Origin of the sequence: Kitasatospora sp. NPDC059673 (genome assembly GCF_042734215.1) — a bacterium.
GTDB lineage: Bacteria > Actinomycetota > Actinomycetes > Streptomycetales > Streptomycetaceae > Kitasatospora.
The window spans coordinates 1-57671 of sequence record NZ_JBHWEN010000024.1; the positions used below are offsets into that span (position 1 = coordinate 1).

Genomic DNA, 57671 nt, shown 5'->3' on the forward strand with positions numbered 1-57671 from the left:
CGGTCCGAGAACCGCTCACCCGCCGACGACTTCACCTGTCCAGGCCTTGGCACAACCAGCCCAACGACCAAAGCCACACAAAGTCACCGGTATTGCGACTAGACGCCTGCCGTCGCGGCCCCGCCCCCGGAGCTCGGGGCGGGGCCTTGGCGGGTCGGCGGTTTAGGATTGGATTCGAACGTATGTTCTTTGTACGCTTCGGCGCAGAGTTTTCCACAGGCTGAGCCCGTCCGGGGTCGATTGTCGGTGGGACGCGCTAGCGTCGATGACGATGAAGCGCAACGGACAGAACCCAAGGGTGGAAGCCATGGCAGGAACGGACCGCGAGAAGGCCCTGGAGGCCGCACTCGCCCAGATCGAACGGCAGTTCGGCAAGGGCTCGGTGATGCGTCTCGGCGAGAAGGCGAACGAGCCGGTCGAGGTGATCTCCACCGGGTCCACCGCGCTCGACGTGGCGCTGGGCGTGGGCGGTATCCCGCGCGGCCGAGTGATCGAGATCTATGGTCCCGAGTCCTCCGGCAAGACCACCCTGACCCTGCACCTGGCCGCCAACGCCCAGAAGGCCGGCGGCACCGTCGCCTTCGTCGACGCCGAGCACGCGCTCGACCCCGAGTACGCCAAGAAGCTCGGCGTGGACACCGACGCCCTGCTGGTCAGCCAGCCGGACACCGGTGAGCAGGCGCTGGAGATCACCGACATGCTGATCCGCTCCGGCGCGATCGACCTGGTGATCATCGACTCGGTGGCCGCGCTGGTGCCGCGCGCCGAGATCGAGGGCGAGATGGGCGACTCGCACGTCGGCCTCCAGGCCCGTCTGATGAGCCAGGCGCTGCGCAAGATCGCCGGTGCGCTGAACCAGTCGAACACCACCGCGATCTTCATCAACCAGCTGCGCGAGAAGATCGGTGTGATGTTCGGCTCCCCCGAGACCACCACCGGTGGCCGGGCGCTGAAGTTCTACGCCTCGGTCCGCCTCGACATCCGGCGCATCGAGACCCTGAAGGACGGCACCGAGGCGGTCGGCAACCGCACCCGCGTCAAGGTGGTCAAGAACAAGGTCGCCGCGCCGTTCAAGCAGGCCGAGTTCGACATCCTCTACGGCGTGGGCATCAGCCGCGAGGGCGGCCTGATCGACATGGGTGTGGAGCACGGCTTCATCCGCAAGTCCGGCGCCTGGTACACCTACGAGGGCGACCAGCTCGGCCAGGGCAAGGAGAACGCCCGCAACTTCCTGCGTGACAACCCGCAGCTGGCCGACGAGATCGAGGCCAAGATCAAGGGCAAGCTCGGCATCGGCCCGAAGCCGGCCGAGGGCGAGGGTGACGCTCCCGCGGTGGAGATCCCGGCTGCGGCCGCCCCCGCCAAGGCTGCCGCCAAGAAGACGGCGGCCGCCGCCAAGGGCTGAACCGTTGATGCATCGGCACCACACTGACCGCCCGGCACCGGGTCCGTCCGAGGACGGGCCCGGTGCGGGCGTATGGGCGGAAGAACAGAACGAGGCCGCCGGCCCGCCGGACTGGTTCGCTGCGGTCGCGGAGGAGGACGACGATCCTTCGGGCCCGCCCGACTGGTTCGCGGCGGTGGCCGAGGAGCCGCCTGCGGCGGGCGAGCTGCCCCTGGCGGGGGAGCCGCCCGCGGTGGGGGAGCTGCCCGGGCTGATGAGGGCGTCCGAGCTGGCCGGGGGGCGGCGTCGGCGACGCAGCGCGCTGGGCGAACTGCCGGTCGTGGCACCGGCGGAGGAGCGACCGCGGCCCAAACGGCGGGCGAAGTCCGAGCGTTCGGAGCGTTCGAATCGGGCAGAGCGTTCGGATCGGGCGGGGCGCTCGGAGCGTTCGGAGGGCGCGCGCGCTGGGCGGCGTGAACCGGCTTACGCCGAGCAGGGGGATCCGGCGGAGCGGGCCCGGGACATCTGTCTGCGACTGCTCACCGGGGCCGCGAAGTCCCGCAAGCAGTTGGCCGATGCGCTGCGCCGCAAGGAGATTCCGGACGAGGTCGCCGAGCAGGTGCTGTCCCGGCTGGAGGAGGTCGGGCTGATCAATGACGCCGCCTTCGCCGAGGCCTGGGTGGAGTCCCGGCACGCGGTGCGCGGTCTGTCCCGGCGGGCGCTGGCCCACGAGTTGCGCACCAAGGGAGTCACCGGGGAGACCGCGGAACAGGCACTGCTGCAGGTCGATGCCGAGGACGAGTCGGAGGCCGCCCGGGCGCTGGTGGCACGGAAGTTGCGCTCCACCGCCGGCCTGGACCGGGAGGTGCGGATGCGCCGACTGGTCGGGGTGCTGGCCCGGCGAGGCTACTCGGAGGGCCTGGCCTACCGCGTGGTCCGGGAGGCGCTGGACGCGGAACCGGCGGAGGACGGCGACGACTGGTAGGGGAGCGGGCCCCAACTGGCGCTGTACGGCAGGCGGGTGAGCATGATGAACGCTGATCGGATCACCGGAGCCAATTCTCGATCGCATCTTGACCGTTTCGTAACCTCGGCCTAGCCTCGCACTCAGTGGCTGGACGATCGCGGAGGTCATCTCAGCGGCCGCGCGCAGGACGGGGAGTGGCCGGATGGGGATCGCTCAGGACACCGGAACGGGTTCCTCCCTGCTGCTGGTGGCGGGCGTACTGATCGGTGCGCTCGGCCTGGTGCTGGGCATCGGCTTCCGGATGCTCTGGCAGCGCCGCGCCGAACTCGACCGCCGCGAGGAGCGGTTGACCGCCGAACTCCACCGCCTGCACCTGCACGAGGACGAACTCGCCGCCCGCGCCACCGAATCCGAGCGGGTACGCGGCGAACTCGCCGAACGGGACACCGAGAGCCGGCTGCTGCTGGAACGCACCGCCGGGCTGACGTCAGCCCAGGCCCGCGACGAAGTGGTCCGCACCGCCGAGGCCGAGGCCCGCCGGGAAGCCGCGCTGACCGTCCGGGAGATCGAACGGCAGGCTGTCGTCGAGGGCGAGGGCCGGGCCCGCGAGATCATCGCCTCGTCCATCCAGCGGCTGGCCGCCGAACACACCGCCGACACCGTGGTCACCACGCTCCGGCTGCCCAGCGAGGACATGAAGGGCCGGGTGATCGGCCGGGAAGGCCGCAACATCCGGGCGTTCGAAGCCGTCACCGGCGTCAACCTGATCGTTGACGACACTCCCGGGCTGGTCCAGCTCTCCTGCTTCGACCCCGTCCGGCGGGAGAGCGCCCGGCTCACCCTGGAGTCGCTGCTCACCGACGGGCGAATCCACCCCGCGCGGATCGAGGAGATGCACGAGCGCAGCCGCAGCGAGGTCGAGCGGCTGTGCGTCCGGGCCGGGGAGGACGCGCTGCTCACCGTCGGCATCGGCACCGTCGGCGAGATGGCGCCCGAACTGGTGCGCACCCTGGGGACGTTGCGGTACCGCACCTCCTACGGGCAGAACGTGCTCGGGCACCTGGTGGAGTCCGCACACCTGGCCGGGATGATGGCCGCCGAGCTGGGCGTCGACCCGGAGCCGGTGCGACGTGCGGCGCTGCTGCACGACATCGGCAAGGCGCTCAGCCACGAGGTGGCGGGCAGCCACGCCCTGATCGGCGCGGAATTCGCCCGGCGGCACGGGGAGTCGGCGGAGGTCGTCCACGCGATAGCGGCCCACCACGGCGAGGTCGAGGCGAAAACCGTCGAGGCGGTGCTCACCCAGGCCGCGGACGCCTGCTCGGCCGGGCGGCCCGGCGCGCGGAAGGAGTCCGTGGAGGCGTACGTCCGGCGGCTGGAGCGGCTGGAGGAGATCGCCCGGGCGCACGACGGGGTCACCAAGGTGTACGCGATGCAGGCCGGACGGGAAGTCCGGGTGATGGTGCAGCCGGAGCTGGTCGACGACGTGCGCGCTCAGGAGATCGCGCGGGACGTGGCTCGGCAGGTGCGGGAGGAGCTGACCTACCCGGGGCAGATTCGGATCACGGTGGTGCGGGAGAGTCGTGCGACGGAGTTTGCGCGGTAGGCCTGTCCGGTAGGGCGCGTCCACGTGCAGGTCACTGTCCAGCGTCGCGATCTTGCGGTTGGGTGCGTTCCCCTTCGCGCAGTTCTCCCCCAGCCCTGGCGGGCCGGGAGGTACCCCCACGCGCCCCTGTTTTCGCACCCGCTCGCGTCCCTGGATTCGCATCCGCTCGCGCCAGTCTTACTGCGAGGCTTCCTTTTCCAGGCCCGGGGCAGCCGTGAGGGGGGCGGTGAGGGTGTGGAGGGTTTCGGGGTGGAGGCCGGGGGTGGTGCCGAGGAGGTGGCCGTCGGGGCGGATGAGGAGGACGGTGTGGGGGGTGGCGCCGGGGTAGGTGTCGGTGACGAGGACTTCGGTGGGGACGGGGAGGGCGTCGGCGAGCTCGGTGAGGCGGGGCAGCAGGCCGGTGCCGAGCCAGTGTTCGGCGGACCAGACGGTGGTGCCGGGGGCGACCAGGAGGAGCAGGAACGCGGTGCCGAGGCGGGCCCGGAGGGTGTCCGCGGTGCCGTCGGCGGTGACCACGGGCAGGTCGGGGACCTGGACGCCGGGGGCGGTGGGGGCGAGCTGTTCGGTGAGTGAGGTGCCGCGGCCGGTGCCGCGTTGTTCGGGGACCCGGACGGCGACGCCGGAGGGCGTCGCCGGGTAGGCGGGGGCGCCGCCGAAGCGGCCGGTGCCGAGTTGGCCGTCGGCGAGCAGCGGAGCGTTCTTGCGGAAGGAGCCGGAGATCAGCGCGCGCCGGGTCTGGGCCCAGCCGCGCAGGGGGCGCAGCAGCGGCATGGTCTGGTCGACGGCGCGCAGGCGGGCGCCGACCGCGCCGCGGCGTTCGCTCTCGTAGCCGTCGAGCAGGGCGCTGTCGGCGGGGGAGCTGCCGGGGGGCAGGTGCCAGGCGAGGGCGAGCCGCCAGGCGAGGTTGTCGGCGTCGCGCAGGCCGTCGGCGAGGTTCTGCATGCCGAGTGCGCCGTGCAGGTGGGCGGCGTCCCCGGCCAGGAAGCAGCGGCCGGTGCGGAAGCGGCCGGCCAGGCGCTGCTGGTAGGTGTGGTCGGCGGCGGCGAGCAGTTGGTGCGGGGGGAGTTCGCCGCACCAGCCGGTGAGCGCGGAGGTGACCCGGGTGAGCAGGGTGTCGCCGGTGACGATGCCGGGCCAGGTGGCGTGCGGGTCGACGGGTTCGGTGGGCTGGGGGCGGCCGGGGGGCAGGCGCCAGTCGAGTCGCCACAGGCCGTCGGGCAGCGGGCGGGCGGAGGCTTCGCGGTCGCCGCGCCACGGCGGTTCGCGGTGCAGCCGGGCCTCGCCGGGGAAGGGCAGATCGACGCGGACGGTGGCGACGGCGTGCCGGTCGACGGCGGGCCGGCCGGGGAAGCGGACCTTGAGGAGCTTGCGGACGGTGGAGCGGGCGCCGTCGCAGCCGATCAGGTGGCTGCCGTGCCAGCGGGTCTCGCCGTCGGCGGAGGTGGTGCGGACCGTCACGCCGTCGCGGTCCTGGGAGAGTTCGACCACCCGGTGCTGCGGGGTGAGGCGGATCAGCGGGGTGGCGGTGGCGGCGTCGCGCAGGCCGCGCTGGAGGCGGTGCTGGGCGAGGTGCAGGACCGGCTTGTCGTCCAGCGGCAGGCGCAGCACCTCGGCGCGGCGGCGCCAGACGGTGAAGGCGTCCCAGCGGGCGGCGTCGGCGCCGACCCGGGTGTAGCCGATGCGGGAGAGGAAGGCGGCGGTGTCGGAGCCGAGGACGAGGGTGCGGGGGCTTTCGGGGCAGACGCCGGTGCCCTCGTCGAGGACCACGCTGGGGACTTCGTTGCGGGCCAGGGCGAGGGCGAGGGCGAGACCGACCGGCCCGGCCCCGACGATGATCACTGCATCCATGTCGGGGCCTTCGGGCGGGCGGCGTCGGCCGCCGCTGCGTCATATGCCGGGTGGGAGGTCCCAGGTGGTGTCACGAAGAGCAATGCAACAGATCACCTGGGTGTCCGTCAAGCAGCGGTTGTGCTGCGGCGGCTCGCGCCGCGGCGGCCGCGGGACTCGATCCACCGGGCGAGGGCGGTGAGGGCGAGGCACAGCGCGATGTAGATCGGGGTGCCGACCAGGACCACCGGGATGTACGGGTAGCCGTCCGAGTTGGAGGCGATGAGCTTCATCTCCCACAGCAGCTCGGGGTAGGTGATGATGTAGCCGAGCGAGGTGTCCTTGAGGGTGACCACCAGCTGACCGATGATCGCCGGGAGCATCGAGCGGACGGCCTGCGGCACCAGCACGATGCCCATCACCTGGGTCTTGCGCAGGCCCAGGGCGTAGGCGGCCTCGGCCTGGCCGCGCGGGACGGCGTTGATGCCGGAGCGGATGATCTCCGCCTGCACGGCCCCGTTGTAGAGGGTCAGGCCGATCACCAGCGCCCACATCGGCTGGGCGCCGAACGCCGCGCGGTACAGCGCGAAGATCATGATGACCAGCGGCATGGCCCGGAAGAACTGGACCACCACATTGCTGGCGACGCGCACCGGGAAGTGGTCGGAGAGCCGGCCGGTGGCGAGCAGCGCGCCGAGGACCAGCGAGCCGACCGCGGCCAGGCCGAAGGCCTCCAGGGTGGACAGCGCACCGTCGAGGATGCGCTGCTGGACGGCCGTGTACTCGAACGGCGACCAGAGTGCGGCGTCGAACTGCCCGGCGTCGGAGAGGCGGGCGACGATGTACCAGATCAGGGTGGCGATGCCGACCAGGCCGAGCAGACCGAGGATCAGGTTGCGGGCCCGGGCCCGGGGGCCGGGGACGTCGTACAGGACGGAGGCGGTACGGGTGCTCATCGGGCCACCGCCAGACGACGCTCGAGGGTGGAGAACACGGCGTTGATGCTGAAGCTGATCGCCAGGTAGGCGAGCGCGATCCAGAAGAAGATGGCGAAGATGTCGTAGGCCTCCTCGGACAGGGCCTTCTGGAAGCTGAACAGCTCAGGCACGTTGAAGGCGCCCGCGATGGCCGAGTTGCGGGGCAGGGCGATGAACACCGAGCCCATCGGGGCCAGCACCGAACGGGCCGCCTGCGGCAGCACCACCAGGCGCAGGGTCTGGCCGAAGCCCATGCCGAGCGAGCGGGCCGCCTCGGCCTGGCCGATCGGCACGGTGTTGATGCCGGCGCGCAGCACCTCGCAGACGAAGCTGCCGGTGTAGGCGCTGAGCGCGATCACCGCGAGCGTGAAGCTCTCGAAGTGCACGTTCAGCTGCGGCAGTACGAACGTCACCGCGAAGAACAGCAGGGTCAGCGGGGTGTTGCGGAAGATCGTCACCCAGGCGGTGCCGAATATTCGGAGCACCGGGACGGGCGAGACCCGGAAGGCCGCCAGCACGACGCCCAGCAGCAGGGCGAAGAGGGCGCTGAGCGCGCTCAGTTCGATCGTCCGCAGGAAACCCTCGGCGAATGCCGAGAAGTTTCCGTTCTCGAAGATCAATCCCATGCCGGCGGCCCTCCTTTCTCAGTAGTGGGGTCTGACCGGGCGTCAGCCGGCGATCGGGTCCAGGGCCGGGATGCTCGGCGCGGCGGAGCCGGACAGACCGAGAGTGGCGTCGTACGCCTTCTTCCAGTCGCCGTTGTCCTCGTGCGCCTTCAGGGCGTCGTTGATCGCCTTCTGCAGCACCGCGTCGCCCTGCTTCAGGCCGACGCCGTAGCGCTCCTCGGAGAAGGGGGTGCCGACGACCTTGAGCTTGCCCTGGTTCTTCGCCGCGTAGCCCTTGAGGATGGAGTCGTCGGTGGTGACCGCGTCGACCTCCTTGGTCAGCAGCTTCTCCACGCACAGCGAGTAGGTGTCGAACTGGGTGACCTTGGCGCCGTACTTCTGGATGTTGCCGATCGAGGTCGAGCCGGTGGCGGTGCAGACCGACTTGTCCTTGACGGTCTCGGCACCGGTGATGTCGGTGTTGTCCTTGTTCACCAGCAGCGACTGGCCGGCGATGTAGTACGGGCCGCCGAACGCGACACCCTTGTCCTTGCGGGTCTGGGTGATCGAGTAGGTGCCGACGTAGTAGTCGACCTGGCTGCCGGAGATGGAGGTCTCACGGTTGGCGGAGGCGATGGAGGAGAACTCGATCTGATCGGCCGAGAAGCCGAGGTCGGCGGCGATCATCTTGGCGATCTCGATGTCGAAGCCGCTGCGCTTGCCGGTCTGCACGTCCTCGAAGCCGAGGAACGGCTGGTCGGCCTTGGCGCCGATCTTCAGCTTGCCGCGCTTCTTGGCCTCGGTCCACGCCGGAGAGCCGTCCAGCTTGACGTCGGTCTTGACGGTGTAGGTCGGCAGCTGCGGGGCGGCCGAGCCGTTCGGGGCGGTCTCGGCGGGGGAGCCGTCCTTGCCGCAGGCGGCGACGGCCGTCAGGGCGAGCACGGACAGGGCAGCGGCAACGGTGCGACGGGCCTTCATGCGGTCGTTCTTCTCCTCGGGTGGGGGGCCACGGCAGGCTCCGGGCCACTGCGAACTGACGATTGCTGACGCTTGATCGACTGCGGGAATCAGTGCTGCAGGATCTTGGACAGGAAATCCTTGGCGCGGTCGGAGCGCGGCGCGGTGAAGAAGGCGTCGGGAGTGTTCTCCTCGACGATCCGGCCGTCCGCCATGAACAGCACGCGGTTGGCCGCGGAGCGGGCGAAGCCCATCTCGTGGGTGACCACGACCATGGTCATGCCCCGCGCGGCGAGCGAACGCATCACCTCCAGCACCTCGTTGACCATCTCCGGGTCGAGGGCGGAGGTCGGCTCGTCGAAGAGCATCACCTTCGGGTTCATCGCCAGCGCGCGGGCGATCGCCACGCGCTGCTGCTGGCCGCCGGACAGCTGCGACGGGTACTTGTCGGCCTGGGCGCCGACACCCACCCGGTCCAGCAGCTCGCGGGCCGTCTTCTCGGCCTCGGCCTTGGCGACCTTGCCCACCTTCACCTGGGCGAGCACCACGTTCTCCAGCACGGTCTTGTGCGAGAACAGGTTGAACGACTGGAACACCATGCCCACCTGGGCACGCAGCTGGGCCAGTTCGCGGCCCTCGGCCGGCAGCGGCCGGCCGTCCACCTCGATCGTCCCGGAGTCGATGGTCTCCAGCCGGTTGATGGTGCGGCACAGCGTCGACTTGCCGGAGCCGGACGGGCCGATCAGCACCACGACCTCACCCTGGGCGATCTCCAGGTCGATGTCCTGCAGCACGTGCAGGGCGCCGTAGTGCTTGTTCACCCCGCGCATGGCCACCAGCGGCGCGGCTTCGCGCAGCTCGGCACTGTTCTCGGTCATCGCCGTCCGCTCCCTCGTCCTCCGAACCCGGGGCCAACTCGCTTGGTCCGCAGAGCCGGTGATGGTCCGTGTGATGTTCGGGGGCCCGGAGCCGGCGGAGCCCTCGGCCCCCCGAACGGGGCGACTTTAGGCAGGTACACGACGTCCAGTCAGCCGATCTGAGCTGAACTTGAGGATCACGGTTCGGCTACGCCGGGTAGTCACCGAACGCCGAATACCGGAGCGGTAACGGACCGGCCGATGCGGTTGACCTGGTGACGTCGGATGGGAGTGGATGCCAGGATGGCCCGGTCCCACGTCGGACCGCGCCATGCCGCCCACCCGCCGACGGCTACCGGGCCGGCGGCCCGCACGCACACCGACGAACACCGCAGGAAGGAGCCCGATGCGCCTGCTCCTGGTCGAGGACGACGACCGCGTCGCCGCCGCCCTGGTCGCGGTGCTGGGCCGGCACGGCTTCCAGGTCCGGCACGCCCGCAGCGGCCACGAAGCGCTGGACGCGCTCGTCCCGGACGGCAGCGAGCCCTACCGGGTGGTGCTGCTCGACCTCGGACTGCCCGACCGCGACGGCTTCGAGGTGTGCAGCCGGATCCGGGCCGGCAGCGCCGTCCCGGTCATCATGGTGACCGCCCGCGCCGACATCCGCTCCCGCATCCACGGGCTCAACCTCGGCGCCGACGACTACGTGGTCAAGCCGTACGACATGGGCGAACTCCTCGCCCGCATCCACGCGGTGGCCCGTCGCGGCACCCCCAGGACCGCCGAGGACAGCGGCCCCGAGTTCGACGGCCCGCTGGCCTCCCGCGGCGTCGAGATCGACCGCGAACGCCGCCGGGTCAGCGTCAACGGACGCGATGTGCCGCTCACCCGCAAGGAGTTCGACCTGCTGGCGCTGCTCGCCCAGAGCCCCGGCGTGGTCTACCGCCGCGAGCAGATCTTCAGCGAGGTCTGGCGCTCCGGCTGGGAGGGCAACGGCCGCACCCTGGAAGTCCACATCGGCTCGCTGCGCACCAAACTCGGCCTGCCCGGCCTGGTCGAGGCCGTCCGCGGCGTCGGCTACCGGCTCATCCCCGACGACCCGGGCAGCCCCGACGGCCCGGCCGGGTCGGCCGGCGACGCCGCGGAGCGCTGACCCGCCGTGCGCAACCGCCTGCTCGGCATCCTGATCGCCCTGATGGCCTGCGTCCTCGCCGCCCTCGGAGCGCCGCTGGCCTACCTGATCGCCTCATCCGAGCAGTCCAAGGTCGTCGTCGACCGGATCGACGACGCCGCCCGGTTCGCCCAGGACCTGCCCACCCAGGGCGGCGCCAGCACCAGCGCCGTCAAGGGCGACCCCCAGCCCGTCCCCGGCGACAGTGGCCGGCTGCACGCCCTGACCAGCGAAGCCGCCCGCTACCGCGAGCTGTACGGGGCCCGGATCGGCGTCTTCCAGCGCGACGGCAGCGCCGTCGCCATCGCCCCCGACAGCTGGCAAGCCCCCGAGGACGGACCCGGCGCCCAGGCCTACCGGGAGGCGCTGGCCGGCCGCCGCAGCCACAACCCGCCCCAGGTGTGGCCGTGGACCGGCGACCGCACCCTCACCGTCGCGCTGCCCGTGGTCCGCGACGGCGACGTGGTCGCCGTGGTGCTCACCGAATCGCCCACCGGGCCCCTGCGCGCCCGGATCCTGCACCGCTGGCTGGTGCTGGCCGGCGGCGAGGCGCTCGCCATGATCGTCGCCATCCTGCTCGCCATGCGCCTCACCGGCTGGGTGCTGCGCCCCGTCCGCACCCTCGACCGGGCCACCCACGACATCGCCACCGGCCGGCTCGGCGCCAGGGTCGCCCCCAGCGGCGGACCGCCCGAACTGCGCCGCCTGGCCCGCTCGTTCAACGACATGGCCGACCACGTGGTGCTCGCCATCGACCAGCAGCGGGCCTTCGTCGCCGACGCCTCCCACCAACTGCGCAACCCGCTGGCCGCGCTGCTGCTGCGGGTCGAACTGATCGGACTCGCCCTCCCCGAGGGCAGCGAGGAGGAGCTCGCCGCCGTCCGCGAGGAGGGCGCCCGGCTCGCCCGCGTCCTGGACGACCTGCTCGGACTCGCCACCGCCGAAGGCTCCCGGCCCGAACCCGAACCCGTCGACCTGGCCGAACTGGTCCGCACCCGGACCGACGCCTGGCAGCCCCTCGCCGACCGGCGCCAGGTCCGGCTCCAGTGGCAGGGACCGCCGATGGCGCACGCCTGGGCCGACCCGATCGGCTTCGGCAGCGCGCTGGACGCCGTCCTCGACAACGCGCTCAAGTTCTCCGCCGTCGGCAGCGCCGTCCGGGTCGGCCTGACCATCACCAAGGACGAGGTCACCGCCACCGTCACCGACGCCGGACCCGGCCTCACCGAGGAGGAACTCGCCCGGATCGGCGACCGGTTCTGGCGCTCCTCCCGGCACCAGAACGTCGACGGCTCCGGCCTCGGCCTCTCCATCGCCCGCACCCTGCTGCTGGCCGGCGGCGGCAGCCTCGGCTTCGCACCCGCCGAACCGAACGGGCTGAGCGTGCTGCTCACCGTGCCGCGCCGGAAGCGGCGCTGAGGTCGGGGCGGCGGTAAAAGCTGTAAACAGCGCCTCAGGGCTTCACGGACTGGTAATAGCGTTTCGCGCCCTCGTGCAGCGGCAGCGGGTCGGTGTACACCGCGGTGCGCAGGTCCACCAGCTGCGCCGCGTGCACCTCGCCGCCGATCCGGTCCCGGCTGTCGATCACCACCCGGGTCAGCGCCTCCACCAGCGCCGGGTCCACGTCCGCCCGGGTCACCAGCAGGTTCGGCACCGCCACCGTCGGCACCGGCGTGCGCAGCGGCTCCAGTAGCGGATAGGCGTCCGCCGGGATGGTCGCCGCCCGGTACGCGTCCATCCCGCCGCCCTCCAACTGGTGCAGCGGGTCCGACAGTTCGCCCATCGGCACGATCCGGATCCGGGTGTGCTCCGAGAGGTCGGTCAGCGCCGCCGTCGGCAGACCGCCCGACCAGAAGAACGCGTCCAGCTGCTTCGCCTGCAAGCGGTCCGCCGCCTCGCCCACCCCCAGCTTCCTCGGCTGCACGTCCGTGTCCGGGTCCAGGCCCGCCGCCTCCAGCAGCCGCCTGGTCACCAGATTCACACCCGACTTGTCCTGGCCCACCCCCACCCGCAGCCCGCGCAGGTCCGACACCTTGCGCACCGGCGAATCCGCCGGCACCACCAGCTGCATGTAGTCGTCGTACAGCCGGGCGATCGCCCGCAGCTCCGGCTTCGGCTGGTCCCTCTTCAGGAAGCTCGCCACCGCGTCCGCCGTGGCGATCGCGAAGTCGTCCTGGCCCGACACCAGCCGCTCCAGGTTCTCCAACGAGCCCTGGGAGTTGTCCAGCCGGACCTTCACCCCCGGCATCGCCGACCGCATCGAGTCCTTCAGCAGCACCCCGTACCGGTCGTACACCCCGCGCGGAACCCCGGTCGCGAACGCCGCCTCCCCGCGCAGCCCCGACCCGGCCCGCGCCGAGGCCACCCACCACCCACCCGCACCGGCCACCACCAGCAACAGCACCGCCAGCACGCGCACCAGCGGACTGCGCACCGCGGAACGCAGCACGGCACCGGTGGTTCTGGGCGGATCGGTCGAAGCAGCCATGCAGGGATACTGCCAGCCGCGACCGCCCGGCGGGAGGCCCCTGTCGCTGCCCGTACCCTTGCTCTGTGGGTATGGAGGAGAGCTTGCGAACTTACAAGGTCGTCACGTACGGCTGCCAGATGAACGTCCACGACTCCGAGCGCCTGTCCGGGCTGCTGGAGGAGGCCGGCTACACCAAGGCCGCCGGCGACGGCGAACCCGACCTGGTGGTCTTCAACACCTGCGCGGTCCGCGAGAACGCCGACAACAAGCTGTACGGCAACCTCGGCCGGCTCGCCCCCGCCAAGCAGGCCAACCGCGGCATGCAGATCGCCGTCGGCGGGTGCCTCGCCCAGAAGGACCGCGAGACCATCGTCCGCAAGGCCCCCTGGGTCGACGTGGTCTTCGGCACCCACAACATCGGCCACCTGCCCGCCCTGCTGGAACGCGCCGCGATCGAGCGGAAGGCGCAGGTCGAGATCCTGGACTCGCTGGAGACCTTCCCCTCCACCCTGCCCACCCGGCGCGAGTCCGCCTACGCGGCCTGGGTCGCCATCTCGGTCGGCTGCAACAACACCTGCACCTTCTGCATCGTCCCCGCCCTGCGCGGCAAGGAGGAGGACCGCCGGCCCGGCGACATCCTCGCCGAGGTCGAGGCACTGGTCGCCGAGGGCGTCGTCGAGGTCACCCTGCTCGGCCAGAACGTCAACGCCTACGGCTCCGACCTCGGCGACCGGCAGGCGTTCTCCAAGCTGCTGCGGGCGTGCGGGGAGATCGAGGGGCTGGAGCGGGTCCGCTTCACCTCGCCGCACCCGAAGGACTTCACCGACGACGTGATCGCGGCGATGGCCGAGACGCCGAACGTGATGCACCAGCTGCACATGCCGCTCCAGTCCGGCTCCGACACCGTGCTGCGCGCGATGCGACGCTCCTACCGGCAGGAACGCTTCCTCGGGATCATCGAGAAGGTCCGCGCCGCGATGCCGGACGCCGCCATCTCCACCGACATCATCGTGGGCTTCCCCGGCGAGACCGACGAGGACTTCGAGCAGACCCTGCACGTCGTCCGCGAGGCCCGGTTCACCAACGCGTTCACCTTCCAGTACTCCAAGCGGCCCGGGACGCCCGCCGCGGAGATGGAGAACCAGATCCCCAAGGCCGTGGTGCAGGAGCGCTACGACCGGCTGATCGCCCTCCAGGAGGAGATCTCCTGGGAGGAGAACAAGAAGCAGATCGGCCGGAAGCTGGAGATCCTGGTCGCCGAGGGCGAAGGCAAGAAGGACGACCGCACGGACCGCCTCTCCGGGCGCGCGCCCGACAACCGGCTGGTTCACTTCACGCGTCCCGAGGGGGGCGTGCGCCCCGGCGACATGGTGACCGTCGAGATCACCTACGCCGCCCCGCACCACCTCCTGGCGGAGGGCCCCGCCCTCGGCGTCCGCCGCACCCGCGCGGGCGACGCGTGGGAGCGGCGGCAGGCCGCGCCCGCGACGAAGCCGGCCGGCGTGATGCTGGGCCTCCCGTCGATCGGCGTCCCGGCACCGCTGCCTGCGGCGCCGGGCGGCTGCGGCTGACGGGTGCGAGAACAGGGGCGCGTGGGGGTACCTCCCGGCCCGCCAGGGCTGGGGGAGAACTGCGCGACAAGCGCCAACCTGTCCGTAAGGTCGCGATCAATGGCAAGTCATTGCCCACGTCGCGAGCTTGCGGGTGGGTGCCTTCCGCTTCGCGCAGTTCTCCCCCAGCCCTGGCGGGCCGGGAGGTACCCCCACGCGCCCATGGTTTCGCACCCACGCAGTTCCCCGCGCCCCTGTGGTTGCCCTCACTGGTTAAAGTGATCGACATGCTTGTTGCCGCCGCCGTGTGCCCCTGTCCGCCGTTGCTCGTGCCCGAGGTCGCGGTGGGGGCCGCGGGGGAGGCGGAGGCGTTGCGGGGGGCGTGTCTGGACGCGGTGCGGGGGCTCGCGGACGTGGAGCTTGTCGTCGTGGTGGGGACGGGCGAGAAGGCCGGGGTGTGGACCGAGGGCGGGGCGGGGTCGTTCCGTCGGTACGGCGTGCCGAAGGCGGTGCGGCTGCCGCTGGGCGGGGTGGACGGCCCGGAGCTCTCGCCGGCGTTGACGGTGGGGGCGTGGCTGCTGGAGGAGGCGGGCGTCCAGGTGCCGACGCATGCCGTCGCGGTGCGGACGGACACGGCTGCCGAGCGGCTGCTGGGGCTGGGCCGGGGGCTGGCCGAACTCGCCGATCGGGTGGGCCTGTTGGTGCTGGGCGATGGCAGTGCCCGGCGTTCGGTGAAGGCCCCGGGGTACCTGGACGAGCGGGCCGAGGGCTACGACGCGGCGGTGGCGGCGGCGCTGGGTGCCGCGGACGTCGAGGCGCTGGCCGGGCTGGACGCGGAGCTCTCGGCGGAGCTGCTCGCGGAGGGCCGGGCCCCGTGGCAGGTGCTGGCGGGTGCGGCGGAGGGCGCGTCGCTCGGCGGTGAGCTGCGGTACGAGGACGCCCCCTACGGTGTCGGCTACCTGGTGGCCTCCTGGCGCTGAGCGCCAGCAGACCACCACGGCCCGGGGTTTCAGTCGTCCTTCGGCTTCGTCGCGAAGTCGTCGCGGGCGTGCTTGGCGGCCGAGGCGCCCTTCTCGATCTTCTCGCTGTACTTGTGCTTGGTGGCCTTGTCGATGGTCTCGCCGGCCTTGTCCACCATGCTGTCGATCTTGTCGCCGTGCTTTCCGGCCAGTTCGCTGGCCTTGTCCTTGAGTTCCTCGGCCTTGCCCTTGAGATTGTCCATAAGGCCCATGGAGTGCGTTCCTCGCATTTCGTGTCAGACCGGTACCAGACATAGCTGATCTTCCCCGGTCAACGAGGCCGCGACACGAGAGGTGCCCGGGTTTTGGGAGACTGGTGGGGTGAGCGGTTCCTCCTCTTCTTCTCCTGTACATCCGCGCCGGGTGGTGTCGGTGGTCGGTTCGACGGCGGCCGGCAAGTCCGATCTGGCGGTGGCGATCGCCCGTGAGCTCGGCGGGGAGGTGGTGAACACCGACTCGATGCAGCTGTACAAGGGCATGGACATCGGCACCGCCAAGCTGACCGAGGACGAGCGCGGCGGCATCCCGCACCATCTGATGGACATCTGGGAGGTGACCGAGACCGCCTCGGTGGCCGAGTACCAGCGCCTCGCCCGGGCCGAGATGGACCGGCTGCTGGAGGCCGGCCGGGTGCCGGTGCTGGTGGGCGGCTCGGGGCTGTACGTGCGGGCGGCGATCGACGAGATGGAGTTCCCCGGTACGGACCCCGAGGTGCGGGCCCGGCTGGAGGAGGAGCTGGAGCGGGTCGGCCCGGGGGCGCTGCACCGGCGGCTGGCCGAGCTGGACCCGGCGGCGGCGGAGGCGATCCTGACCAGCAACGGGCGGCGGATCGTCCGGGCGCTGGAGGTCATCGAGATCACCGGGCAGCCGTTCACCGCGAACCTGCCGACGCAGCGCGCGGTGTACGAGGCGGTGCAGATCGGCGTGCAGGTGCCGCGGCCGGAGCTGGACCGGCGGATCGAGCTGCGGGTGGACCGGATGTGGGAGGCCGGCCTGCTGGACGAGGTGCGGGAGCTGGAGCGGGTCGGGCTGCGCGAGGGGCTGACCGCCAGCCGGGCGCTGGGCTACCAGCAGGTGCTGGCGTTCTTCGCCGGCGAGTGCACCGAGGAGGAGGCCCGGGCGGAGACCGTGCGGGCCACCCGGCGGTTCGCCCGGCGCCAGGAGTCGTGGTTCCGGCGGGACGACCGGATCCACTGGCTGGACCGCCCGGAGGGCGCCGATCCGGTCGAACTCCTGGGCCGTGCAATGGAACTGATCGACCGCCCGGAACGTCCCGGCGACACCGGCTGACCGGCGGATTTCGGCTGCCCAGGGGCGTGATCAGGCCAGTCGCCCGGGCAGCTGCACCGGCAGACGCAGGTGCAGGAGGTACCGGCGGTCACGACCGGATCACGTCCTGGCATCGGATCACCCGATCACCCCGTGGGACGCCCTGTCCGGGTCTTGCCGCGTGCCATCATCGGTAGCACCGAGGCCCGGCACGCGGGCCGGCCTCACCGCCCGCGAGCTCCGGAGCTCGCGTCGAGCCGTCAGGGGAGGCCGCGTGTCAACGGGTACCGGCCCCGAAACCGATGAGCTGCTGGGCGACGTGTCCGACGGTTCCGAGACGCTGCCCGAACTGGCCGTCCCGACCACCTCGTACGCGGTGGCGCTGCCCGCGATCGACGACCTGGCCACCGCGCCGGGCGTGGTGCACGTGCGGGACATCCGGCCGCGCCGGCGGCTGCGCTGGTGGCAGATCCTGCCGATCGCCGGGACGGTGATGCTCGGCTCGCTGATGTTCGCCTTCCCGCTGGCCTTCGGCAGCGAGGGCGCGACCGCGATGATCGGGATGCTCGGCCTGCTGATCACCGCCGCCTCGGTCGGCTGGGGTGCGATGGCCGCCCGCCGGGCCGGTTACAAGTGGCCGGGCGTGCCGCGCCGGGGCAGCTCCGAGCGGGCCGGCTGGAAGGCCATCGTGGTCTACACCCTGCTGGTGGCGCTCGCCCTGGCGCTGGCCGTCTGGCGGGTCGTCCACCTGCGCGGTTAGGGCCTGTCCGGCCGATCTTGCCGGGCGCGCGCCGCCGGATCATCCCGGCTGGAAGCACCGGCAAACCATCCGAGTACACCCAGTACGAGGACGGTTCGCCGGCACTCCCAGCCGGGCGCCCGACAACGCACGCTGATCCGACAAGATCGACCGGACAGGCCCTGGCCTCGACCGGCCGTTACCATCGGCGGTGTGAGCGAGCGCAGCGGAATCAGCGGAACGGCCTTCCTCAAGGGGCACGGCACCCAGAACGACTTCGTGATCGTCCCCGACCCGGACGGTGAACTGGAGCTGTCGGCGGCCACGGTCGCGGCGCTGTGCGACCGGCGGGCCGGGATCGGCGCGGACGGGGTGCTGCGGGTGGTGCGCTCGGCGGCCGAGCCGGATGCGGCGGGGATGGCCGGGCAGGCCGAGTGGTTCATGGACTACCGCAACGCGGACGGCTCGATCGCCGAGATGTGCGGCAACGGGGTGCGGGTGTTCGCCCGCTACCTGGTGCACGCCGGGCACGCGAAGCCGGGCGAGCTGGCGGTCGCCACCCGGGCCGGGGTGAAGCAGGTGCGGATCGCCGAGGACGCGGCCGACGGCACCCCGGGCGAGATCACCGTGGGCATGGGCCGCGCGGTGCTGCCCGGCCCGGACGGCATCACCGTCACCGTCGACGAGCGCAGCTGGCCCGCGCTGAACGTCAACATGGGCAATCCCCACGCGGTCGCGTTCGTGGAGGACCTCGCGCACGCCGGGCACCTGTACGACGCGCCGGTCACCGCGCCCCGGGGCGTGTACCCCCAGGGCGTGAACGTGGAGTTCGTGGTGGACCGCGGCGAGCGGCACGTGGCGATGCGGGTGCACGAGCGCGGCTCCGGCGAGACCCGCTCCTGCGGGACGGGCGCGTGCGCGGTCGCGGTGGCCGCGATCCGCCGCGCGGGCCTGGACCCGGCGGACACCGGACGGGCCGTCAGCTGGACGGTCGACCTGCCCGGCGGGCGGCTGGTGATCGAGGAGTTCCCCGACGGCCGGATCGAGATGACCGGCCCCGCCGTGATCGTCGCCGAGGGCGTACTGGTGTAACGGCAGGTCAGCCCGACGGGCCGTCAGCGCCCGCTTCCCAGGCCGGTATCCGGCTAATCCCCCCGTTCGGGTGATACCGGTGGCAGAGCGGAAGCGGGGGCTCGCCGAACCTGCTGTGCTCGGTAGCATGGACCACCGGGTCGGCCGTCGCTCCGGTGTTGCTGCCGGAGGTGCAGATGACCATCCGCTCCGAGTTGGCGGGCTCGCCGTCCAAGCAGCAGGCGAGCCGCTTCAGCCGTGCGGCGCTCGGCCGGGCCGGCCGGGCGGCGCTGCTCGCCACCGGGCGGACGCCCGTCCCCGACGCCATCGAACCGATCGTGCAGGCACATCGGGTGCACCACCCGCAGGCCGACCTGGCGCTGCTGGCCCGGGCCTACCGGGTCGCCGAGGAGAGCCACCGCGGGCAGACCCGCAAGAGCGGCGAGCCGTACATCACCCACCCGCTCGCCGTCACCATGATCCTCGCCCAGCTCGGTGCGGACACCACCACCCTGGTCGCCTCCTTGCTGCACGACACCGTCGAGGACACCGAGGTGACGCTCGATCAGGTCGGCGAGGTCTTCGGGCCGGAGATCGCGTACCTGGTGGACGGCGTCACCAAGTTGGAGAAGGTCGACTTCGGGGCGGCCGCCGAACCCGAGACCTTCCGCAAGATGCTGGTGGCCACCGGCGACGACGTCCGGGTGATGGTGATCAAACTCGCCGACCGGCTGCACAACATGCGCACCATCCGGCACATGAAGCCGGCCAGCCAGGTGCGGATCGCCAAGGTCACCCGGGACGTGCTGATCCCGCTCGCCGAACGGCTCGGCATCCAGGTGGTGAAGGCGGAGCTGGAGGACATCGTGTTCGCCACCCTGCACCCCGAGGAGTACGAGCGCACCGGCGCGGTGGCCGGTGGCCGGTCGGACGGCGTGCTCGCCCCGTTCGCCACCGAACTCGGCCGCCAGCTCGCCGAGGCCGGGATCGCCTCCGCCGTCACCGTCCGCCCCCGGCACCTGGTCTCGCTGCACCGGGTGATGATCAAGCGCGGGGCCGGCCCGGACGGCACCGGGCTGCGGCCCGCCGACTTCGGCCGGCTGCTGGTGGTGGTCGAGGAGAACGCCGACTGCTACGCGGTGCTCGGCGAGCTGCACACCTGCTGGACGCCGCTGCCCGGCGAGTTCAAGGACTTCGTGGCCGCCCCCAAGTTCAACCTGTACCAGTCGCTGCACACCGCGGTGGCGCTGCCCGGCGGCGAGGTGATCGAAGTCCTGGTGCGCACCCGGCGGATGCACGAGGTCGCCGAGACCGGCGTGGTCGCGCTCGGCGACCCGCGCACCGCCGACCGGCAGGGCGCCGCCGACGACCCCGAGGACCGCACCGACCCGGCCCGCCCCGGCTGGCTGGCCCGGCTGCTGGAGTGGCAGCAGGACACCCCCGACCCGGACGCCTTCTGGTCCGCGCTCACCGCCGACCTGCGCGACGACCGCGAGATCACCGCCGTCACCGAGGACGGCACCACCCTGCACCTGCCCGCCGGGGCCAGCTGTCTGGACGCCGCCTACCTGATCGGCGAGGAGACCGGCCACCGCTGCATCGGCGCCCGGATCAACGGCCGGCTCACCGCGCTCTCCACCGAACTGCGCGACGGCGACGTGCTCGGCCTGCTCACCGCCCCGCCCGGCGAGGACAGCGGCCCCGACCCGGAGTGGCTGGAGTACGTCCGCACCCCCGCCGCCCGGCTCGCCATCGAGCGCCGGCTGGCGGCCGGACCGCTGCCCGCGCCCGCCGCCGAACGGCCGCCCGCGGGCGACGCCCCGGTACCTGCCGCCGCACCGCCCGCGCCGCCCGCCGCCGCCCCCGGCGCGCCCGCGGACGTGCCCGAACTGCCCGGCGCCGCCGTCCGGTTGGCGCGCTGCTGCACGCCGGTGCCGCCCGACGAGGCGACCGGCATCGTGCTGCGCGGCGGGGCCGTCGCGGTGCACCGGGCGGGCTGTTCGACCGGCACCCGGATGCTACGCGGCGGCCGCCGGGCGGTCGCCGTCCGCTGGCTGCCCGGCGGCGCCCCGCAGTGGGGCTACCGGGCCACCCTGCACGCCGAGGCGCTGAACCGGCCCCGGCTGCTGGCCGACCTGACCGCCGCGATCTCCGGCGAGGGCGTGTCGATCTTCTCCGCCGAGGTCGAGCCGCCCCGCCAGCTGCGGGTGCGGCACAGCTACACCCTGGAGCTCGCCGACGCCGCCAAGCTGCCCGCGGTGATGCGGGCGATGCTCCGGGTGTCCGGCGTGTACGACGTGTACCGGCCGGGCGGGCCCGAGGAGCTGCCCGGCCGGGCCCCGGCGCCGGTGGCCGGGGCGGAGCGGGCCGTGCCGGGGCCGGTGGCGGGGGCCGCCGCGGCGGCTGGTAAAAGGGATGACTCGGGCACAGCGGGCGTGCGACCATCGTGGGGAATTCACGGCGGTTCCGCCGTGTTGTCCGAGAGCATCACCCGATCGATCCAAGGATGAAATGACCTCCACGTTCGACAGCCGCACCCGATCGAGCGAGTCGGCCAACCGCCTCGCCGACCTCAAGGCGGAAGCCCTGATGGACGAGGACCTCGCGGCGATCGACGAGGGCCTCGGCAACTACGACGGAGAGCAGTACGACCGTTCCGAGCGTGCCGCGCTCCGGCGTGTCGCCGGCCTCTCCACCGAACTGCAGGACGTCACCGAAGTCGAGTACCGCCAGCTCCGCCTGGAGCGCGTGGTGCTCGTCGGCGTGTGGACGGACGGCACGCTGGAGGAGGCGGAGAACTCGATGGCCGAGCTCGCCGCGCTCGCCGAGACGGCCGGCTCCCAGGTCCTGGACGGCGTGATCCAGCGCCGTGACAAGCCCGACGCGGCCACCTACATCGGCTCCGGCAAGGCCAAGGAGCTGCGCGACCTGGTCGCCTCCACCGGCGCCGACACCGTGGTCTGCGACGGTGAGCTCACGCCCGGTCAGTTGATCCACCTGGAAGACGTGGTGAAGGTCAAGGTCGTCGACCGCACCGCGCTGATCCTGGACATCTTCGCCCAGCACGCCAAGTCCCGGGAGGGCAAGGCGCAGGTCTCGCTCGCGCAGATGCAGTACATGCTGCCGCGCCTGCGCGGCTGGGGTCAGTCGCTGTCCCGGCAGATGGGTGGCGGTGGCTCCGGCACCTCGGGCGGCGGTATGGCCACCCGTGGTCCCGGTGAGACCAAGATCGAGACCGACCGGCGGCGGATCCGCGAGAAGATGGCGAAGCTCCGCAAGGAGATCGCCGAGATGAAGAAGGGCCGCGACACCAAGCGGCAGGAGCGGCGGCGCCACCAGGTGCCCTCGGTGGCCATCGCCGGATACACCAACGCCGGCAAGTCCTCGCTGCTCAACCGGCTCACCGGCGCCGGCGTCCTGGTGGAGAACGCGCTGTTCGCCACCCTGGACCCGACGGTCCGCCGCGCGCAGACCCCGAGCGGCCGGCTGTACACGCTGGCCGACACCGTCGGCTTCGTCCGGCACCTGCCGCACCACTTGGTCGAGGCGTTCCGCTCCACCATGGAGGAGGTCGCCGACGCCGACCTCATCCTGCACGTGGTGGACGGCTCCCACCCGGAGCCGGAGACGCAGCTCGCCTCCGTGCGCGAGGTGATCGTCTCGGTCGAGGCGCAGAACGTGCCCGAGATCGTGGTGATCAACAAGGCGGACGCCGCGGACCCGGCGGTGCTCCAGCGGCTGTTGCGCCGCGAGCCGCACGCCATCGTGGTCTCGGCCCGCAGCGGCCAGGGCATCGAGGAACTCCTCGCCCTGATCGACGAGGAACTGCCCCGCCCCGCGGTGGAGGTCAAGGTCCTGGTGCCCTACACCCGCGGCGACCTGGTCTCCCGGGTGCACGCGGAGGGCGAGCTGATCAGCGCCGAGCACACCGCGGAAGGCACGCTGCTGCACGCCAAGGTAGCGGCGGTGCTGGCCGCCGAGCTGGAGCGGTACGCGGTCGTCACCGCGTAGCCGCAGCGCACGAACGACGGACGGCCCGAGGCGGGAGCTCCCGCCTCGGGCCGTCCGCATGTCCGGGCTACTGCCCGCTCTTGTCCTGCAGGAAGGCCTCGAACATCCGCTTGGCGTCCGGGCCGAGGTTGGGTCCGGCCATCCAGGTGTCGTCACCGATCGAGTTGTCGGAGAACAGCACCGTCTTGCCGTCGTGCTTGGTGAACCAGCCACCGCCGGAGGCGCCGCCGGTCATGTCGCAGCCGATGGCGAGCATCGGCGGCCGGGAGGAGTCGAAGACGAACGGGGTCGGCTTGACGGCGGAGTCGCAGTGCTCCAACTCCTGGCCGTCGAACGGCTCGTCGGCCGGGTAGCCGTACGAGGACGCCGAGGTGATCTCGCCCGGCTGGGCGCCGAACCAGATCGGCATCGAACCGCCCACGGTCTCCTCCAGCGAACGGCTGGAGCCGTCCTGCGAGGCCACCCGGACCACCGCGAAGTCGAACTGGCTGATCGCGCTGCCGCTGTGGCCCTCCTTCTGGGTCGTCCACTGCGGCATCACGTACAGCGAGCGGGCCGCCCAGACGCCCAGCGGGGCGATCTGCTCACGGGTGGCGCTCTTGCCCTTGCCGTTGCTGGCCGCACCGGACTTGTTGTAGGAGGGGACGAAAACCAGCTTCTTGTAGTAGTCGCCGCCCTTGCCCCCGTGCACGCAGTGCGCGGCGGTCCACACCAGGTTGCTCTTGCCGGGGTGGCTCGGGTCGGACACCACGGTGCCCGAGCACACCATGCCGCCCTCCGGGGACTCGAAGAGGATCTTGCCGACCACCGCGGTGTCCGCGCTGTACGGGTGCGGCTGCGCCTTGGCCGGGATGGTCTTCGGGAAGACCACATTCGCCAGCGACGGCCACTGCTTGGTGTTCGGCTTGTCGACCTTGACACCCTGCGCGCCGGAGACCTTCTTCTGGTCCCAGAAGGCCTTGATCGCCTCCAGGTCCTCCGGCTTGAAGCCGTTCTTGGAGGCCCAGTCGGCCCAGTCGGAGGCGCTCCAGCTGGAGACCTTGGCGAGGGCGCCCTGAATGTCCTTCACATCGACGCCCGGCTGCCCGGAGCTGTTGCTTGCCGGCGGCGCCGCGTTCGCGGTCTTGCTCTGGCTCTGGCAGGCGGCGGTGGTGACGGCGAGTACCGTCACCAGGGCGGCCGCGGCGGCGGAGCGCACACGGCGTGCGGTGCGGTGCTGGCTGGTCATGGGTGATTCCCCCCGTGGTCGTCGTTCGGTCGAGAAGGTCGTGCGGAGGTGACGGGCGGTCACTTCCGGGAGATGTAGTCGAGGGCCTGGCGGGCCACGCCCTCCAGGTAGGGGCCGTTCAGGGTGGTGTGCGCCTGGGTGCCGATGGAGGTGTTGCTGACCAGCCGCTGGCGGCCGTCCGGGCCGTCCGCGAACCAGCCGCCGCCGGAGGCGCCGGCCGTCATGGTGCAGCCGATCACCAGCATCGCCGGGCGGGCGGCGTCGAAGCTCCGGGAGGCCGGGCGCCCGGCGTCGCAGCGCTCCAGCTCCTGCCCGTCGAACGGCGCGACCGCCGGATAGCCCCAGGCCTGGATCGCGAGCTGCTCGCGCGGCGCGTCGAACCACACCGGCACGGCGGTGCCGAGCACCTCCTCCAGCGAGCGGCTCTCGCCCTCCGGGCCGCGCACCTTGATCACCGCGAAGTCGTACTGGTTCGCGGCGTCCCCGCCCCTGGTGCCCTCGGTGGTCCACAGCGGTGAGGTGATCACCTTGTCCGCCCACCACTGCCCGAGCGGGGCGATCTCGGCGAGCGAGGCCCGGTGGTGGTCGCTGGCCGCGCCCGAGCTGTTGTACGCCGGGACGAAGACCAGGTTCTTGTACCAGTCGCCGCCCTTGCCCCCGTGCACGCAGTGCGCGGCCGTCCACACCAGATTGCTGTGGCCCGGGTTCGCCGGATCGGCCACCACGGTCGCCGAGCACTGGCCGGTGCCGCCGTTCGGCGCCGTCAGGAAGACCTTCCCCGACGCCGGATAGCTGGTGTACGGCCGCGGCACCGGCTGCGCGGCGACCGCCGGGAGCGGCCCCGGCCCGCTGCTCGCGGACGGTGACGGCGATTCGGCCGCCGGCGATTCGGCAGCCGCCGGCGCGGGCTGCTGCGGCGGCGCCTGGTCCATCGTCTCGGCGCTCCACGCGCCCGCCACCACCGGATTGCGGAAGCTGTGCCGCTGCGCCCAGCGGTCCCACTCGGCGAACCCCCAGTGCTTCAACTCGGCGAAGCTGTGCGGGTTCCCGTCCCCGCCCGGGCCGCCGTCCGAACCGCAGCCGGCCACTCCGCCCAGCAGCACGGCCGCGGTCAGCGCCGCCAGCACCCCCCGTGCCCTCACTCTCAACCCCCCTGAAACGGTCCGTTCCCCCGGGACAGTCTTTCATTCGGGCGCGGGCCACCGGCGGGCGGTGCGGTCCTGTTGGCGTCCGGTCACCGAACCGTGATGGTGACGGTCCGTCAGGATCCCAGCCGGTCGGCCGCTGCGCGGATGATCGACGGAAACTCACCGGAACGGGTGAGCCGATTTTGTGCCCTGCCCGCCGGGATAGGTAACCCTTACCCGAAGGCAATCGCGCGGCTCAAGGAGCGGATTTGTCCACCATCCTCACCGAGGTTCTCCCGGTCGCCCGGCCGTCGGCCGGGCACCCCACCCCGGACCTGCTGCTCCATCCCGATCCGGCCGTCGCCGCCGAACACGCCGCCACCGAGAGCCTGCTGCGGTGCTGGGCCCGGGAGACCGCCGCCGAACGCCCCGAGGGCGACCTGCTGCGCATCCCCGTCCTCGGCGGCGCGGCCCAGCTGTCCGCGCCGGTGCGGCACTGGTCGGCCTGCGGCTGGCACCGGTTCGGCCCCGCCACCGTCTCCACCGGCAACGCCGAGCACCCGGTGGACGCCGTCACCGTCGCCGCCCTGGTGGCCGGCGCCACCGGCCGCCCCGAACCCGGCCAGCTCGCCGACCTCACCTCCCGGGTGGCCGACTCGGTCGGCCGCACCGCTGAGATCCTCGCCCACCGCCGGGCACTCACCGCCGCCCCCGCCGACCCGTTCCTGCGCGCCGAACAGTCGCTGCTGCTCGGCCACCCGCTGCACCCCACCCCCAAGAGCCGCGACGGCCTCGGCCCCGCCCAGTCCGCCGCCTACTCGCCGGAGCTGCACGGCTCCTTCCGGCTGCACTGGTGGGCCGTCGACCGCAGCCTGCTCGCCGCGGACTCCGCCGCCGGCGCCCCCGCCGAGCGGCTCACCGCCGAGCTGTACGGCCGCCCGCTGCCCGCCGGCACCGCCGCCCTGCCGCTGCACCCGTGGCAGGCCCGGGAGCTGACCCTCCGCCCGGCCGTCGCCGAACTGCTGGAGCAGGGCCTGCTGACCGACCTCGGCCAGCACGGCGAGCCCTGGCACCCCACCAGCTCGGTGCGCACCGTCTGCCGGCCCGGCACCCCGTGGATGCTCAAACTCTCGCTGGGGCTGCGGATCACCAACTCCCGCCGGGAGAACCTGCGCAAGGAACTCCACCGCGGCGTCGAGGTGCACCGCCTGCTGGAAGCCGGCCTGGCCCGGCAGTGGCAGGCCGCCCATCCCGGCTTCGACATCGTCCGCGACCCGGCCTGGATCGGCGTCGACCACCCCGCCCTGGGCGACCCCAACGGCCTGGACACCGTGCTGCGGCAGCTGCCGTTCGGCCCCGCCGACCGGGCGCTGTGCGTGGCCGGTCTGGTCGCCGAACAGCCCGTCGCCCCGGACGGCTCGCAACTCGCCCAGCTGATCGGCGAACTCGCCGCCCGCAGCGGCCGGCCCGCGGCGACCGTCGCCACCGAGTGGTTCCTGCGCTACCTGGACGCCGTGGTCCTGCCGATCCTCTGGCTGGACGGGCAGGCCGGCATCGCGCTGGAGGCCCACCAGCAGAACAGCCTGGTCCTGCTCGACCCGCAGGGCTGGCCCACCGGCGGCCGCTACCGCGACAACCAGGGCTACTACTTCCGCACCTCGCACGCCGACCGGCTGCACCGGCTGCTGCCCGAACTCGGCGCGCACAGCGACACCTTCGTCCCCGACGCCGTCGCCGACGAACGCTTCGCCTACTACCTCGGCATCAACCACGTGCTCGGCCTGATCGGCGCCTTCGGCTCCCAGCAACTCGCCGACGAACAGCTGCTGCTGGCCGCGCTGCGCCGCTTCCTGGCCGGCCCCGCCGCCACCGCCACCGGCTCCACACTGCCCGCCCACCTGCTGGACGCCCCCACCCTGCGCTGCAAGGCCAACCTGCTGACCCGGCTGCACGGACTGGACGAACTGGTCGGCCCGGTGGAGACCCAGTCGGTGTACGTGGAGATCGCCAACCCGGTGGCCGGGGCGTGAGGCCCATCGCCACCAGTGCCGGTGAACTCGTCCTGCGCACCGTGCGGTTGAGCGCCGATCTGGAGCTGCTCACCGGCTGGATGAACGACCCGGAGACCGACCGCTGGTGGGCCCTCGCGGGCCCGCCCGAGACCACCGCCGCGCACCTCGCCGGGCAGCTCGACGGCGACGGCCGCAGCCGCCCCGTCCTCGCCCTGCTCGACGGCGAACCCACCGGCTACTTCGAGCTGTACCGCGCCGACCTCGACCCGCTGGCCGCGCACTACCCCGCCCGCCCGTACGACCTGGGCATCCACCTGCTGCTCGCCCCCGCCGCCCGCGGCCGGGGGCTGGGCACCCTGCTGCTCGACGCGATCGCCGCCCGGCTGCTGCGGGACGAACCCCGCTGCACCCGGGTGCTCGCGGAACCCGACGTCCGCAACACGCCCTCCGTCCGGGCGTTCACCGCCGCCGGATTCACCCGCGCCGCCGACCTCGACCTCCCCGACAAACGCGCCGCCCTGATGATCCGACCGCGGCCCGAGAGCTAGGACGCCATGACTTCCCACGACGACAGGACAGGCCAGCAGCCCGAGCCGTACGACCTGATCGGCGTCGGCATCGGCCCGTTCAACCTCTCGCTGGCCGCGCTCGCCGACCGGGCCGACACCGTCAGCGCGCTGTTCCTCGACGCCCGCACCGAATTCCGCTGGCACCCCGGCATGCTGGTGGACGGCGCCCGGATGCAGGTCCCGTTCCTCGCCGACCTGGTCTCCCTGGTGGACCCCACCAACCCGTGGTCGTTCCTCAACTACCTGCGCGACCAACAGCGGCTGTTCCCCTTCTACTTCAGTGAACGCTTCCAGCTCCCGCGCCGCGAGTACGAGCACTACTGCCGCTGGGCCGCCGACCGGCTCCCCAACTGCCGCTTCGACAGCCCCGTCGACGCCGTCCACTGGGACGCCCGGCAGCAGCACTACCGGGTGCACGCGGCCGGCCGGGTGCACCTGGCCCGGAACCTGGTGCTCGGCGTCGGCACCGAACCCGCCCGCCCCGAGGCGTTCGCGGCGCTGCGCCACCACCCGGCGGTGCTGCACTCCGCCGACTATCTGACCGAGCGGCAAAAGCTGGACGGAGCACGGGACATCACCGTGGTCGGCTCCGGCCAGTCCGGCGCCGAGGTGTTCCTCGACCTGCTGCGCCGGCACGCCGGCGACGGCACCCGGGTGCGCTGGCTCACCCGCACCCGGGCGCTCGCCCCGATGGAGTACTCCAAGCTCGGCCTGGAACAGTTCACCCCCGACTACACCCGCTACTTCCACGGCCTGCCCGAGCCCGTCCGGGACGCCCTGGTGCCCGCCCAGTGGCAGCTGCACAAGGCGGCCAGCGCGGAAACCCTCGCCGAGATCCACGACCACCTGTACGAGCGCACCGTGGGCCGCCCGATCGACGCCGAACCCGTCGAGATCCTCCCCGGCACCGCCGTCACCGAAGCCGGACCCGGCGCCGACGGCCGACTCGAACTGCACTGCCGGCACACCGACTCCGGCCGCCACCACCTGGTCCGCACCGACGCCGTGGTGCTCGCCACCGGCTACCGGGCGCACCGCCCCGCCCTGCTCGACCCGATCGCCGAGCTGATCGACTGGGACGATCAGGGCCGCTACCGGGTGGACCTCGACCACCGGGTCGCCACCCGGCAGCTACTCACCGGGGGGCTGTACGTCCAGAACGCCGAGTTGCACACTCACGGAGTCGGTACCCCGGACCTCGGGCTCGGCGCGCACCGCGCCGCCGTGATCCTGAACGCCGTCGCGGGCAAGACCCTGCACCCGCTGCCCCACCGCACCGCCTGGACCACCTTCGCACCCGGGCCCGCCCCGGCCCCGGTGCTTCCGCGACCCCAGGAAGGGAACGAGCGTGCCGCAGCCGGCCGTTGACACCGCACTCCACCTGCCGCCCCAGCTCACCACCGGACACTGGCAGGACGCCGCACGCGCCATGCTGGCCAAGCTGCTCGGCGAATTCTCCTACGAGGAACTGCTGCACCCCCGGTCGGAGGGCGGCCGTGACCACTACCTGCTCGAACTCCCCGACGCCGACTACCGGTTCACCGCCCGCCGGGGCGCCTACGGCAGCTGGCAGGTCGATCCGGGGTCGATAACCGGCGGCGAAGACCCGCTGAGATTCCTCCAACAGGCCCGGCACACATTGAAGTTGAGCGGCGACACCACCGGCCACCTGGTCCGCGAACTCACCGCCACCCTGATCGCCGACGCCCACCTGCGGGCCACCGCGCTGACCGCCGCCGAACTCGCCGACCTCGACCACGCGGCACTGGAGGGCCGGCAGACCGGCCACCCGTGGATCGTCGCCAACAAGGGCCGGCTCGGCTTCTCCGCCAACGACGCGGCCGGCTGGGCCCCCGAGGCCCGGCTGCCCCGCACCCTGCCGTGGCTCGCCGTGCACAAGAACCTGGCCGCCTTCCGCGGCGACGAGACCATCTACCAGACCGAACTCGACCCCGCGTTCCGTGCCCAACTCGGCGCACGCGCCGACGAGTTCTGGCTGCTGCCGGTGCACCCCTGGCAGTGGGACGAAACCGTGGTCGGCCTGTTCGCGCCGTGGATCGCCAGCGGCGAGATCGTCCCGCTGCCCACCGACGGCGACCTGCGGCTGCCCCAGCAGTCCATCCGGTCGTTCTTCAACCTCAGCCGCCCCGACCGGTGCACCGTCAAACTGCCGCTCGCCATCCTCAACACCCTGGTCTGGCGCGGCCTGCCCACCGAACGCGCCCTCGCCGCGCCCGCCGTCACCGCCTGGATCCAGCGGCTGCGCGACCAGGACCCGTACCTGCGCGAGGAATGCCGGGTGATCCTGCTCGGCGAGATCGCCTCCGTCACCGTCGAACACCCGCTGTACCGGGACCTGCCCGACGCGCCCTACCAGTACAAGGAACTGCTCGGCGCGATCTGGCGCGAGCCGCTCGGCCGCCACCTCGACGAGGGCGAACGCGGCCGTACCCTGGCCGCGCTGCTCCAGACCGGCTCCGACGGCCGCGCGCTGACCGCCGAACTCGTCGCCCGCTCCGGCCTGGACGTCCGCGCCTGGGTCGAGCGGCTGTTCGCGGTGATGCTGCCGCCACTGCTGCACTTCCTGTACCGCTACGGCCTGGTGTTCTCCCCGCACGGCGAGAACGCGATCATCGTGTTCGACCAGCAGGACGTCCCCGTCCGGCTGGCCGTCAAGGACTTCGTCGACGACGTCAACATCAGCGACCAGCCGCTGCCGGAACTCGCCGACCTGCCCGACGGGATCGGCGAGGTGCTGCTGCGCGAGAACCCCGACTACCTGTGCCAGTTCCTGCACTCCGGGCTGTTCATCGGCGTCTACCGCTACCTCGCGCCCCTGCTGGAGGAACAACTCGGCCTCCCCGAAGCCGAGTTCTGGGAGCTGCTGACCGAGCGGATCCGGGACTGCCAGCGGCGCTTCCCGGAACTCGCCGACCGGCACAAGCTGTTCGACCTGTTCGCGCCGCGGATCGACCGGCTCTGCCTGAACCGCAACCGGCTGCTGCTCGACGGCTACCGCGACCGCCCGGACCGCCCGCACGCCGCCGTCCACGGCCAGGTCGACAACCCGCTGCACAGCACCGCGCACCTCCCGGCCCGACCGCAGCGGATTGTCACCCCGGCCCCGTAGGCTGGGAAGGTCATGACGAACGACACCGCACCCCTGCCCGGCGGCCCGGACGCATCGGCGCCTCCCGTCCCCGCCTCCCGTATCCCGGAGCTGCTGCACGCCGCCGTCAACGCCGTCGGCGGCGTGGAGCGGCCCGGGCAGGTCCGGATGGCCGAGGCGGTCGCCGCCGCCGTAGACGAGGGCGAACACCTCCTCGTCCAGGCCGGCACCGGCACCGGAAAGTCCCTGGCCTACCTGGTGCCCGCCCTCGCCCACGGCGACAACGTGGTGATCGCCACCGCGACCCTCGCCCTCCAGCGCCAGCTCGTCGAACGCGACCTGCCGCGCACCGTCGACGCCCTGCACCCGACGCTGCGCCGCCGCCCGCTGTACGCGATGCTCAAGGGCCGCTCCAACTACCTGTGCCTGCACCGCGCCAACGAGGGCACCCCGAGCGACGAGGGCGAGGGCCTGTTCGACCCGGTCGACGCGCTCGGCGGCCCCACCGGCAAGCTCGGCCAGGACGTGCTGCGGCTGCGCGACTGGGCCGACGAGACCGACACCGGCGACCGCGACGACCTCACCCCGGGCGTCTCCGACAAGGCCTGGGCCCAGCTCTCCGTCACCTCCAAGGAGTGCCTGGGCGCCGCCCGGTGCGCCTACGGCCAGGAGTGCTTCGCCGAACAGGCCCGCGAGCGCGCCAAGTTGGCGGACGTGGTGGTCACCAACCACGCGATGCTGGCGATCGACGCGATCGAGGGCGCGCCCGTCCTCCCCGAACACGGCCTGCTGATCATCGACGAGGCGCACGAGCTGGTGAACCGCGTCACCGGCGCCGCCACCGCCGAACTCACCGTCGGTGCCGTCAACCGGGCGGTCAAGCGGGCGGCCAAACTCGCCAACGAGAAGGCGGTGGACGCGCTGCAGGCCGCCGCCGAGAACTTCCACGGCCTGATGGAGACTGCGCAGCCCGGCCAGGTCGAGGAACTCCCCGAATACCTCGGCTATGCCGTGGCCGGCATCCGGGACGCCTGCCGCCAGGTCATCACCTCGCTCGGCGAGACCCGCGACAAGGGCCTCAGCGACGAGGACGCCGTCCGCAAGCAGGCGATGGCCTCCGCGGAGACCCTGCACGAGACGGCGGACCGGCTGCTCACCGGCTCCGAGTACGACGTCATCTGGATCGAACGCAGCGACCGCTTCGGCCTCGGCACCGCCTCGCTGCGGGTCGCCCCGCTGTCCGTCTCCGGGCTGCTGCGGGAAAACCTGTACAAGGACCGTTCCGTCGTCCTGACCTCCGCCACGCTCAAGCTCGGCGGGGACTTCAACGGCGTCGCCGCGTCCCTCGGCCTGCCCGCCGAGACCAGGCTGCCCGACCACCGCACCCCCGACGGGCCGAGTGCCGAGACCGGCGAGGACGCCCCGCCGTACTGGCGCGGCCTCGACGTCGGCTCCCCGTTCACCTACCCCAAGCAGGGGATCCTCTACGTCGCCAAGCACCTGCCGCCGCCCGGCCGGGAACCCGACCGGCCCGAGATGCTCGACGAACTCACCGAACTGATCGGCGCCGCCGGCGGCCGCACCCTCGGCCTGTTCTCCTCGATGCGGGCCGCGCAGGCCGCGGCGGAGGCGCTGCGCGAACGGCTGGACGTGCCGATCCTGCTGCAGGGCGAGGACACCCTCGGCGAGCTCATCCGTACCTTCGCCTCCGACGCGCAGACCTGCCTGTTCGGCACCCTCTCGCTCTGGCAGGGCGTCGACGTCCCAGGCTCGGCCTGCCAGCTCGTCGTCATGGACCGGATCCCCTTCCCGCGCCCCGACGACCCGCTGATGAGCGCCCGCCAGAAGGACGTCGAATCCCGCGGCGGCAACGGCTTCATGGCCGTCGCCGCCACCCACGCCGCCCTGCTCATGGCGCAGGGCGCCGGCCGCCTGGTCCGCGCGGCGGACGACCGCGGCGTGGTCGCCGTCCTCGACCCCCGCCTCGCGACCGCCCGGTACGGGAGCTTCTTCCGTTCTTCCATGCCGGACTTCTGGTACACCACCGACCGCAACCAGGTCCGGCGGTCCCTCGCCGCGATCGACGCCTCCGCGCCACCGGTCAAGCCCCGCTAGGCACTCAACAGCAAGGTCCGGTCGAAGACGGGAGTACCGTCCTCGGCCGGACCTTACTGTTGGCAGCCTTCCGCTTCGCGCAGTTCCCCGCGCCCCCGGTTGTGCGCCCTCTGCCTACCTCAAAGCCTGCGCAGGACCGCCACGACCTTGCCGAGAATGGTCGCGTTGTCGCCGGGAATCGGCTCGTACGCCACGTTGTGCGGCACCAGCCAGATCTTCCCGTCCTCGCGCTTCAGCCGCTTCACCGTCGCCTCGCCGTCGATCATCGCCGCGACGATGTCCCCGTTCTCGGCGACCGGCTGGCGGCGGACCGTGACCCAGTCGCCGTCGCAGATCGCGGCGTCGATCATCGAGTCGCCCTTGACCGTCAGCGCGAACAGCTCGCCCTCGCCGACCAGCTGGCGGGGCAGCGGGAAGACGTCCTCGACGGTCTGTTCGGCGAGGATCGGGCCGCCGGCGGCGATCCGGCCGACCAGCGGGACGTAGGAGGTGGAGGGCCGGCCGGAGGTCTCCGCCGCAGCAGGGCGGGCGACCTCGACGCCGCGGACCTCGTAGGCGCGCGGGCGGTGCGGGTCGCGGCGCAGGAAGCCCTTGCGTTCCAGGGCCATCAGCTGGTGGGCGACCGAGGAGGTGGAGGACAGGCCGACGGCCTGGCCGATCTCGCGCATGGACGGCGGGTAGCCGCGCCGCTGGACGGAATCCCGAATGACCTCGATGACGCGGCGCTGGCGCTCCGTCAGGCCTGCCTCGTCGGTGCGGATGCCCGGGGGTCGGCCGGGGAGGGCACGGACGACGGGGGTGGGCACACCGAGCGGGGTTTCCTCGATCGGCTGACTACGGCTCATGGTCTGATCCATGCTCTCCTGGTCAGTGGTGCGCGCGGAACGCTCCTGCACCGGGATGGCGGTCTTGGCTTCGACGGTGTGCATGACGCTGGCGGCGCTGGGGGTGGACATCGCGGGCGACCCTCTCGACTGGTGCTCCAACTGCCCAGCTCAACTGGCGCCCCTATCGAAAGGTTGCGCCAAACACACGTTCGAGTGAATTTATTCGAGGTTGCCTGACGTGATCAAGCCTCCGGGTGTAAGTCGATTGCATGTTCGACTCGAACAGTCTATGGGGTTCCGGCGCGCGATGTCCCCGGCTCTCACCCGTTCGCCCGGCGTGGCGCGGCGTCCGCCACTAGATCTAGTGGCTAGTGTCCTCGATCGGGCACAGGTCTTGTGTTTCGAGTCGGGTAGAGTGGTGCGAGTCGTTCGCCGTCGGGTCGCAGGGAGGGAGTTCCAGGTGCACTGTCCCTTCTGTCGGCATCCGGACAGCCGTGTCGTGGACAGCCGCGCCAGCGACGACGGGTGCTCGATCCGCCGCCGCCGGCAGTGCCCGGACTGCAGCCGCCGGTTCACCACCGTCGAGACCGCCACCCTGATGGTGATCAAGCGCAGTGGTGTCACCGAGCCCTTCTCCCGCGAGAAGGTGATCTCCGGCGTCCGCAAGGCATGCCAGGGCCGCCCGGTCACCGAGGACGCGCTGGCCCAGCTCGGGCAGCGGGTCGAGGAGTGTGTGCGGGCCAGCGGCAGCGCCGAGCTCTCCACCCACGACGTGGGCCTGGCGATACTCGGCCCGCTGAAGGAGCTGGACGTGGTGGCGTACCTGCGGTTCGCCTCCGTCTACCGGGCGTTCGACAACCTCGAGGACTTCGAGGCCGCGATCGCGGAGCTGCGCTCCGAACGGCCCGCGGCCCCGCTGCCCGTGCTGTAACGGCCGGGCCTTTTCAGTTCTTTTCATTCAAGTCACCGCAGTACCCGTGTGCCGTGGCCGGGCTTCCGCCTGCCCGCGCACCAGGAGAACGAACCAGTCGTGCCCGGACTTTTCAGGGCACTTCGGGCGTTTGCCCAGGAGGAGGAGCAAGGCATGACAGACACCACGAGCGGGTCCGCGCGCGGGTCGAAGTCGGAGAAGGCCGCGAAGGGCGCCAAGGCCCCGAAGGCGGGCCTGCGGCTGGAGCGGATCTACACCACCCCTGGGGTCCACCCGTACGACGCGGTCACCTGGGAGCGCCGCGACGTCGTGATGACCAACTGGCGCGACGGGTCGATCAACTTCGAGCAGCGCGGCGTGGAGTTCCCCGACTTCTGGTCGGTGAACGCCGTGAACATCGTCACCAGCAAGTACTTCCGCGGCGCGGTCGGCACCCCGCAGCGCGAGTGGAGCCTGAAGCAGATCATCGACCGGGTGGTGCTCACCTACCGCGCCGCCGGTGAGAAGCACGGCTACTTCGCCTCCCCGGCCGACGCCGAGATCTTCGAGCACGAGCTGACTCACGCCCTCCTCCACCAGGTGTTCAGCTTCAACTCGCCGGTCTGGTTCAACGTCGGCACCCAGCAGCCGCAGCAGGTCTCCGCCTGCTTCATCCTGTCCGTCGACGACTCCATGGAGTCGATCCTCGACTGGTACAAGGAAGAGGGCATGATCTTCAAGGGCGGTTCGGGCGCCGGCCTGAACCTGTCCCGGATCCGCTCCTCCAAGGAACTGCTCTCCTCCGGCGGCAACGCCTCCGGCCCGGTCTCCTTCATGCGCGGCGCCGACGCCTCGGCCGGCACCATCAAGTCCGGTGGCGCGACCCGCCGGGCCGCCAAGATGGTCGTCCTGGACGTGGACCACCCGGACGTCGAGGCCTTCATCGAGACCAAGGTGAAGGAGGAGGAGAAGATCCGCGCCCTGCGCGACGCCGGGTTCGACATGGACCTGGGCGGCGACGACATCGCCTCCGTCCAGTACCAGAACGCCAACAACTCGGTCCGCGTCAACGACGAGTTCATGACCGCGGTCGAGAACGGCACCGGCTTCGGCCTGCGCGGCCGGATGACCGGCGAGGTCATCGAGACCGTCGACGCCAAGGGCCTGTTCCGCAAGATGGCCGAGGCCGCGTGGGCCTGCGCCGACCCGGGCATCCAGTACGACTCGGTGATCAACCACTGGCACACCTGCCCGGAGTCGGGCCGGATCAACGCCTCCAACCCGTGCTCCGAGTACATGCACCTGGACAACTCCAGCTGCAACCTGGCCTCGCTGAACCTGATGAAGTTCCTCCGCGACGACGACAGCTTCGACGCGCAGACCTTCGCCAAGGTCGTCGAGCTGGTCATCACCGCGATGGACATCTCCATCTGCTTCGCCGACTTCCCGACCGAGAAGATCGGCGAGACCACCCGCGCCTACCGCCAGCTCGGCATCGGCTACGCCAACCTCGGCGCGCTGCTGATGGCCACCGGCCACGCCTACGACTCCGAGGGCGGCCGCGCCCTGGCCGGCGCGATCACCTCGCTGATGACCGGCACCGCCTACCGCCGCTCCGCCGAACTCGCCGGCGTGGTCGGCCCGTACGACGGCTACGCCCGCAACGCCGCCCCGCACCAGCGGGTGATGAAGCAGCACGCGGACGCCTCCTCGGCCGTCGCCCCGCTGGACGACCTGGACGCCCCGGTGTGGGCCGCTGCCAACGACACCTGGTCCGAGGTGGTCCGGCTCGGCGCGCAGAACGGATTCCGCAACGCGCAGGCCTCGGTGCTCGCCCCGACCGGCACCATCGGCCTGATGATGGACTGCGACACCACCGGCGTCGAACCCGACCTGGCCCTGGTCAAGTTCAAGAAGCTGGTCGGCGGCGGCTCGATGCAGATCGTCAACGGCACCGTCCCGCGCGCCCTCAAGCGCCTCGGCTACCAGGACGAGCAGATCGAGGCGATCGTCGCGCACATCGCCGAGACCGGAAACGTCATCGACGCGCCCGGCCTGAAGGCCGCCCACTACGAGGTGTTCGACTGCGCCATGGGCGAGCGGTCGATCTCCCCGATGGGCCACGTGCGGATGATGGCCGCGATCCAGCCGTGGATCTCCGGCGCGATCTCCAAGACCGTCAACATGCCGGAGAACGCCACCGTCGAGGACGTCGAGGAGATCTACTTCCAGGCCTGGAAGCTCGGCGTCAAGGCGCTCGCCATCTACCGCGACAACTGCAAGGTCGGCCAGCCGCTCTCGGCCAAGACCAAGACCCCGGCGGCCACCACTGTCGCTGCGCCCGCCCCCGGGGTCGAGAAGGTCGTCGAGTACCGCCCGACCCGCAAGCGCCTGCCCAAGGGACGCCCCGGCATCACCACCTCCTTCACGGTCGGCGGCGCCGAGGGCTACATGACCGCCAACTCCTACCCGGACGACGGCCTCGGCGAGGTCTTCCTGAAGATGTCCAAGCAGGGCTCGACCCTCGCGGGCATGATGGACGCCTTCTCCATCGCCGTCTCGGTCGGCCTGCAGTACGGCGTCCCGCTGGAGACGTACGTCGCCAAGTTCACCAACATGCGCTTCGAGCCGGCCGGCCTGACCGACGACCCGGACGTGCGGATGGCGCAGTCCATCGTGGACTACATCTTCCGCCGCCTGGCGCTCGACTTCCTGCCGTTCGAGACCCGCTCCGCGCTCGGCATCCACTCCGTCGAGGAGCGCACCCGGCACCTGGAGACCGGCTCCTACGAGCCGATCGAGGAGGAACTCGACGTCGAGTCGCTCGCCCAGTCCGCGCCGCTCGCCGCCGAGAAGCCGCACGTCGCCCTCCCGGTCGTCGAGCAGCCCAAGCCGGCACCCGCCGCGCACAACTCCACGGAGCTCGCCGAGATCCGCCTCGGCCTGAACGCCGACGCGCCGCTCTGCTTCTCCTGCGGCACCAAGATGCGCCGCGCCGGCAGCTGCTACCTCTGCGAGGGCTGCGGCTCCACCAGCGGCTGCAGCTGACGCGCCGTCACCGGGCAGTAGCGCGCAGGGCGTCGACCGTTAATTCGGTCGGCGCCCTGCGCCGTGTGCGGACACAATGCCGGGATGGATGAGGTATCGAACAACCGGCTGGAACTGCGCATCGACGAGGCCTCGGAGGGTCGGCGTGAACTCCGGCTGCTGGCCGACGGGCGTGACCTGCTGGACACCGGTTTCGCCGATGGGCACCTCGGCCCGGACCCGCGCTCCCTGCTCGGGCCGTACAGCCCGCTGCTGCCCGGCCCCGAGCCCCGGGAAGTCCAGCTCCACGTGGCGGGATGCGGTGAAGAGTGCTGCGGCGCCCTGTATGTGACGGTGCGCCAGGACGGCGGCGCCGTGGTCTGGGACGGCTGGCGCAACCCCGACATCAAGGGCCTCGACCTCCCGGCGTACCGGTTCGACGCCGCGCAGTACCTGGCGGAGCTCGACCGCGCGGGTATCGGCGTCGAGGACTGGCCCGCGCGCGGCGTCGGACGCCTGGTGCAGGCCCAACTCGCCCGCCGGCCAGAGCTGTTGGCCGCCTGGGAGTGCGAGTTCGACGCCCTGTGGACCTGGTCTTCGGGCCCCGACCGGATCGACCTGACTTTCTTCTGGCGCCCGGCCGTCTCGGACCGCCCCGGCGAATCGCCCTACCTGCAGTTCCTGGTCGAACTGACCGTCCCCGCCGGTGACCCGGTCGAACTGGCCGCCGACCTCGTCGACCGTCTCACCTCGGCGGACCCGCGCGCCCAGGCCCGGGTCTGCGGCGGCAGCGCGGAGTACGCGGAGCTGCTCGGCTACCCGTGGCCGGAGGACATGTGACCCCGGGGTGACCCCGTTCCCCCGGGTGCGTCGGCCGGGCTGCCGGGTGCGCGGCAACCGCGCAGGCTGGGGTGGAGATGGGGTGAGCGCGATGCGGCAGATCGTGGTGACGGGCGGGACGGGGACGCTGGGCCGGGTCGTGGTGGGCCGGCTGGTGGCGCGGGGCTGCCCGGTGCGGGTGGTGAGCCGGCAGGCGCACACGCCGGGGGAGCACGGCTGGGCGGTCGCCGATCTGGTGACCGGGCGCGGGGTGGAGGCGGCGGTGGCGGGCGCGACCACGGTGGTGCACTGCGCGACCACCAGCGGGAAGCGGGACGTGGACGCCACCCGTCGGCTGGTCGCGGCGGCCCGCGAGGCCGGCGTGACGCACCTGGTGTACGTGTCGATCGTCGGCGTGGACACGGTGCCGCTCGGCTACTACCGGGCGAAGGCGGAGTGCGAGCGGCTGATCGCCGCGTCCGGTCTCGGCTGGACGGTGCTGCGCGCCACCCAGTTCCACGACCTGCTGGTGCGGATGCTGGACGGGCTGTCGAAGGCGCCGGTGCTGCTGCTGCCGCGCGGGGTGGCGTTCCAGCCGGTGGACGTCCGGGACGTCGCCGAGCGGCTGGCCGACCTGGCGGAGGGCGGGCCGGCCGGACGGGTGGCGGACTTCGGCGGCCCGCAGGTGCGTGCGGTGGAGGCGCTGGCGGCGGAGTTCCTGCACGCGCGGGGCCGGCGGCGGCCGGTGCTGCGGGTGCCGACGCCGGGCGGGGCGATGAAGGCGCTGCGGGCGGGCGGGAACCTGGCGCCGGAGCACGCGGACGGCCGGATCACCTTCGCGGAGTATCTGGCGGAGCGGTACTGACCCCGTGCCCGGCCCTGGAGCGGGACGGGGCGGGACGAGGGGCACCGACTCGGCCAAGCGGGTGCTCTCGCTGCGCGCGGCGGCCGGGCAGCGGGTGCGCCGGATCGAGACCGGCCACCTGTTGCCCGGACTGATCCGGGAGGGCGGCGCGGCGGCGCGCGTGCTGCGCGAGCGGGGTGTGGACCTGGCGGATCCGGAGCGGGCGGCGGAGGCGCTGACGGATGGTCGGGCGGCGGCCTCGTAGCACGGCGCGGTCACAACTGGGGTGCTGCCCGATGAAGGTCGAACGCGCTCCTTGGCGTGGGGTGGTCGGTGGGTTAACGTCTTTGAGCCAGCGATCAGCTGGGTGCACAGACCCCATCTTCGGTACAGCGCAGTGTTGTTTCTCTTACGGCTGGCATGCCCATGCCCTGGCAAGGAGGACCGCATTGATCACCCCCGTGACCACTGGACGCCGGAGGCTGCTGGCCGTACCGGCCGTTCTGGCACTGGCACTGACAGCCGCCTGTTCCAACAGTTCCTCGTCCGACGGCGGGGGCGGTTCTTCGGCCGCCACGCTCACCGGTGACTGCGCAAAGTACCAGGCGTACGCGGGTCATTCGGGCACCAAGGTGTCGATGTACGCGTCGATCCTGGCGCCCGAGTCGGATTCGCTGGAGAAGTCCTGGGCCGACTTCAGCTCCTGCACCGGCATCAAGATCGTCTACGAGGGCTCCAACGACTTCGAGTCGCAGCTGCCGGTCCGGGTGGCCGGCGGCAACGCCCCCGACCTGGCGGTCATCCCGCAACCCGGCCTGCTCGCCCAAATGGTGAAGAGCGGCAAGGTGGTCAAGCCCCCGCAGCAGACCGTCGACAACGAGAACAAGTGGTCGCCGATCTGGAAGACCTACGGGTCGGTCAACGGCACCTTCTACGCGGCGCCGATGAGCGCCAACATGAAGTCCCTGGTCTGGTACTCCCCGAAGGCGTTCAAGGCCGCCGGGTACGAAGTCCCCAAGACCTGGGCCGACTTGATCGCGCTCAGCGACAAGATCGCCAGGGCCGGCGCCATGAAGCCCTGGTGCGGCGGTATCGGCTCCGGCACCGCCACCGGCTGGCCGGCCACCGACTGGCTGGAGGAGATCGTCCTCGGCTCCTACGGCGGCGACGTCTACGACCAGTGGGTCAGCCACAAGGTGAAGTTCTCCGACGAGAAGATCACCACCGCGATGAAGACCGTCGCCGACTGGATGCAGAACCCGGCCTGGGTCAACGGCGGCTTCGGCGACGTCAAGTCGATCGCCACCACCACCTTCCAGGACGCCGGCACCCCGATCCTCAGCAACAAGTGCGCGATGCTCCAGCAGGCGTCCTTCTACCGCGCACAGTGGCCCAAGGGCACCAGCATCGCCCCCGACGGCGACGTCTTCGCCTTCCACCTGCCGGCGGTGAACCCGCAGGTCACCAACCCGGTCGAGGGCGGTGGCGAGTTCGTCGCCGCGTTCGCCGACCGGCCCGAGGTGCAGGCCGTGCAGAACTACCTGTCCAGCTCCGAGTGGGCGAGCAGCCGGGTCAAGGTCTCGCCGGGCTGGGTGTCCGCCAACCAGGGCGTCGACAAGAGCCTGTACACCGACCCGATCGACAAGCTGTCCGCCGAGTCGCTCACCGACCCGGCCGCCACCTTCCGCTTCGACGCCTCCGACCTGATGCCCGCCGCCGTCGGCGCCGGCGCCGAATGGAAGGCGCTCACCGCCTGGTTCGCCGAGGGCCAGTCGATCCAGAAGACGGCCGCCGACATCGACGCCGCCTGGCCCCAGTAGGCCGGACTCCCCGGGCAGCGCGGGCGGGTGAACCACCTGCCCGCGCTGCCCTCCCCATGCCCTGAAGATCACCAGGTCTTGAGGAAGGACCCCGCGCATGCCCAACGACACCCGGCTCGCCGGGCCGGCGCTCCACCTCGCGGACTCGCTGTGGCAGGACGCGGCGCTCAAGTTCGGCAACACCGGCGGCGCCGTGCTGGGCTTCGTCGGCGTCCTGCTCGCCGTGTTCTTCGCGGCCGGCCGCGCCACCGGACGCTTCTCCCGGCCGCTGACGATCGCGCTGATGCTCGGCCCGGCGATCGTCCTGCTGCTCACCGGCCTGGTGGTGCCACTGCTGCGCACCGTCGTGCTGAGCTTCCTGGACGCCGACGGCACGAAGTTCGTCGGTGGGAAGAACTACGGCTGGGCGCTGACCAGTTCACCCATCCACGGGGTGCTGCTGAACACCCTGCTGTGGCTGGTGGTCGCTCCCTTCGCGGCCACCGGGCTCGGCCTCGGGCTGGCCCTGATGGTGGACCGGATGCGCGGGCAGGCGATCTACAAGTCGCTGATCTTCATGCCGATGGCGGTCTCGCTGGTGGCCGCCTCGCTGATCTTCAAGCTGGTGTACGAGTCGCGCGGCGCCGGGCAGAACCAGGTCGGCCTGCTCAGCCGGCTCGCCGTCGCGCTCGGCTGGGACGATCCGCCGAACTGGATCCTGTCCCAGCCGCTGAACAACTTCCTGCTGATGGCCGTCCTGGTCTGGGTGCAGACCGGCTTCGCCATGGTGGTGCTGTCCGCCGCGATCAAGGCCATCCCGGACGAGATCACCGAGGCCGCCCGGCTCGACGGCGCCACCGGCCTGCGGCTGTTCCTGCACGTCACCGTGCCGATGATCCGCACCACGCTGGTGGTGGTGCTCACCACCGTCATGATCATCACACTGAAGGCCTTCGACATCGTCCGCACCATGACCGGTGGCAACTACGGCACCCAGGTGCTCGCCAACGAGATGTACTCGCAGACCTTCGAGCAGTACAACTACGGCCGCGGCAGCGCCCTCGCGGTGATCCTCTTCCTCGCGGTGGCGCCCCTGGTGGTCTACAACATCGCCCTGCTGCGCAAGGAGCGTGCGACCCGATGAGCGCCCAGCCCACCCTGGCCCCCGCCAAGGCCGCCGAGCCCGAACTGCCGCCCGTGAAGGCCGTCCGGCGGTCCTTCAGCAGCCCGCTGGCGAGCGTCCTGGTGGTCGTCGTGACGGCCCTGTGGACCATCCCGACCGTCGGCCTGCTGGTCACCTCGCTGCGTCCCAAGGGCGACGTCGCGTCCACCGGCTGGTGGGAGGCGTTCGTCCACCCCGACTTCGGGCTGGAGAACTACCGGGCGGTGCTGTTCGACAACTCCTTCGGCACCTCCGGCGGCCTGATGCCGTACCTGGTCAACTCGGTGGCGATCAGCATCCCCGCCACCGTCTTCCCGCTGGTGCTGGCCGCGATGGCGGCGTACGCGCTGGCCTGGGTGCGGTTCAAGGGCAGCGACACCCTGTTCTTCGTGATATTCGCGCTGCAGATCGTGCCGCTGCAGATGGCGTTGATCCCGCTGCTAAGGCTGTTCTCCGGCGGCGCCCACCTCGGCTCGGTGACCGTCATTCCGGCGCTCGACCTGAAGGACACGTACGTGCCGGTGTGGCTGACCCACACGATGTTCGCGCTGCCGCTGGCGATCTTCCTGCTGCACAACTTCATCGCCCAGCTGCCGCGGGACCTGATGGAGGCGGCGGTGGTGGACGGGGCCTCGCACTTCAAGATCTTCCGCTCGATCGTGCTGCCGCTGAGCGCCCCCGCGCTGGCCTCGTTCGCCATCTTCCAGTTCCTGTGGGTGTGGAACGACCTGCTGGTGGCGCTCACCTTCGCCGGCGGCAACCCGACGGTCGCGCCGATGACCTCCCGGCTCGCCCAGCTGTCCGGCTCCAACGGCAGCCGCTGGGAGCTGCTCTCGGCGGGCGCCTTCCTGTCGATGCTGGTGCCGCTGGCGGTGTTCTTCGCCCTCCAGCGCTACTTCGTCCGCGGGCTGCTGGCCGGGTCGGTGAAGGGCTGAGGCCCGCCACCGGGCTGTTCAAGTGTTGAACGCGGTGGCGGGTGTTGAAGGTGTGCAGACACACGGGTCGGATGCGGAGCGTTCGCGTTCGAGTTGGCCGGAAGTCGTGGCTGTGATGTGAGGGTTCTGCGGACGCGCCGGGGTCGGAGCCGATAGGACGGAGGACGGCACTTCTGCCGTTCATCCGGTCATCCGACCTTGGGGGGTTGGCGTGAGGTTCAGAAAACGGCTCGCCGGGCTGCTCGTGGCCCTGCTCGCATCCACCGGGCTGATGGCGGCGCCCGCGGCACACGCGGAAACCGCCGTCCTCGGCAACAACACCATCGGCACCGCCACCGACTCCGGCGACTCCAACTACATCAACACCTCGCGCTTCGTGACCGGCTCCAGCGGCGGAACGGTCAACAGCGTCAGCGTGTACGTGGGCGCCGTCGGCTCCACGCCCAACGACCAGTACCAGGTCGCGGTGTACGGCGACGTCGCCGGCAAGCCCGGCGCGCTGCTCGGCTCCTCCGCCTCCGGCACGCTCACCGCACACGCCTGGAACACCCTGCCGGTCACCGCGACCCTCGCGCCCAACACGCCCTACTGGCTGGCGTACAACTCCAACGGCGTCTCCGCCGCGGTCAACAACCTCAACTACTCCACCGGCGGCCAGAGCGGCTACTCCACCGGCGGCGCGGCCTTCGGCAGCTGGCCCAGCAGCTTCGGCGCCGTCTCCACCGGCAACCTCAACTACTCCATCTACGCCACCTACACCCCGTCCGGCGGCGGCAGCGGCACACCCGGCAACGGCCCCGGCAACGAGGGCCCGATCCTGCTGGTCACCGACCCGGCCAACCCGTACACCTCGTACTACGGCGAGATCCTCAAGGCCGAGGGCCTGAACTACTACAAGACCGCCGACCTCGGCACCGTCACCTCCGCCACCCTCGCCCAGTACGACGTGGTGCTGCTGGCGGAGAACCAGCTGACGGCCGCCCAGACCACCATGTTCACCAGCTGGGTGAACGGCGGCGGACGGCTGGTCGCGATGCGGCCCGACAAGCAGCTCGCCGGGCTGCTCGGCCTCACCGCCACCACCGACACACTGGCCGACTCCTACCTGAAGATCGACACCACCGCGGCGCCCGGCACCGGACTGACCTCCGACACCATGGGCTACCACGGCACCGCCGACAAGTACACGCTGAACGGCGCCACCGCCGTCGCCACCCTGTACAGCGACGTCGCCGTGCCCACCACCAACCCCGCCGTCACGCTGCGCACCGCCGGCACCGGCCAGGCCGCCGCGTTCACCTTCGACCTCGCCAAGTCCGTGGTGCAGACCCGCCAGGGCAACATCGCCTGGGGCGGGCAGCAGCGCGACAACGTGGACGGCATCGAGGCCAGCGAGATGTTCTTCGGCACCGGCGGACAGCTCAACTGGAACAACCTCGACAAGGCACAGATCCCGATCGCCGACGAGCAGCAGCGCCTGCTCGGCAACCTGATCACCACCATGGACGCCGCCAAGAAGCCGCTGCCGAAGTTCTGGTACTTCCCCCGCGACGTCAAGGCCGTCGTGGTGATGACCGGCGACGACCACGGCATCGGCGGCACCACCGGACGCTTCGACGGCTACATCGCGCAGAGCCCGGCCGGCTGCAACGTGGCCAACTGGGAGTGCGTGCGCGCCTCGTCCTACGTCTACGCCAGCGGGCCGATGACCGACGCCCAGGCCAAGGCCTACTCCGACCAGGGCTTCGAGATCGGCACCCACATCACCACCAACTGCACCCCGTGGGGGACCCCCGCCGACCTGGCGAACGTCTACACCACCCAGATCGCCGCCTGGAAGGCCAAGTTCCCGTCCCTGCCCAACGCGGACAGCACCCGCACCCACTGCGTCGAGTGGGACGACTGGGCCACCCAGGCCAAGACCAAGCTGGCCAACGGCATCCGGCTGGACACCGATTACTACTACTACCCGGCCAGCTTCGTGCAGGACCGGCCCGGCTACTTCAACGGCACCGGGCTGCCGATGAAGTACGCGGACAGCAACGGCGCCACCATCAACGAGTACCAGTCCACCACCCAACTCACCGACGAGTCCGGGCAGTCCATGCCGGGCACCGTCAACACGCTGCTGGACAACGCGTACAACGCCAAGGGCTACTACACCGTCCTGACCGCCAACATCCACACCGACTACGCCGCCTCCACCGCGTCCGACCAGGTCATCGCCTCGGCCAAGGCGCACGGCACCCCCGTGGTCTCCGGCCGCCAGCTGCTGAACTGGCTGGACTTCCGCAACGGCTCCGCGTTCTCCGGGATGGCCTGGAACGCGAACACCCTGAGCTTCAGCATCACCGGCGGCGCGAACGGCCTGCGGGCCATGGTCCCGGTCAACTCGGCGGGCGGCACCCTCACCGGCATCAAGCAGGGCACCACCGCCGTCAACTACCGGATCGAGACCATCCACGGCATCACGTACGCCTTCTTCGACGGCAACGTGGGCTCGTACACGGCGACCTACGGCACCGACACCGTCCCGCCGACCGTCACCGGCTCCGTCCCCGCCAACGGTGCGACCGGCGTCGCCGCCACCGCCCCGGTGAAGGCCTCCTTCAGTGAGCCGGTCCAGGCCGCCACCGTCAACTCCACCAACGTCACGCTGAAGACCACCAGCGGCGGCACCGCGGTGGCCGGCACCGTCGCCCTGGACTCCGCGACCAACACCGTCACCTTCACCCCGAACGCCGCGCTCTCGCTCAGCACGGGCTACACGCTGAGCGTCGCCAACGTGAAGGACCTGGCGGGCAACACCCAGGCCGCCGCCTACACCGCGGCCTTCACCACCGCCGGCGCCCCGCCGCAGACCATCGGCAACAACACCATCGGCACCCAGCTCGACGACACCAACTCCAACCACCTCAACGGCTCGAAGATCACCACCGGCGCCTCGCCGATCGCACTCAGCTCGCTGAACGTGCACATCGGCCAGACCAGCGCCTCGCCCAACAACCAGTTCCAGATCGCCGTCTACAGCGACAACGGCGGCTCGCCGGACGCCCTGCTGGCCACCAGCTCGGTGGGCACGCTGAGCGCCAACGCCTGGAACAGCGCCGCCGTCACCTACACGCTGGCCGCCAACACCACCTACTGGCTGGTCTACAACTCCAACGGCACCAGCTCCACCGTCAACAACATGCACTACAGCTCCGGCCCCGCCGGGTCCGGCGTCTACAGCAACGCGAGCGTCCCGTTCGGCACCTTCCCGGCGAGCTTCGGAACCGCCGTGAAGGACAACCTCGTGTACTCGCTGTACGGGGCCTACTGATCGGGCCCGGTGGTCCTGCTCCGCAGTCCCACTGCCGGGGCGGTTTGTGTCACAACTCTGTGACCAAGCCGCCCCGGCGGCTTTTTGAACCTGTTCAGAAGTGGCCTTCGGGCTCTAGAGTCACCGGCACGACCAGGCGTGCGACTGGCCGAAAACCTTCGTGCGCCCGCATTCTGAGGGGGTTTCATGTCCCAGTCCACCGGCTCCAACGGCCCTGGTGGTTCCACCGGCTCAGGTGGTCCCGGCGAACAGCCGCAGCCGGCGAACCCGTTCGCGGCACCTGCGGGACCGCGTCCTGGGGCGTCCGGGAAGGGGGCGCCGGTGGGGGCTGCTGCGGGTGCGATGGGCTCGGCGGGTGCGGTGGGCTCGGTGGGCTCGGCGGGTGCGGTGGGCTCGGTGGCGGCGGGCTCGGTGGGCTCGGTGGGGGCGGTGGGTGCTGGGGGAGCGAATCCCTATGCGCCGTACCAGCACCGGCCGCTGGATCCGCTGCCCGAATCGGAGTGGCTGCGGCCCAGCAAGGCCCGTCCTGCCGCGCCCGCCGGGCTGCGGGTGCTGGCGGCGGCGGGCGCGTCCGGGCTGGTCAGTGCGCTGGTGCTGGGCGACGGACTCGGAGTCAACCTGCTGCTGTGCGCCGTCGCGGGTGCGGTGGGCGCCGGGATGACCGCGCTGGCCACCGGGCGGCGCGTCAAGCCCTGGCACCTGGCGTTCGCTGCGGCCGCGCTGCTGCTCTGCCTGGTGCCGGCCGTCAGCGGTGCGGACGGGGCGGTGACGCTCGCCGTGATCGCCGCGATATGCATCGGCTCGCTCACCCTGCACGGCGGTGCCCGCTGGGTCGGGGTGGCGATGGGATCGATCGGCCTGTGGGCCCACTTCCTGCCCGGGCTCGCCTGGGGAATCCGGTCGCTGAAAGAGCGTCGCTTTCCGGCCAAGGCTCGTGCCGGGCAGGTGGTGAAGGCCGTCGGAGTCTCCCTGGTGCTGCTGGTGGTCTTCGGCACGCTGTTCGCCGGCGCCGACACCACCGTCGCCGACCTGCTGAGCCACCTCGTCCCCTCGATGGAGGCCGGGGAGACCCCGCTGCGGTTCGTGTACTTCGTCGGCGGAGTGCTGCTCGCTCTGGGCGCCGCGCACACCGCCGCCGCCCCCCGCCGCTGGGACCGCACCAGGACCCGGGCCGGCAAGGAGCGCGGCCGCCTGGAGTGGGCGATGCCGCTGGCGGTGATGAACCTGCTGTTCGGCACCTTCGTGGTGGTGCAGCTGGTGGTGCTGATCGGCGGCTACGGCTCGATCATGCGCCGCACCGGGATGACCCCCGCCGCGTACGCCCGCCAGGGTTTCTGGCAGCTGCTCTGGATCGCCGTGCTCACCCTGGTGGTGGTCGCGCTCGCCAAGTACTGGGCGCCGCGCAGCAACGCGGGCGACCGGCGGCTGGTCAAGGTGATGCTCGGACTGCTCTGCACGCTCACCCTGGTCGTGGTCGGCACCGCCCTGGTCCGGATGAGCCTGTACATGGACGCGTTCGGGCTCACCCGCCTGCGGGTCAACGTCGCCGCGACGGAGATCTGGCTCGGCCTGGTCTTCCTGATGGTGCTGTTCGGCTCCGTCCTCTCCTCCCGCCGCTGGCTGCCCCGCGCGGTGGTGCTCAGCGCCGCCCTGGCCGTGGCGCTGTTCGGCCTGCTGCGGACCGACGGCCTGATCGCCGACCAGAACGTCGACCGCTACCGCGGCGCCGTTACCCAGCTCGACGTCAACTACCTGCGTGGCCTCTCCGTTGACGCCGTGCCCGCTCTTGACCGGCTGCCCGACGATCTGCGCACCTGCGCGCTCCAGCCGATCGCCGCCGAGCTGGCGGACCAGCCCACGCCCTCCTGGTACGCCATCAGCCGGGCCGAGGCCCGCGCCCGGGAGATCCTCGCGGCACGGCCCGTGGTTTGGGACCTGGGCGAGGCCTGCCGACGGGTCGGGCTGCCCACGTACCGGGTCGAGGCCCGCTGACCTTGGGCCGCTGACGTTGGGTCGCTGGCGTGGTCCGCTGTCGTGGTCCGCTGTCGTGGTCCGCTGGCGTTGGGCCGTTGTCGTCGGGCCGCTGACGTGGTCCGCTGACGTTGGGGCGCTGATGTTGGGCCGTTGTCGTCGGGCCGTTGTCGGCGGTGGCTGTTGGAGGGTGGGGGAGGGGCCGAGTGCCGTCCCCCCACCCTCCTTGCGTGTCAGGCCGCGTGGTGCGGCGTCACATCGCCATGCCGGCTGGGGCTTCGGCGGGCAGGTCGGCGACCTTCGCCTTGACCACGAACACCGCGGACAGCAGCGCGACCACCGCGAACGCCACACCCACCACGAAGGCGTGCGAGACGGCGTGGGCGAGCACCTCGTTGGCCCACGTGCTGCCGGGTGGGAAGGTCTGGTGCTGCTGGGTGTACTGCAGATCGGCCGGGGTGGCATGGGCGAGGAAGTCCGGCTGCTGGCGGTTGCCCTCGGAGGTGGCCGCCTTGGCGAAGACCGTGGTGAGTATCGACAGCCCGACCGAACCGCCGATCTGCTGCACCGAGTTGAGCAGGCCCGAGGCCGCACCCGTCTCGTGCGCCGCAACCCCGGAGACCGCCATCAGCATCACCGGGACGAAGATCAGACCCATGCCGAAGCCGAAGGTGACCGTGGGGCCGAGCACGCCCAGGGCGTAGCTGCTGTGGACGTCGGTCCGAGTCAGCCAACTCAGCCCGATCGTCACCAGCACGCTGCCGGTGGCCAGGAACGGTTTTGGCCCGAGCCTGGCCTGGAAAGCGGAGGCGAGCTGCGCGGCGACGATGATCGCGACGCTGATCGGCAGGAAGGCCACACCCGCTTTGAGCGCGCTGTAACCGAGCACGCGCTGAACGAAGAGCGTGACGTAGAAGAAGATGCCGAACATGGCCGCGGCCAGGCAGAGCATCATGATCAATCCGCCGGTGCGGTTGCGGCTCCGCAGCAGTCGCAGCGGGGTGATCGGCTGGGCGGTGCGCTGCTCGATCACCGCGAACGCGACCAGCAGGGCCGTGCCGACGGCGAACGAGGCGATCGTCACGCCGTCGCCCCACCCGGCCTTCGGGTCCGCGGCGTGGATGAACCCGTACACCAGGCTGACCAGGCCGAGGGTGGAGGTGAGCGCGCCGGGCAGGTCGAAGGTGCCCGGGTGCCGTTCGGACTCGTTGATGTAACGCGGCGCGGCGACGGCGATCAGCGCGGCGATCGGCACGTTCACGAAGAACACCCAGCGCCAGTTCAGGTACTCCGTGAGCACGCCGCCGGCCAGCAGGCCTATCGCGGCGCCCGAGCCGGCCACCGCCGAGAAGACACCGAAGGCGCGGTTCCGCTCCGGCCCCTCCTTGAAGTTGGTGGCGATCAGCGCGAACGCCGTCGGTGAACAGATCGCACCGCCGATGCCCTGCAGCGCGCGGGCGGCGAGCAGCATGCCACCGTTCTGCGCGAAACCGCCGAGCAGCGAGGCCAGACCGAACAGCAGCACGCCCACGACGAACACCCGCCGGCGGCCGAGTATGTCGCCGGCCCGGCCGCCGAGCAGCAGCAGGCCGCCGAACGTCAGCGTGTAGGCGTTGATCACCCAGGACAGGTTGGTGGTGGAGAACTTCAGGGCGTCCTGGATGTGCGGAAGCGCGATGTTCACGATGGTCGCGTCGAGGACGACCATGAGCTGAGTGGCCGCGATGACCGTGAGCGTGATGCCCTTGTGCTGGTCGCGACCGGCCCCCGGCGGAGCCGACTTGCTGAGCATGTCGGAGATAGCCACTGTTGTGCCCCCTGCTGACTGCTGCTATCGGTTGCTGTCTCGGTAAGGTGCTCGGCGATGCCGTTAGTGAACGGTCTCGTTCACTGCGGGGGACATTAGTCGGCGCCGATAGTGAACGCAACCGTCTTTTAGGGTGGATGACGATGGATCAGCCGGACCGGCGGCAGTCGGCCGACGGCCCCGTGGAGGGAGCCCCGCTGCGCAGGCGCGGCAAGGCGCTGGAGGCCGCGATTTTCGAGGCCGCGCTCGACCAGCTCACCTCCGGCGGGTTCGCCCGGATGACGATGGAAGGCGTGGCCGGCGCCGCGCAGACCGGCAAGGCCGCGCTCTACCGGCGCTGGGCCTCCAAGGCGGACTTGGTGATGGACGCCCTGGTCGCCGTGATGCCGCCCCCCGCCGACATTCCCGACCTCGGCTCCGCGGAGGCCGAGCTGCGGCACGTCATCCAGGGCTACATCGCGGTGCTGGACTCCCGGACCGGTGCGGCCGTCCGTGCCCTGATGGGTGAACTCGACCACGAACGCGCCGAGTTCTTCAAGGGCTTCCTGCACGAGCGGGTGGTCGGGCCGACCACCGAGGGCATCCTCGGCATCCTGCGCCGCGGCGAGGCCCGGGGCGACGTCCGCCGGGGCGCGGCGGTGTCGATCGTGGCCGACGTGCTGCCGGCGATGCTGCTGTACCGCGCCAAGTTCTGGGTCGGGGCGATCGACGACGAGTTCTGCGAGGACCTGCTCGGACAGGTGCTGCTGCCGGCGATCCGGCCGTAACGCGCGCGGGGCGGGGCGGTGGCGGTGAGTGGTGGGTCCGGGGTTGGCCCGGGTCCGGCTCGGGTTCGGCGCGGGTCCGGCTCGGGCGGCCGGGCTGTCCGGGCGGCGGCGTAGGCTGAAAGCAGCCGCGAGCGTCCTCGGGCGCGGCCCCGGCTGTTGGCCTGCCCAGTGAAGGAACCCTCGATGCCGTACGACCCCCCGACCCACTCGGTCGAGCGCTCGCTGCGCCGGGCCGGAGCCCGCCTGGTGGTCGGGCTGGACGAGGTGGGCCGCGGCGCCTGGGCCGGGCCGGTCATGGTCGGTGCCGCCGTCACCGGCCTGCGCCGCCCGCCGGAAGGGCTCACCGATTCCAAGCTGCTCACCGAGCGGCGCCGGGAGGCGCTCGTCCCGATCCTGGAAGGCTGGGTGACCGCCTACGCGATCGGCGCCGCCTCGCCCCGGGAGTGCGACGACCTCGGCATGACGGCCGCGCTGCGGCTGGCCGCCGTCCGAGCCCTGGAGTCGCTGCCGGTGCAGCCCGACGCGGTGATTCTGGATGGCAAGCACGACTACCTGGGCGGCCCGTGGCGGGTCCGCACGGTGATCAAGGGTGACCAGTCGTGCGTCTGCGTCTCCGCCGCCTCGGTGCTGGCCAAGGTCCGGCGGGACGCGCTGATGGCCGAACTCGGGGTGGAGCATCCGGCGTTCGCGTTCGAGGAGAACGCCGGCTACCCCTCGCCGACCCACCGCGCCGCACTGGAGGAGTTCGGGCCCACCGAACACCATCGCCTGTCCTGGGCCTACATGGATGCCCTGCCGAAGTGGAGCCACCTCAAGCGTCAGCGGGTCCCGATCGACACCGGCGAGCAGCTCTCGCTCGGTTTCTGAGCGCCCTCGGTGTCGCAACGCGCCCTGGCGCAGTCGCACAATCCGATGGTCTGCTTCGACCGCCGGGAGCCTTCGGAGCGCCTCGGAGGCGACCATATCCGTTCGTTTCTGACGGTTCGTCAACATTCACCCACCCGTCACTCGGGCGTTGTCGTGTGCCCGCGCTCGGGCGGCGACACTTTCAAGTGGTGGGGTGCCCGTGCGCATCCGACCGGCATTTGATAGGAATCCGGGTATGCCTGTCTTCCCCGAGGAGCCGGAGATTCACGAGACGATCCCGGGCCCCGGCGTTCCCCTTCCCCACAAGTCGGACGCACCTGCCCCCCGTATGCCTTCCTCCACCGCTGTCGCCGCTCCGGTCCCGGGCCCTCGCCCCGGCCCGCCGCGTCCCGCACCGCCCCGTGCGGACCGTCCGATTCCCGGTCCGCGGCCCGCACCCCGACCCAAGCCCGGCAACGCGCCGCGCCCCGGCCGGCCTACCGTTCAACTCCTGCCCGTCGCTGCGGCCGAGGCGCTCGACCGTGCCAATGACGCCGTTGACGCGCTGTTGGAGTCCGGCCGCCGCCCCGGCGACGTGCTGGTCCTGACGGTCGGTGCCGCGCACCCCTGGCAGGAACACGAGCTGAGCTTCGGCGAGGACAGCTACTGGGCTCAACTCGCCGACGGCGGCGACGTGTTCTACGCCGACGCCGCCACGACTCGGACACTGCACCGCGACGTGGTGGTTTTGGTGGTCAACGAGAACCACGCGGAGCGGGTCGCCGCGGCGGCGGGCAAGGCGCTGGAGCGGGCCGCGAAGCTACTGGTGGTCTGCGGCGAGACGGACACCGTCGCCCCGCTGTTCGCCTGACCGCCTGGCCGCCTTTTTGTCGGCCCGTCGGTCCGCCTGACCGTCGGTCCATCGATCCATTGGTTCGTCTGGTTCGTCGTGCCGGTCCGGCTCCGCCTGCGGGCGGGGCCGGGTCGTCGGCGTTCCCTGGTTCCGCTGGGTCTCAACACGGTTGTCCTGCAACGCCGTTGGGTGCCGGGTCGGGCGAACGTGGGGCGTCGGCGGGCTTTGGTGTTGTTGCGTCGTGGCACGTCGGGTCGGCCGGTTCGGTGAGCGGGCCGCCGTGGGCGGATGACCGTTCAGCGGGCGGCGGTTCGGCGGATCGCCCGGCTGTCGCGGCCGGCCTCCAGGGCGCGGATCGCGTTCAGTGAGGTGACCGGGGCGACCGGCGGCTCCAAGGGGACCGGTGGCGCCGGCGGCGCGGATCGCTCGGAGTCGGCGCCGGACGGGATACGCGGCGGCAGTTCGGTGACGGTGTGGATCGGGCCGAGGGCCCACGACCCGGAGTGCGGGTTGCGCCCGTGCCGGCCGTCGCCGAGCGACTGCCAACCGGCAGGAGTGAGCGTCAGGTAGGAGCCGCAGCGCAGCCCGTGCAGTTCGGCGGCGGCGCGCAGCGCCCACATCCAGGCCCCGTCCTGCTCGGTCCAGTCCGGCCCGCCCTCGCGGCAGCGCAGCAGGACGGCGGTGCGGCTCGGGGATATGCGCTTCAGGTCGTGCGGGGTGACCCGGCGCAGGTGGCCGAGCAGGGCGTTGCGGTGGTCCCAGCCGTCGTTGAATTGCGGGCGGACGCCGAAGGAGGCCGACGCCACCACCCGGTGCTCGGGGTCGAGTACCGCGACCACCGTGGTGCCGGGCTGCGGGAGGTGCCGCTGGTGAAGTTCGGTAACGAACTCTCTGGGTGCGCGAAGGAGGGGTATGCCGAGGCGTTCCCACTCCTGCAGCGTGATGGCCCGACGGCCGTCGTAGTGGGAAGGACCTCGGTCGATGCCGTTGATCACGATCCTCCTTCCCGTGCCCGCGCTCCCGAAGGTGCGCGGGCGTACGCCGAAGGCCGGGTCCGACGGACCGGGCGCTGGATACCTTCCAATTCTCTGGCGAGAGCGGCCGGGCGGCAATGATGAACTGACAAACGCCGCCCGGAACCCGCCTAATTGCCGGAGATGTCCCAGCCCCGCCATGCAGCCATTCGGCTGACCACTGGGTGAGCGGGCTGTGGACGGCTGGAAACCGTCCGGTGAACGGGGCTCGGCGTCCGGGCGTGCCCGGCTGCCGGGCTTGGCGGTGAGCTCGATCGAATCGCCCTCACCCCCGGACAGCCAGGACGAGTGGGAGCACCGCGGTGGCGCCGGCCTGGCGGAGCAGATGGGCCGCGACCGTCAACGTCCAGCCGGAATCCACCAGGTCGTCGACCAGCAGGACCGGGCCGGGAGTCGCGGCCAGCGTGTCGGCCAGGCCCGGGGAGAGCGTGAGGGCTCCGAAGACCGAGCGCAGCCGCTGGGCGCTGTTGCTGCGCGGCCCGTGCGGGGGCTCCCCGGTGGCGTACGAGACGCGACCGAGGAGCGGCATCCGGCCGATCGAGGCGAGGCCACCCGCGAGGTCGGACACCAGCTGTGGTCGGGTGGAGGAATCCAGCGTGACCACACCGATCGGGCGCTCCAGCCGGGTACCGTCCGGACCTTCCGGCCCGGCCCAGCCACCCGGGCTGCGCGCCCAGTCCGCCACCACGCCGACCACGGCGTCCAGCACCTCACGCGGCAGCGGCCCGTCCGGGGAACGCTCGTCGAGCAGCGAGCGCAGTCGGCTGCCCCAGCCGATGTCGGAGAGCCGGCCGAGAGCGCGCCCCGGCTCGGCCTGCTGGGCGACGGGGATGCGGCCCCGCAGCGGGATGCCGAGGGACTCCATGCCGGTCGGCCACATTCGCCTGGTCTCGAAGGAGACACCCGGGCGGCCGAGGGCGGCGCGGGCAGCGCCCGTGGTCTCGGCCGACACCTCGGTGGAGTGCTGGGCGTGGGTGCACCGGTCGCAGCGCCCGCACGGGGCGGCCTCCGGGTCGTCGAGCTGGCGGCGCAGGAACTCCATTCGGCAGCCCTCGGTTGCGATGTAGTCCCGCATCGCCTGCTGTTCGGCCGCGCGGGCCCGGGCGACCTTGGCGTACCGCTCGCCGTCGTACCGCCACGGCTCGCCGGTGGACTCCCAGCCGCCGCGCACCCGGCGGACCGCGCCGTCCACGTCGAGCACCTTGAGCATGGTCTCCAGCCGGGAGCGGCGAAGATCGACCGAGGTTTCCAGCGCCGCTGTGGAGAGTGGGCGGCCGGCCTCGGCCAGAGCGGCGAGGGTACGGCGGACCTGCTCCTCGGGAGGGAAGCCGATCGAGGCGAAGTACCGCCAGATCGCCTCGTCCTCCCGGCCCGGGAGCAGCAGCACCTCGGCACGGTCGACGCCACGGCCGGCGCGGCCGACCTGCTGGTAGTACGCGATGGGGGAGCTCGGCGAGCCGAGGTGGACCACGAAGCCGAGATCCGGCTTGTCGAAGCCCATCCCGAGCGCGGAGGTGGCGACCAGGGCCTTGACCTGGTTGGCCAGCAGGGCTGCCTCGGCCTCGCGGCGTTCGGCGTCCTCGGTCCGGCCGGAGTAGGAGGCGACCGGGTAGCCGCGCTCGCGCAGGAACTCGGTGACCTCCTCGGTGGCGGCGACCGTCATGGTGTAGATGATGCCGGAGCCGGGCAGGTCGGCCAGGTGGTCGGCGAGCCAGGCCAGCCGGTGTGCCGGGTCGGGCATCGAGAGCACCGAGAGGCTGAGGCTCTCCCGCTCCAGCGGGCCGCGCAGCACCAGGGCCTGCGCGTCACCGACGCCGGTGCCGAGCTGCTCCGCGACATCCGCGGTGACGCGGGCGTTCGCGGTCGCCGTGGTGGCCAGCACCGGGACGCCGGGGGAGAGCTCGGCGAGCATGGTGCGCAGCCGTCGGTAGTCGGGCCGGAAGTCGTGGCCCCAGTCGGAGATGCAGTGCGCCTCGTCCACCACCAGCAGGCCGGTGGAGGCGGCCAGCTTGGGCAGAACATGATCGCGAAAGTCGGGGTTGTTGAGCCGCTCCGGGCTGACCAGCAGGACATCGACCCGGCTGTCGGCGACCTCCTGCTGGATCTCCTCCCACTCCTCCGGGTTGGCCGAGTTGATCGTCCGGGCGTGGATGCCCGCCCGGGCGGCCGATTCGACCTGATTGCGCATCAGCGCCAGCAGGGGCGAGACGATCACCGTCGGACCGGCTCCGCGCGCGCGGAGCAGCGCCGTGGCGATGAAGTAGACGGCGGACTTGCCCCAACCGGTGCGCTGCACCACCAGGGCGCGGCGACTGTCGACCACCAGGGCCTCGATGGCCTTCCACTGGTCCTCGCGCAGCGTCGTGGAGGGCCCCGCGAGGCTGTGCAGCACGGCTTCCGCGGCGGCCCGGACGGCTTCGCGGTCGGCTGGGGTGGTCGGGTGGAGTTCGCGCGTCTGCATGAGGTCATGGATACCGTGCTTCACGGACGGACCGCGAATGGCAGGCTGTGGACAACCTGGCTCTTATCGGGTGATATGCCGTCAGATCGAGCTGTTCGGGCCGGAATTGTCCGCCATTAGGGGGAGCTGATGCTGAACCCCCCGGTTTATCCACAGGGCGAGCGAAATATCCGCAGTGATGGCGGAATCGGGTCCACCCTTTCCGCCATGACCGCAGACGACCGCACCACCAAGCCCTCCCCGCGCCCCGGCCACCTCCCGGTCCGGCTGCGCGGGCCCGCCGACATGGCGGAGATGCTCCCCTACCTGCTGGGTTTCTTTCCCGACGACAGCATCGTCGCGGTGGGCCTGCAGGGCCCCGCGCTCGATCAGGGCGGGGTGATCCGGATCGACATTCCGGCGGATCCGGAATCCTGGGAGCGCACCGCCGAAGAATCCGCCCGGCTGCTGGTCGAGCTGTCCGAACAGCGCGACCGCCGCCCCGTCCAAGTCCTGCTGTACCTGTGCCGGGATCCCGCAGACGGCACGCCAGTGCCGGAGGGGCAGCAGGCCGTGCTGGAGGATCTCCGCCCGCTGGCGGCCGCCCTCACCCGGGCCTTCCAGGGCCAGCAGGTGATCGTCAAGGAGTCGCTGTGCGTCTCGGCGGGCCGCTGGTGGTCCTTTCTGTGCACCGGAGTCGACTGCTGTCCGCCGGACGGCACTCCGGTCCGTGCCGCCCACCAGCCCAGCCCGCTCGCCGCCGCGGCCACCTTCGCGGGCCTCGCCCCGCGGGGCAGCCGCAAGGCGATCGTGGCCGGCCTGGCGCCGGTGGGCCCGCCGCTCTGCGAGGTGCAGCGCCGCGCGTTGGAGGACGCCGGGCCGCCGTTCATCCGTGAGCTGGCCGGCCCCGGCGGCCGTCATTCGGCAGTCGAGCGCACCGAGGAGCTACTGGCCAGCGCGATGGCCGAGTTCCGCAACGGCGCCCGGGAGCTCGACACCAGGCGGACGGCCCGCGTCCTGATCGGCCTGCAGGACAAACTCGGCCGCGATCGCGCCGCCGAGTACGCCGAACCGCACGAACTCGCCACCGCCCAGAAGCTGTGGCGCTACCTCATCCAGCGCTGCGTCGACCCGTTCGAGCACCTTGCCGCCCCGCCGATGACGCTGCTGGCCTGGACGTCCTGGCTGGCCGGAGACCCCGCCACGGCAAGGGTCGTACTGGCCAGAGCACTGGAACTGGACCCGGACTACACACTTGCCCAACTGCTCTACGAATCGCTGAACTCCGGCATCGCCCCGGAGGCCCTGCTCCGGGTGGTCCGGAGCGAACGTGCCACCCGGCTGCGCGGGGCGGGTATCCCGCAGCATCCCGAACTCCCGCCGCCGGGCGGGGAGTCGGGGGCCAACCGTCCCGCCGGTCCCTCGCGGACACCCGCTGTCCCGCCCGGGCCCACGCCCTGTGCCGGCTCCGAATCGACGGAAGCCATCGGAGCAGGCAAGAGCGGATCCGGGCCGGACCGATCGCGCTCAGAGCCCGTGCCGGGCAAATCCGATTCCGGTGAGGACGACAGCCCAGGCGGCGGTCGGCCGACAACCTCGCCCGATGCCGCGTCAGCCGCCGTCCACCGGCCGGGCGGTGAGCACCAACCGTGCCCGCTGCGGGCCGCG

The 57671-nt window shown here is 71.7% G+C and carries 44 protein-coding genes (1 of these 44 running past the window's edge); 31 read left to right on the forward strand and 13 right to left on the reverse strand.

All coding sequences use genetic code 11. From position 1 onward, the window contains the following. The first annotated feature begins 307 nt into the window (after positions 1-307). The 3 genes from recA to rny all read left to right on the forward strand — a co-directional run bounded on the left by recA (position 308) and on the right by rny (position 3957). The gene (gene recA, locus ACFV18_RS25230; protein WP_380486827.1) at positions 308-1405 is read left to right on the forward strand and encodes a recombinase RecA; all 1098 of its coding nucleotides are present in this window, start codon (positions 308-310) and stop codon (positions 1403-1405) included. 7 nt (positions 1406-1412) lie between these two features. Further along, on the forward strand, positions 1413-2369 hold the full coding sequence (locus tag ACFV18_RS25235; protein WP_380486829.1) for a regulatory protein RecX: 957 nt from the start codon (positions 1413-1415) through the stop codon (positions 2367-2369). A gap of 184 nt (positions 2370-2553) precedes the next feature. Further along, a complete protein-coding gene (gene rny, locus ACFV18_RS25240; RefSeq protein WP_380486831.1) occupies positions 2554-3957 on the forward strand; it encodes a ribonuclease Y in 1404 nt (467 codons plus the stop codon). 177 nt (positions 3958-4134) lie between these two features. Here the strand turns inward: rny and ACFV18_RS25245 are convergent, their stop codons facing one another. From ACFV18_RS25245 to ACFV18_RS25265, 5 genes are all read right to left on the reverse strand, one after another. Next, positions 4135-5805 carry an FAD-dependent monooxygenase gene (locus tag ACFV18_RS25245; RefSeq protein ID WP_380486833.1) on the reverse strand — a complete coding sequence of 557 codons (1671 nt, stop codon included), beginning with the start codon at positions 5803-5805 and terminating at the stop codon, positions 4135-4137. Between the two features lie 107 nt (positions 5806-5912). Continuing rightward, complete coding sequence (locus tag ACFV18_RS25250; protein WP_380486836.1) at positions 5913-6740, reverse strand: amino acid ABC transporter permease; 828 nt, start codon at positions 6738-6740, stop codon at positions 5913-5915. Further along, a complete protein-coding gene (locus ACFV18_RS25255) occupies positions 6737-7387 on the reverse strand; it encodes an amino acid ABC transporter permease (RefSeq protein WP_380486838.1) in 651 nt (216 codons plus the stop codon). The genes ACFV18_RS25250 and ACFV18_RS25255 overlap by 4 nt, the downstream gene beginning before the upstream one ends. A gap of 42 nt (positions 7388-7429) precedes the next feature. Then, positions 7430-8344 (reverse strand): glutamate ABC transporter substrate-binding protein, encoded by a 915-nt coding sequence (locus ACFV18_RS25260; protein ID WP_380486840.1) that lies wholly within the window; start codon positions 8342-8344, stop codon positions 7430-7432. An 89-nt stretch (positions 8345-8433) separates the two neighbouring features. Beyond that, entirely contained in the window at positions 8434-9162 is a 729-nt protein-coding gene (locus ACFV18_RS25265; protein ID WP_380486971.1) for an amino acid ABC transporter ATP-binding protein, read from the reverse strand. 424 nt (positions 9163-9586) lie between these two features. Between ACFV18_RS25265 and ACFV18_RS25270 the strand changes: the two genes are divergently transcribed. Together ACFV18_RS25270 and ACFV18_RS25275 are read left to right on the forward strand one after the other, a co-directional pair. Continuing rightward, on the forward strand, positions 9587-10333 hold the full coding sequence (locus ACFV18_RS25270; protein WP_380486842.1) for a response regulator transcription factor: 747 nt from the start codon (positions 9587-9589) through the stop codon (positions 10331-10333). Between the two features lie 6 nt (positions 10334-10339). Continuing rightward, entirely contained in the window at positions 10340-11770 is a 1431-nt protein-coding gene (locus ACFV18_RS25275; RefSeq protein ID WP_380486844.1) for a sensor histidine kinase, read from the forward strand. Between the two features lie 34 nt (positions 11771-11804). Here ACFV18_RS25275 and ACFV18_RS25280 read toward each other — a convergent pair whose 3' ends face one another. Next, positions 11805-12839, reverse strand: coding sequence for a TAXI family TRAP transporter solute-binding subunit (locus tag ACFV18_RS25280; protein ID WP_380486846.1), 1035 nt, complete (start codon positions 12837-12839; stop codon positions 11805-11807). 71 nt (positions 12840-12910) lie between these two features. Between ACFV18_RS25280 and miaB the strand changes: the two genes are divergently transcribed. Further along, positions 12911-14392 (forward strand): tRNA (N6-isopentenyl adenosine(37)-C2)-methylthiotransferase MiaB, encoded by a 1482-nt coding sequence (miaB, locus tag ACFV18_RS25285; RefSeq protein ID WP_380486973.1) that lies wholly within the window; start codon positions 12911-12913, stop codon positions 14390-14392. 266 nt (positions 14393-14658) lie between these two features. Then, entirely contained in the window at positions 14659-15351 is a 693-nt protein-coding gene (locus tag ACFV18_RS25290) for a class III extradiol dioxygenase subunit B-like domain-containing protein (protein ID WP_380486848.1), read from the forward strand. A 29-nt stretch (positions 15352-15380) separates the two neighbouring features. On the opposite strand, the gene ACFV18_RS25295 is transcribed toward ACFV18_RS25290, so the two are convergent. Then, positions 15381-15593 (reverse strand): antitoxin, encoded by a 213-nt coding sequence (locus ACFV18_RS25295; RefSeq protein WP_380486850.1) that lies wholly within the window; start codon positions 15591-15593, stop codon positions 15381-15383. 160 nt (positions 15594-15753) lie between these two features. On the opposite strand from ACFV18_RS25295, the gene miaA reads away from it, so the two are divergent. The 5 genes from miaA (at position 15754) to hflX (ending at position 22480) form a co-directional block, all read left to right on the forward strand. Further along, positions 15754-16680 carry a tRNA (adenosine(37)-N6)-dimethylallyltransferase MiaA gene (miaA, locus tag ACFV18_RS25300; protein WP_380486852.1) on the forward strand — a complete coding sequence of 309 codons (927 nt, stop codon included), beginning with the start codon at positions 15754-15756 and terminating at the stop codon, positions 16678-16680. A 253-nt stretch (positions 16681-16933) separates the two neighbouring features. After that, entirely contained in the window at positions 16934-17419 is a 486-nt protein-coding gene (locus ACFV18_RS25305) for a hypothetical protein (RefSeq protein WP_380486854.1), read from the forward strand. Positions 17420-17611: 192 nt separating this feature from the next. Continuing rightward, complete coding sequence (gene dapF, locus ACFV18_RS25310) at positions 17612-18490, forward strand: diaminopimelate epimerase (RefSeq protein WP_380486856.1); 879 nt, start codon at positions 17612-17614, stop codon at positions 18488-18490. 176 nt (positions 18491-18666) lie between these two features. Then, positions 18667-20979 carry a RelA/SpoT family protein gene (locus ACFV18_RS25315; RefSeq protein ID WP_380486858.1) on the forward strand — a complete coding sequence of 771 codons (2313 nt, stop codon included), beginning with the start codon at positions 18667-18669 and terminating at the stop codon, positions 20977-20979. Position 20980: 1 nt separating this feature from the next. Continuing rightward, positions 20981-22480 (forward strand): GTPase HflX, encoded by a 1500-nt coding sequence (gene hflX, locus ACFV18_RS25320; RefSeq protein ID WP_380486860.1) that lies wholly within the window; start codon positions 20981-20983, stop codon positions 22478-22480. A 67-nt stretch (positions 22481-22547) separates the two neighbouring features. Here the strand turns inward: hflX and ACFV18_RS25325 are convergent, their stop codons facing one another. Continuing rightward, positions 22548-23708: a trypsin-like serine peptidase gene (locus tag ACFV18_RS25325; RefSeq protein ID WP_380486862.1), complete on the reverse strand. Its 1161-nt coding sequence runs from the start codon at positions 23706-23708 to the stop codon at positions 22548-22550. A 59-nt stretch (positions 23709-23767) separates the two neighbouring features. Further along, the gene (locus tag ACFV18_RS25330; RefSeq protein ID WP_380486864.1) at positions 23768-24850 is read right to left on the reverse strand and encodes a trypsin-like serine peptidase; all 1083 of its coding nucleotides are present in this window, start codon (positions 24848-24850) and stop codon (positions 23768-23770) included. A gap of 254 nt (positions 24851-25104) precedes the next feature. On the opposite strand from ACFV18_RS25330, the gene ACFV18_RS25335 reads away from it, so the two are divergent. From ACFV18_RS25335 to ACFV18_RS25355, 5 genes are read left to right on the forward strand one after another with little or no spacing between them, the layout of a single operon-like run. Next, entirely contained in the window at positions 25105-26865 is a 1761-nt protein-coding gene (locus tag ACFV18_RS25335; protein ID WP_380486866.1) for an IucA/IucC family protein, read from the forward strand. Beyond that, positions 26757-27395, forward strand: coding sequence for a GNAT family N-acetyltransferase (locus ACFV18_RS25340; protein ID WP_380486975.1), 639 nt, complete (start codon positions 26757-26759; stop codon positions 27393-27395). Before ACFV18_RS25335 ends, ACFV18_RS25340 begins: the two co-directional genes overlap by 109 nt. 6 nt (positions 27396-27401) lie before the next feature. Continuing rightward, complete coding sequence (locus ACFV18_RS25345; RefSeq protein ID WP_380486868.1) at positions 27402-28784, forward strand: lysine N(6)-hydroxylase/L-ornithine N(5)-oxygenase family protein; 1383 nt, start codon at positions 27402-27404, stop codon at positions 28782-28784. Continuing rightward, the gene (locus tag ACFV18_RS25350) at positions 28765-30546 is read left to right on the forward strand and encodes an IucA/IucC family protein (protein ID WP_380486870.1); all 1782 of its coding nucleotides are present in this window, start codon (positions 28765-28767) and stop codon (positions 30544-30546) included. Before ACFV18_RS25345 ends, ACFV18_RS25350 begins: the two co-directional genes overlap by 20 nt. A gap of 12 nt (positions 30547-30558) precedes the next feature. Beyond that, positions 30559-32640, forward strand: a complete 2082-nt coding sequence (locus ACFV18_RS25355) for an ATP-dependent DNA helicase (RefSeq protein WP_380486872.1) — start codon at positions 30559-30561, stop codon at positions 32638-32640. Between the two features lie 119 nt (positions 32641-32759). Here the strand turns inward: ACFV18_RS25355 and lexA are convergent, their stop codons facing one another. Further along, positions 32760-33485 carry a transcriptional repressor LexA gene (gene lexA / locus ACFV18_RS25360; RefSeq protein ID WP_380486977.1) on the reverse strand — a complete coding sequence of 242 codons (726 nt, stop codon included), beginning with the start codon at positions 33483-33485 and terminating at the stop codon, positions 32760-32762. A gap of 442 nt (positions 33486-33927) precedes the next feature. On the opposite strand from lexA, the gene nrdR reads away from it, so the two are divergent. From nrdR to ACFV18_RS25410, 10 genes are all read left to right on the forward strand, one after another. Then, complete coding sequence (nrdR, locus tag ACFV18_RS25365) at positions 33928-34398, forward strand: transcriptional regulator NrdR (protein ID WP_380486874.1); 471 nt, start codon at positions 33928-33930, stop codon at positions 34396-34398. Between the two features lie 153 nt (positions 34399-34551). Then, positions 34552-37425 (forward strand): vitamin B12-dependent ribonucleotide reductase, encoded by a 2874-nt coding sequence (locus ACFV18_RS25370; protein WP_380486877.1) that lies wholly within the window; start codon positions 34552-34554, stop codon positions 37423-37425. 84 nt (positions 37426-37509) lie between these two features. After that, positions 37510-38244: a hypothetical protein gene (locus ACFV18_RS25375; protein WP_380486879.1), complete on the forward strand. Its 735-nt coding sequence runs from the start codon at positions 37510-37512 to the stop codon at positions 38242-38244. Positions 38245-38335: 91 nt separating this feature from the next. Continuing rightward, positions 38336-39088, forward strand: a complete 753-nt coding sequence (locus tag ACFV18_RS25380) for an SDR family oxidoreductase (RefSeq protein WP_380486978.1) — start codon at positions 38336-38338, stop codon at positions 39086-39088. Between the two features lie 4 nt (positions 39089-39092). Continuing rightward, complete coding sequence (locus ACFV18_RS25385) at positions 39093-39332, forward strand: Clp protease N-terminal domain-containing protein (protein WP_380486881.1); 240 nt, start codon at positions 39093-39095, stop codon at positions 39330-39332. Between the two features lie 184 nt (positions 39333-39516). Continuing rightward, positions 39517-40887, forward strand: a complete 1371-nt coding sequence (locus ACFV18_RS25390; protein WP_380486883.1) for an ABC transporter substrate-binding protein — start codon at positions 39517-39519, stop codon at positions 40885-40887. 97 nt (positions 40888-40984) lie between these two features. Next, positions 40985-42010, forward strand: a complete 1026-nt coding sequence (locus tag ACFV18_RS25395; RefSeq protein WP_380486885.1) for a carbohydrate ABC transporter permease — start codon at positions 40985-40987, stop codon at positions 42008-42010. After that, on the forward strand, positions 42007-42963 hold the full coding sequence (locus ACFV18_RS25400; protein WP_380486887.1) for a carbohydrate ABC transporter permease: 957 nt from the start codon (positions 42007-42009) through the stop codon (positions 42961-42963). Before ACFV18_RS25395 ends, ACFV18_RS25400 begins: the two co-directional genes overlap by 4 nt. A gap of 211 nt (positions 42964-43174) precedes the next feature. Further along, positions 43175-46285, forward strand: a complete 3111-nt coding sequence (locus tag ACFV18_RS25405) for an Ig-like domain-containing protein (RefSeq protein WP_380486889.1) — start codon at positions 43175-43177, stop codon at positions 46283-46285. Between the two features lie 321 nt (positions 46286-46606). After that, complete coding sequence (locus ACFV18_RS25410) at positions 46607-48277, forward strand: DUF4153 domain-containing protein (RefSeq protein ID WP_380486891.1); 1671 nt, start codon at positions 46607-46609, stop codon at positions 48275-48277. 232 nt (positions 48278-48509) lie between these two features. Here ACFV18_RS25410 and ACFV18_RS25415 read toward each other — a convergent pair whose 3' ends face one another. After that, on the reverse strand, positions 48510-50063 hold the full coding sequence (locus ACFV18_RS25415; RefSeq protein ID WP_380486893.1) for an MFS transporter: 1554 nt from the start codon (positions 50061-50063) through the stop codon (positions 48510-48512). A gap of 137 nt (positions 50064-50200) precedes the next feature. On the opposite strand from ACFV18_RS25415, the gene ACFV18_RS25420 reads away from it, so the two are divergent. The 3 genes from ACFV18_RS25420 (at position 50201) to ACFV18_RS25430 (ending at position 52547) form a co-directional block, all read left to right on the forward strand. Continuing rightward, positions 50201-50830, forward strand: coding sequence for a TetR/AcrR family transcriptional regulator (locus ACFV18_RS25420; RefSeq protein ID WP_380486895.1), 630 nt, complete (start codon positions 50201-50203; stop codon positions 50828-50830). A gap of 183 nt (positions 50831-51013) precedes the next feature. Further along, a complete protein-coding gene (locus ACFV18_RS25425; protein WP_380486897.1) occupies positions 51014-51697 on the forward strand; it encodes a ribonuclease HII in 684 nt (227 codons plus the stop codon). Between the two features lie 547 nt (positions 51698-52244). Next, positions 52245-52547 carry a hypothetical protein gene (locus ACFV18_RS25430; protein WP_380486899.1) on the forward strand — a complete coding sequence of 101 codons (303 nt, stop codon included), beginning with the start codon at positions 52245-52247 and terminating at the stop codon, positions 52545-52547. Positions 52548-52825: 278 nt separating this feature from the next. Here ACFV18_RS25430 and ACFV18_RS25435 read toward each other — a convergent pair whose 3' ends face one another. Then, positions 52826-53521 carry a hypothetical protein gene (locus ACFV18_RS25435; protein WP_380486980.1) on the reverse strand — a complete coding sequence of 232 codons (696 nt, stop codon included), beginning with the start codon at positions 53519-53521 and terminating at the stop codon, positions 52826-52828. 307 nt (positions 53522-53828) lie between these two features. After that, the gene (locus ACFV18_RS25440) at positions 53829-56024 is read right to left on the reverse strand and encodes a RecQ family ATP-dependent DNA helicase (protein ID WP_380486901.1); all 2196 of its coding nucleotides are present in this window, start codon (positions 56022-56024) and stop codon (positions 53829-53831) included. A 207-nt stretch (positions 56025-56231) separates the two neighbouring features. On the opposite strand from ACFV18_RS25440, the gene ACFV18_RS25445 reads away from it, so the two are divergent. After that, positions 56232-57671 carry the 5' portion of a DUF4192 family protein gene (locus ACFV18_RS25445; RefSeq protein ID WP_380486903.1) on the forward strand. The gene runs 63 nt beyond the window's last position, so the window shows 1440 of its 1503 coding nt (coding positions 1-1440); the start codon lies at positions 56232-56234; its stop codon lies beyond the right edge, outside the window.

Excerpts from the sequence above, each read along its gene's own strand:
- ACFV18_RS25325 (WP_380486862.1), bottom strand. The coding sequence starts at position 23,708 with ATGACCAGCCAGCACCGCACCGCACGCCGTGTGCGCTCCGCCGCCGCG.
- ACFV18_RS25345 (WP_380486868.1), top strand. The coding sequence starts at position 27,402 with ATGACTTCCCACGACGACAGGACAGGCCAGCAGCCCGAGCCGTACGAC.
- ACFV18_RS25380 (WP_380486978.1), top strand. The coding sequence starts at position 38,336 with ATGCGGCAGATCGTGGTGACGGGCGGGACGGGGACGCTGGGCCGGGTC.
- ACFV18_RS25255 (WP_380486838.1), bottom strand. The coding sequence starts at position 7,387 with ATGGGATTGATCTTCGAGAACGGAAACTTCTCGGCATTCGCCGAGGGT.
- ACFV18_RS25245 (WP_380486833.1), bottom strand. The coding sequence starts at position 5,805 with ATGGATGCAGTGATCATCGTCGGGGCCGGGCCGGTCGGTCTCGCCCTC.
- ACFV18_RS25295 (WP_380486850.1), bottom strand. The coding sequence starts at position 15,593 with ATGGACAATCTCAAGGGCAAGGCCGAGGAACTCAAGGACAAGGCCAGC.
- rny (WP_380486831.1), top strand. The coding sequence starts at position 2,554 with ATGGGGATCGCTCAGGACACCGGAACGGGTTCCTCCCTGCTGCTGGTG.
- ACFV18_RS25425 (WP_380486897.1), top strand. The coding sequence starts at position 51,014 with ATGCCGTACGACCCCCCGACCCACTCGGTCGAGCGCTCGCTGCGCCGG.
- hflX (WP_380486860.1), top strand. The coding sequence starts at position 20,981 with ATGACCTCCACGTTCGACAGCCGCACCCGATCGAGCGAGTCGGCCAAC.
- ACFV18_RS25370 (WP_380486877.1), top strand. The coding sequence starts at position 34,552 with ATGACAGACACCACGAGCGGGTCCGCGCGCGGGTCGAAGTCGGAGAAG.
- ACFV18_RS25235 (WP_380486829.1), top strand. The coding sequence starts at position 1,413 with ATGCATCGGCACCACACTGACCGCCCGGCACCGGGTCCGTCCGAGGAC.
- miaB (WP_380486973.1), top strand. The coding sequence starts at position 12,911 with ATGGAGGAGAGCTTGCGAACTTACAAGGTCGTCACGTACGGCTGCCAG.
- ACFV18_RS25375 (WP_380486879.1), top strand. The coding sequence starts at position 37,510 with ATGGATGAGGTATCGAACAACCGGCTGGAACTGCGCATCGACGAGGCC.
- ACFV18_RS25290 (WP_380486848.1), top strand. The coding sequence starts at position 14,659 with ATGCTTGTTGCCGCCGCCGTGTGCCCCTGTCCGCCGTTGCTCGTGCCC.
- recA (WP_380486827.1), top strand. The coding sequence starts at position 308 with ATGGCAGGAACGGACCGCGAGAAGGCCCTGGAGGCCGCACTCGCCCAG.
- ACFV18_RS25250 (WP_380486836.1), bottom strand. The coding sequence starts at position 6,740 with ATGAGCACCCGTACCGCCTCCGTCCTGTACGACGTCCCCGGCCCCCGG.
- ACFV18_RS25315 (WP_380486858.1), top strand. The coding sequence starts at position 18,667 with ATGACCATCCGCTCCGAGTTGGCGGGCTCGCCGTCCAAGCAGCAGGCG.
- ACFV18_RS25355 (WP_380486872.1), top strand. The coding sequence starts at position 30,559 with ATGACGAACGACACCGCACCCCTGCCCGGCGGCCCGGACGCATCGGCG.
- ACFV18_RS25440 (WP_380486901.1), bottom strand. The coding sequence starts at position 56,024 with ATGCAGACGCGCGAACTCCACCCGACCACCCCAGCCGACCGCGAAGCC.
- ACFV18_RS25420 (WP_380486895.1), top strand. The coding sequence starts at position 50,201 with ATGACGATGGATCAGCCGGACCGGCGGCAGTCGGCCGACGGCCCCGTG.
- ACFV18_RS25400 (WP_380486887.1), top strand. The coding sequence starts at position 42,007 with ATGAGCGCCCAGCCCACCCTGGCCCCCGCCAAGGCCGCCGAGCCCGAA.
- lexA (WP_380486977.1), bottom strand. The coding sequence starts at position 33,485 with ATGAGCCGTAGTCAGCCGATCGAGGAAACCCCGCTCGGTGTGCCCACC.
- ACFV18_RS25270 (WP_380486842.1), top strand. The coding sequence starts at position 9,587 with ATGCGCCTGCTCCTGGTCGAGGACGACGACCGCGTCGCCGCCGCCCTG.
- ACFV18_RS25260 (WP_380486840.1), bottom strand. The coding sequence starts at position 8,344 with ATGAAGGCCCGTCGCACCGTTGCCGCTGCCCTGTCCGTGCTCGCCCTG.
- ACFV18_RS25395 (WP_380486885.1), top strand. The coding sequence starts at position 40,985 with ATGCCCAACGACACCCGGCTCGCCGGGCCGGCGCTCCACCTCGCGGAC.
- ACFV18_RS25280 (WP_380486846.1), bottom strand. The coding sequence starts at position 12,839 with ATGGCTGCTTCGACCGATCCGCCCAGAACCACCGGTGCCGTGCTGCGT.